At 73.6% G+C, this 57,671-nt stretch carries 45 protein-coding genes and 1 pseudogene (2 of these 46 running past the window's edge); 24 read left to right on the top strand and 22 right to left on the bottom strand.

Annotated features, from left to right (window positions below; all coding sequences use genetic code 11):
- The 6 genes from JT723_RS22545 to JT723_RS22520 all read right to left on the bottom strand — a co-directional run.
- Positions 1-1,620 carry the 5' portion of a sigma-70 family RNA polymerase sigma factor gene (locus JT723_RS22545; RefSeq protein ID WP_251513505.1) on the bottom strand. 348 nt of this gene lie to the left of the window's left edge, so only the first 1,620 of its 1,968 coding nucleotides appear in the window; it begins with the start codon at positions 1,618-1,620; its stop codon lies off the left edge, out of view.
- Between the two features lie 69 nt (positions 1,621-1,689).
- A complete protein-coding gene (locus JT723_RS22540; protein ID WP_205046609.1) occupies positions 1,690-3,111 on the bottom strand; it encodes a cellulose binding domain-containing protein in 1,422 nt (473 codons plus the stop codon).
- Between the two features lie 125 nt (positions 3,112-3,236).
- Positions 3,237-4,733: a beta-N-acetylhexosaminidase gene (locus JT723_RS22535; RefSeq protein ID WP_205046550.1), complete on the bottom strand. Its 1,497-nt coding sequence runs from the start codon at positions 4,731-4,733 to the stop codon at positions 3,237-3,239.
- Between the two features lie 123 nt (positions 4,734-4,856).
- Entirely contained in the window at positions 4,857-5,681 is an 825-nt protein-coding gene (locus tag JT723_RS22530; protein ID WP_307864014.1) for a carbohydrate ABC transporter permease, read from the bottom strand.
- Between the two features lie 47 nt (positions 5,682-5,728).
- Positions 5,729-6,703 (bottom strand): carbohydrate ABC transporter permease, encoded by a 975-nt coding sequence (locus JT723_RS22525; RefSeq protein WP_372441369.1) that lies wholly within the window; start codon positions 6,701-6,703, stop codon positions 5,729-5,731.
- 48 nt (positions 6,704-6,751) lie between these two features.
- Positions 6,752-8,038 carry a sugar ABC transporter substrate-binding protein gene (locus JT723_RS22520; RefSeq protein WP_205046549.1) on the bottom strand — a complete coding sequence of 429 codons (1,287 nt, stop codon included), beginning with the start codon at positions 8,036-8,038 and terminating at the stop codon, positions 6,752-6,754.
- Between the two features lie 229 nt (positions 8,039-8,267).
- Here JT723_RS22520 and JT723_RS22515 point away from each other — a divergent pair, with 229 nt between their 5' ends.
- Positions 8,268-9,104: a GntR family transcriptional regulator gene (locus JT723_RS22515; RefSeq protein WP_205046548.1), complete on the top strand. Its 837-nt coding sequence runs from the start codon at positions 8,268-8,270 to the stop codon at positions 9,102-9,104.
- A gap of 391 nt (positions 9,105-9,495) precedes the next feature.
- On the opposite strand, the gene JT723_RS22510 is transcribed toward JT723_RS22515, so the two are convergent.
- A complete protein-coding gene (locus tag JT723_RS22510; RefSeq protein WP_205046547.1) occupies positions 9,496-9,759 on the bottom strand; it encodes an SAV_915 family protein in 264 nt (87 codons plus the stop codon).
- 37 nt (positions 9,760-9,796) lie between these two features.
- On the bottom strand, positions 9,797-10,930 hold the full coding sequence (locus JT723_RS22505) for an FAD-dependent monooxygenase (protein ID WP_205046546.1): 1,134 nt from the start codon (positions 10,928-10,930) through the stop codon (positions 9,797-9,799).
- A 105-nt stretch (positions 10,931-11,035) separates the two neighbouring features.
- Between JT723_RS22505 and JT723_RS22500 the strand changes: the two genes are divergently transcribed.
- Positions 11,036-11,620, top strand: coding sequence for a TetR/AcrR family transcriptional regulator (locus JT723_RS22500; protein ID WP_205046545.1), 585 nt, complete (start codon positions 11,036-11,038; stop codon positions 11,618-11,620).
- A 174-nt stretch (positions 11,621-11,794) separates the two neighbouring features.
- Here the strand turns inward: JT723_RS22500 and JT723_RS22495 are convergent, their stop codons facing one another.
- From JT723_RS22495 to JT723_RS22485, 3 genes are all read right to left on the bottom strand, one after another.
- Positions 11,795-13,321: an MFS transporter gene (locus JT723_RS22495; RefSeq protein ID WP_205046544.1), complete on the bottom strand. Its 1,527-nt coding sequence runs from the start codon at positions 13,319-13,321 to the stop codon at positions 11,795-11,797.
- A 190-nt stretch (positions 13,322-13,511) separates the two neighbouring features.
- Positions 13,512-14,159 (bottom strand): LysE family translocator, encoded by a 648-nt coding sequence (locus JT723_RS22490; protein ID WP_205046606.1) that lies wholly within the window; start codon positions 14,157-14,159, stop codon positions 13,512-13,514.
- Positions 14,160-14,688: 529 nt separating this feature from the next.
- Positions 14,689-15,516 (bottom strand): helix-turn-helix transcriptional regulator, encoded by an 828-nt coding sequence (locus JT723_RS22485; protein ID WP_205046605.1) that lies wholly within the window; start codon positions 15,514-15,516, stop codon positions 14,689-14,691.
- Between the two features lie 113 nt (positions 15,517-15,629).
- On the opposite strand from JT723_RS22485, the gene JT723_RS22480 reads away from it, so the two are divergent.
- On the top strand, positions 15,630-17,306 hold the full coding sequence (locus JT723_RS22480; RefSeq protein WP_205046543.1) for an AMP-binding protein: 1,677 nt from the start codon (positions 15,630-15,632) through the stop codon (positions 17,304-17,306).
- Positions 17,303-18,967 carry an AMP-binding protein gene (locus tag JT723_RS22475; RefSeq protein ID WP_205046542.1) on the top strand — a complete coding sequence of 555 codons (1,665 nt, stop codon included), beginning with the start codon at positions 17,303-17,305 and terminating at the stop codon, positions 18,965-18,967. The genes JT723_RS22480 and JT723_RS22475 overlap by 4 nt, the downstream gene beginning before the upstream one ends.
- Here JT723_RS22475 and gcl read toward each other — a convergent pair.
- From gcl to JT723_RS22455, 4 genes are all read right to left on the bottom strand, one after another.
- Complete coding sequence (gene gcl, locus JT723_RS22470) at positions 18,951-20,732, bottom strand: glyoxylate carboligase (protein WP_205046541.1); 1,782 nt, start codon at positions 20,730-20,732, stop codon at positions 18,951-18,953. The genes JT723_RS22475 and gcl overlap by 17 nt on opposite strands.
- A 491-nt stretch (positions 20,733-21,223) precedes the next feature.
- Positions 21,224-21,964, bottom strand: coding sequence for a hypothetical protein (locus JT723_RS22465; protein WP_205046540.1), 741 nt, complete (start codon positions 21,962-21,964; stop codon positions 21,224-21,226).
- A 150-nt stretch (positions 21,965-22,114) separates the two neighbouring features.
- Positions 22,115-23,020, bottom strand: coding sequence for a 2-hydroxy-3-oxopropionate reductase (locus JT723_RS22460; protein WP_205046604.1), 906 nt, complete (start codon positions 23,018-23,020; stop codon positions 22,115-22,117).
- An 86-nt stretch (positions 23,021-23,106) separates the two neighbouring features.
- Positions 23,107-23,925: a TIM barrel protein gene (locus tag JT723_RS22455; protein WP_372441361.1), complete on the bottom strand. Its 819-nt coding sequence runs from the start codon at positions 23,923-23,925 to the stop codon at positions 23,107-23,109.
- Between the two features lie 673 nt (positions 23,926-24,598).
- Here JT723_RS22455 and JT723_RS22450 point away from each other — a divergent pair.
- From JT723_RS22450 to JT723_RS22405, 9 genes are all read left to right on the top strand, one after another.
- Positions 24,599-25,660: an AfsR/SARP family transcriptional regulator gene (locus JT723_RS22450; protein ID WP_205046539.1), complete on the top strand. Its 1,062-nt coding sequence runs from the start codon at positions 24,599-24,601 to the stop codon at positions 25,658-25,660.
- A gap of 5 nt (positions 25,661-25,665) precedes the next feature.
- Positions 25,666-27,957 carry a TOMM precursor leader peptide-binding protein gene (locus JT723_RS35900; protein WP_205046602.1) on the top strand — a complete coding sequence of 764 codons (2,292 nt, stop codon included), beginning with the start codon at positions 25,666-25,668 and terminating at the stop codon, positions 27,955-27,957.
- A 527-nt stretch (positions 27,958-28,484) separates the two neighbouring features.
- Positions 28,485-30,347: a TOMM precursor leader peptide-binding protein gene (locus JT723_RS22440; protein ID WP_251513502.1), complete on the top strand. Its 1,863-nt coding sequence runs from the start codon at positions 28,485-28,487 to the stop codon at positions 30,345-30,347.
- A gap of 49 nt (positions 30,348-30,396) precedes the next feature.
- Positions 30,397-31,983 carry a nitroreductase family protein gene (locus JT723_RS22435; RefSeq protein WP_205046538.1) on the top strand — a complete coding sequence of 529 codons (1,587 nt, stop codon included), beginning with the start codon at positions 30,397-30,399 and terminating at the stop codon, positions 31,981-31,983.
- A gap of 77 nt (positions 31,984-32,060) precedes the next feature.
- Positions 32,061-34,865, top strand: coding sequence for a lantibiotic dehydratase (locus JT723_RS22430; RefSeq protein WP_205046537.1), 2,805 nt, complete (start codon positions 32,061-32,063; stop codon positions 34,863-34,865).
- On the top strand, positions 34,862-35,965 hold the full coding sequence (locus tag JT723_RS22425; protein WP_205046536.1) for a lantibiotic dehydratase C-terminal domain-containing protein: 1,104 nt from the start codon (positions 34,862-34,864) through the stop codon (positions 35,963-35,965). The genes JT723_RS22430 and JT723_RS22425 overlap by 4 nt, the downstream gene beginning before the upstream one ends.
- 1,343 nt (positions 35,966-37,308) lie before the next feature.
- Entirely contained in the window at positions 37,309-38,286 is a 978-nt protein-coding gene (locus JT723_RS22415; RefSeq protein WP_205046600.1) for an ABC transporter ATP-binding protein, read from the top strand.
- Entirely contained in the window at positions 38,283-39,077 is a 795-nt protein-coding gene (locus JT723_RS22410; protein ID WP_205046535.1) for an ABC transporter permease, read from the top strand. Before JT723_RS22415 ends, JT723_RS22410 begins: the two co-directional genes overlap by 4 nt.
- On the top strand, positions 39,074-41,479 hold the full coding sequence (locus JT723_RS22405; protein ID WP_240166020.1) for a TOMM precursor leader peptide-binding protein: 2,406 nt from the start codon (positions 39,074-39,076) through the stop codon (positions 41,477-41,479). The genes JT723_RS22410 and JT723_RS22405 overlap by 4 nt, the downstream gene beginning before the upstream one ends.
- A gap of 113 nt (positions 41,480-41,592) precedes the next feature.
- Here JT723_RS22405 and JT723_RS22400 read toward each other — a convergent pair whose 3' ends face one another.
- Complete coding sequence (locus tag JT723_RS22400) at positions 41,593-41,778, bottom strand: thiazolylpeptide-type bacteriocin (RefSeq protein ID WP_033175763.1); 186 nt, start codon at positions 41,776-41,778, stop codon at positions 41,593-41,595.
- A gap of 128 nt (positions 41,779-41,906) precedes the next feature.
- Between JT723_RS22400 and JT723_RS22395 the strand changes: the two genes are divergently transcribed.
- The 7 genes from JT723_RS22395 (at position 41,907) to JT723_RS22365 (ending at position 47,248) form a co-directional block, all read left to right on the top strand.
- The gene (locus JT723_RS22395) at positions 41,907-43,229 is read left to right on the top strand and encodes an amidohydrolase (protein WP_205046534.1); all 1,323 of its coding nucleotides are present in this window, start codon (positions 41,907-41,909) and stop codon (positions 43,227-43,229) included.
- 96 nt (positions 43,230-43,325) lie between these two features.
- Positions 43,326-43,577, top strand: a complete 252-nt coding sequence (locus JT723_RS22390; RefSeq protein WP_205046533.1) for a hypothetical protein — start codon at positions 43,326-43,328, stop codon at positions 43,575-43,577.
- Positions 43,574-43,957 carry a helix-turn-helix domain-containing protein gene (locus JT723_RS22385; RefSeq protein ID WP_205046532.1) on the top strand — a complete coding sequence of 128 codons (384 nt, stop codon included), beginning with the start codon at positions 43,574-43,576 and terminating at the stop codon, positions 43,955-43,957. Before JT723_RS22390 ends, JT723_RS22385 begins: the two co-directional genes overlap by 4 nt.
- An 82-nt stretch (positions 43,958-44,039) precedes the next feature.
- Positions 44,040-44,552 (top strand): 2-oxo-4-hydroxy-4-carboxy-5-ureidoimidazoline decarboxylase, encoded by a 513-nt coding sequence (gene uraD, locus JT723_RS22380; protein WP_205046531.1) that lies wholly within the window; start codon positions 44,040-44,042, stop codon positions 44,550-44,552.
- The gene (gene uraH / locus JT723_RS22375) at positions 44,549-44,953 is read left to right on the top strand and encodes a hydroxyisourate hydrolase (RefSeq protein WP_205046530.1); all 405 of its coding nucleotides are present in this window, start codon (positions 44,549-44,551) and stop codon (positions 44,951-44,953) included. Before uraD ends, uraH begins: the two co-directional genes overlap by 4 nt.
- Positions 44,954-44,957: 4 nt before the next feature.
- Positions 44,958-45,863 carry a factor-independent urate hydroxylase gene (gene pucL, locus JT723_RS22370; protein WP_205046529.1) on the top strand — a complete coding sequence of 302 codons (906 nt, stop codon included), beginning with the start codon at positions 44,958-44,960 and terminating at the stop codon, positions 45,861-45,863.
- 14 nt (positions 45,864-45,877) lie between these two features.
- Positions 45,878-47,248 (top strand): 8-oxoguanine deaminase, encoded by a 1,371-nt coding sequence (locus JT723_RS22365; RefSeq protein ID WP_205046528.1) that lies wholly within the window; start codon positions 45,878-45,880, stop codon positions 47,246-47,248.
- Between the two features lie 123 nt (positions 47,249-47,371).
- Here the strand turns inward: JT723_RS22365 and aceB are convergent, their stop codons facing one another.
- Positions 47,372-49,012, bottom strand: a complete 1,641-nt coding sequence (gene aceB / locus JT723_RS22360; RefSeq protein WP_205046527.1) for a malate synthase A — start codon at positions 49,010-49,012, stop codon at positions 47,372-47,374.
- A gap of 150 nt (positions 49,013-49,162) precedes the next feature.
- Positions 49,163-49,804 carry a nucleotidyltransferase family protein gene (locus JT723_RS22355; RefSeq protein ID WP_205046526.1) on the bottom strand — a complete coding sequence of 214 codons (642 nt, stop codon included), beginning with the start codon at positions 49,802-49,804 and terminating at the stop codon, positions 49,163-49,165.
- Here JT723_RS22355 and JT723_RS36230 point away from each other — a divergent pair.
- The 3 genes and pseudogenes from JT723_RS36230 to JT723_RS22340 all read left to right on the top strand — a co-directional run.
- Positions 49,691-50,677 (top strand): annotated as a pseudogene (locus JT723_RS36230) (serine/threonine-protein kinase); the annotation flags it as partial. The gene JT723_RS22355 and the pseudogene JT723_RS36230 overlap by 114 nt on opposite strands.
- A gap of 1,038 nt (positions 50,678-51,715) precedes the next feature.
- Positions 51,716-52,051, top strand: coding sequence for a hypothetical protein (locus JT723_RS36225; RefSeq protein ID WP_205046618.1), 336 nt, complete (start codon positions 51,716-51,718; stop codon positions 52,049-52,051).
- A 112-nt stretch (positions 52,052-52,163) separates the two neighbouring features.
- Positions 52,164-52,487 (top strand): DUF5955 family protein, encoded by a 324-nt coding sequence (locus JT723_RS22340; RefSeq protein WP_240166019.1) that lies wholly within the window; start codon positions 52,164-52,166, stop codon positions 52,485-52,487.
- On the opposite strand, the gene JT723_RS22335 is transcribed toward JT723_RS22340, so the two are convergent.
- A complete protein-coding gene (locus JT723_RS22335) occupies positions 52,474-53,247 on the bottom strand; it encodes an IclR family transcriptional regulator (RefSeq protein ID WP_251513499.1) in 774 nt (257 codons plus the stop codon). The genes JT723_RS22340 and JT723_RS22335 overlap by 14 nt on opposite strands.
- A 141-nt stretch (positions 53,248-53,388) precedes the next feature.
- On the opposite strand from JT723_RS22335, the gene allB reads away from it, so the two are divergent.
- On the top strand, positions 53,389-54,735 hold the full coding sequence (allB, locus tag JT723_RS22330) for an allantoinase AllB (protein WP_205046524.1): 1,347 nt from the start codon (positions 53,389-53,391) through the stop codon (positions 54,733-54,735).
- Positions 54,736-54,824: 89 nt separating this feature from the next.
- Here the strand turns inward: allB and JT723_RS22325 are convergent, their stop codons facing one another.
- The 3 genes in view from JT723_RS22325 to JT723_RS22315 are tightly spaced (at most 20 nt apart) and all read right to left on the bottom strand, a layout consistent with a single transcriptional unit that may run on beyond the window.
- The gene (locus JT723_RS22325; RefSeq protein ID WP_205046523.1) at positions 54,825-56,180 is read right to left on the bottom strand and encodes a GH1 family beta-glucosidase; all 1,356 of its coding nucleotides are present in this window, start codon (positions 56,178-56,180) and stop codon (positions 54,825-54,827) included.
- Positions 56,181-56,200: 20 nt separating this feature from the next.
- Positions 56,201-57,070: a carbohydrate ABC transporter permease gene (locus JT723_RS22320; protein WP_205046522.1), complete on the bottom strand. Its 870-nt coding sequence runs from the start codon at positions 57,068-57,070 to the stop codon at positions 56,201-56,203.
- Positions 57,063-57,671, bottom strand: partial view of a carbohydrate ABC transporter permease gene (locus JT723_RS22315; RefSeq protein WP_205046521.1) — the 3' portion only. Its footprint extends 396 nt past the window's final position; only the last 609 of its 1,005 coding nucleotides appear in the window; the start codon falls outside the window, past its right edge; its stop codon occupies positions 57,063-57,065. Before JT723_RS22315 ends, JT723_RS22320 begins: the two co-directional genes overlap by 8 nt.

The raw sequence follows: 57,671 nt of genomic DNA, 5'->3' as shown, positions 1-57,671 counted from the left end.
GCCCTTGGCCTTCGCGCCGGACATGAAGCGGTCGAGCCAGCCGCCCGCGGTGTCACCGCCGTAGGCGACGGCCGGGCTGCCCAGCACCTTGCCCGCGGCCTCCAGCTTCGGCCACAGCGCGAGTGCCTGGTCCACCGTCATGTTGCTCTGCGCCGACATGTCGGGCTCGTTGAAGCCCAGCAGGTAGGGGCCTGCCTTCTCGGCCTGCGCCAGTGCGTCGGCGCCCGCGCTCGCACCGCCCCAGACCATCGGGACGAAGCCGGGGCCGCTGACCCCGCTGTGGGTGGTGGACCAGGTGTAATACCAAGCCGCCCCGGACTTGTCGAGCGCTGAGTTCACCCCGTTGAAGGTCCACACCCCGACGCCCTTGCGCGCCGACGTGGCCGGCGGCGCCGGCGGTGCGGCGGCCTCGGCGGGGGCGCGGGTGGCGGGCGGCTTCGTGGTCTTCTTCACCGTGGGGGTGGGAGTCGTCGGGCTCCGCGAGGCGGTGGTGGGCGGCGGCGTCGTGGTGGCGCTCGCGGCGATGGTGGCCGCGGGCCGGGGGGCGGCGGCACCGGCCGCGGGCGCGCCGTCCTGGCCCGCCGTCAGGTGCACCGCGAGCAGCGCGCCCGCCGCGACCGCGGCGACGGTGCCGGCGGCGGCGCCGGTCACCCCGGCGGGGCCGTGCAGCAGCCGGGGCCGTGCCCGGCCGCCGTGCCGCGCACCGCTCCGCCGTGGGGGGTGCGGGTGCGGAGCGGTGCGCGGACCTGGGGTGGGGGGTACGGGGCCGCTGCCGGCGGCAGCGGCGGCGGGGGAGTGCGCGGCGAAGGGGCCGCCGAGGCCGACCGGGACGGGCAGCAGCGGCAGCCCGCTGAGCAGCCGCTCCATCGGCAGCAGCGCACCGCCGCGCCGGGTGCAGTCGGCGCAGCCGCGGATGTGCCGGGCGAAGCGTTTGCGCCACAGCGGGCTCGGCACCCCGTCCCAGCCGCCGGTCAGGTGCCGCAGCCCGGCGCAGTCGGCGCCGCCGCCGAGGGCGCGCACGACGGTGCGGGAGGTCTCCAGCTGCTCCTTCATCCGCTGCACCTTGACCGCCGCGTGCTGCCGGGTCAGGCCGAGCGCGTCGGCCAGTTCCGAGCGGCCGAGGTCGCCGGTCTCCTCCAGCCACCACAGCGCCAGCAGCGTGCGGTCGTCGCCGTCCAGCCAGCGGGTGGCCTCGGCGATGTCGCGGCGCTGGTCGGTCAGGCCGAGCCGCAGGATGGTCACGGCGGCGAAGTCGGAGGCGGGGTCGGGTATCAGCTCGGCGGCGTCCAGTGCGGTCTGGTGGTGCCAGGACGCCCTGCGGGCCTGCTCGCGGTCGCGGACCTGGCGTACGGCGATGGCCACCAGCCAGGACCTGAAGGCCGCCGGGTCGCGGAGGTCGGCCAGGCCCCGCACCACCCGCAGCAGGGTCTCCTGCACCACGTCGTCCACGTCGTCGTGCCCGTCGAGCGCCCGGCCCACGATGTTGTAGACCAGCGGCAGGCACTGCCCGACCAGCCGGTCGAGCGCCCGCTGATCGCCGGCGCGCGCGGCGGCCACCAGCGCGGGGTCGGGTCCGACACGGTCGCCTGCACGCATGCTGCTCCACTCTCCGTCCGTCACGTCTCCTCGGACAGGAGACGCTGCCACGTCCGGCGGATAACGGAAACCCGCCGGACGCGGCGCACGGGCCTACGGGTTGGGCACGGTGTCGGTGAAGGCGGTGCCCGCCGCCCGGTAGCCGGCGACCTTCGCGCTCACCTGGGCGGGGGTGAGGACCTGGTCCTTGACGAAGACGACGTAGTCGACCTGCTCGTCGTAGGACCGCGGGGTGCTGCTGGTCTGCCCGGCCACGTCGATCAGCCAGTGGTTGAAGTCGATCCACTGCGGCGTCTCGGGCAGGTACGGCTCACCGTGGGTCGCGACGACCTGGCCGTCGATGTAGTACGTGATGCTGGTGTTGTCGATGGTGATCTGCAGGTCGTGCCAGCCGTCCAGGCTGCCGTACTGCTGGCCGTGGGTGTTGACGGCGTTCCACGGGTCGGGGTTGTAGGTCTCCCAGGACGTCTCGTACATGATGTTCTGCGTCTCGCCCCAGCCGCCGTTGGGCAGGTACTCGAAGTCCTGCTCGCTGTAGTCCGGGTCCATCGGGGCGTTCAGCGGGGTGAAGGTGAAGAAGGTCTGGTTGACGTGGTCGCCGTCGGGGCCGCCGGTCGGTGTGTCGTCGAAGCGGACCCGGGCGGCGTAGGTGCCGTTCTTGAACTTGCGTGCGGTGGTCTGGAGTTCGGTCTCCTTGGTGCCGGACGCGGTGCCGTCGGTGGTGAGCCGCAGGTTCATCACCTTGTTGGAGCCGTCGGCGACGAAGGTCACGTCCTGCGGCGACCAGGTGGCGCCGGCGACACCCGGGCCGCCCTGCCCGGACTTGACCGTCCATCCGTGCTGCTGCACTGCCGCGTCGGAGCTGCTGGTGTAGGAGAAGTCGTCGAAGAGCGAGGCCGCGTCGGGGTCGCCGCCGCCCGGTGACGTGGGCGGTGTGGTCGGCGGGGTGGTGGGGGGATCGGTCGGGTCGTTGCCCGCGGGGGCGGTGCCGTAGACGACCGCGCCGGCGTCCTGCACGGTGAGCTTGGGCCAGTTGGCGTACGAGGTCTGCGCGCCGTTGAAGGAGTAGTCGTCGGACTGGGTCAGGGTCTGCCAGTCCGCCCGGTAGAAGCGCAGTTGCAGGTCGCCGGTGTTCTGCCCGGGGGCGAGCGAGCCGGCGCCCGCGGTGAAGCCGATCTCCAGATAGCGGTCGGCGGTGGCGGTGGGGTTGGGCAGGGTGCCGAAGGTGCCGGTGACGTTGGCGCAGCCCCTGACCGCCCAGGAGCAGGCGAAGCGGTAGGTCACACCGGGGCCGTCGGAGTGGAAGTAGTAGCGGACGGTGACCCGGCTGAGCGGCACGGTGCTCGACCCGGTGTTGGTCACCTCCAGCCACGGTTCGGCCTGGTCCGCGGTGGCGCCGGTCGCGCTGGTGCGGTACTGAGCGGTCAGCGAGTCCTGGGCCGCCGCGGCGGGCAGTGCGGTGAGTGCGGCGCAGCCGAGGCCGGCCACCGCGCATGCCGCCATCGCGGTGCGCATCCGCCGGGTGAGCCGCGGCTTCCGGGTGCGGGCGGTGCTCGGGTCTGTGTTTCCTGACACGGGTGATCCCTTTCCAGTGGGGTGGTGGCTGGGTCGGTGCAGGGTGGTCATGGGGGGTGGTGCGGTCAGGCGGTCATGGCGGCGGCGGGGCCGCGGCGCGGGACGCGCAGCGCGTCCAGGCGGGCCTCGTGCAGCCGCAGCGCCGGGCGGAAGTCGGTCGCCCAGTCACTGGCCGGGTTCCAGGCCCGGTCGGCCAGTGCGGCCAGCCGGGGGAAGGCGAGGTATTCGGCGTGCGCCGCGGTGCTGACGTACTCGGTCCACAGCTGCGCCTGGGTGCCGAGCACCCGGGCGGCCGCGGCAGGCTCCCAGTCGGCGGGGGCGGGCTCGTTGGCGTGGACCGCGGCCAGGTCCACTATGCCGCCGGCCTGGCCCGGCGGCTCGTCGGGGTCGGCGGACTGCGGGTAGTCCAGGTAGGTGCTGCGGTAGGGGGCCATGACGACGTCGTGGCCGCGGCGGGCGGCGGCCAGGCCGTGGGCGGCGTCCCGCCAGGGCATGACGGTGAAGTCGGCGGGCAGCGCACCCGAGTCCTCCGCCCAGCACACCGGGCGGCGGCCCTGCGCGAGCAGGAAGTCGCCGACCTGCCCGAGGAACCAGCCGTGCAGGTCCTTGGGCGAGCCGAGTCCCAGCTCCGCGGCCCTGGCCTGCGCGGCCGTACTGGTCTCCCACTCGGTGACCGGGCACTCGTCGCCGCCGACGTGCACATACGGCGAGTCGAAGACGTCGAGGACCTCGCCGAGCACGGTCCTGCAGAAGTCCAGTACCTCGTCGTGGACGCCGAGCACGTTGTCGCACACGCCCCACTGCGTCCACACATCCAGCGCCCGGCCCGGCACGTTGCCGAGCTGCGGGTACGCCGCCAGGGCCGCGCGCGCATGTCCGGGCATCTCGATCTCGGGGACGACGGTGACCCCGCGCTCGGCCGCGTAGGCGACCAGGCCGCGCAGCTCGGCGGCGGTGTAGGCGCCGGCGTGCGGGACCTCCCCGCCGCGCACCCCGCCGACCTCGGTCAGCGCGGGGTAGGCGGCCGACGGCATCCGCCAGCCCTGGTCGTCGGTCAGGTGCAGGTGCAGCACGTTGAGCTTGTGGAAGGCCAGCAGGTCGGTGAAGCGCCGCAGGAAGGACACCGGCTGGAAGTGCCGGGCCACGTCGAGCATCGCGCCGCGCCAGCCGAACCGCGGCACGTCGGTGATCTGCACCCCCGGGATCTGCCACGGCACGCCGGCCACCGGGCGGGCCGACAGGGCCTGCGCGGGCAGCAGTTGGCGGATGGTCTGGACACCCCGCAGCAGCCCGGCCGGGCGGGCGGCGCGCAGCAGCACCGCGTCGGGTCCGACCGTCAGGCCGTAGCCCTCCTCGCCGAGGCCGCCGAGCATCGTGTCGACCACCAGCACGACCGTGCCGGTCGGGGACGGCCGCAGCGGCAGCCCGGTGGCGGGGGCGAGCAGCGTGCGCAGCAGCCGGGCGGCGCCGAGCGCGTCGCCCGAGGCCCGCACGGTGGTGGACTCGTCGAAGGTGAAGTGGCCGGGGATACGGGCGATGTGAGTGGGGTGCGGAATGATCACGGCGGTGGCTCTCCAGGTCTCCCTGGCCCCCGGCGGCCGGGGGCGGGGATCGGGCGGCACGGGGGCAGCGCGGGATACGCGCTCGGCGCGAGCGCGGCAGGCGGGGGGGAGGTGCGTTGCGGGTCAGCCCTTGACGGCGCCCGCGGTCATTCCGGAGGTGACACGGTTCTGCAGGACCAGGAAGACGGCCAGCACCGGCAGCATGAACAGCGAGGAAGCGGCCATCGTGGCGCCCCAGTCGGTGCCGAAGACGTTGCTGAACGACGACAGCCAGACCGGCAGGGTGCGGGCGTCCTGGTTCTTGATGATCAGCGTGTTGGCGAAGGCGAACTCGTTCCACGCCGTGATGAAGCCGAACAGCGACGTGGACAGCAGCCCGGGCGCCAGCAGCGGGAAGGTCACCCGGCGGAAGGCCTGCGGCCGGGTGCAGCCGTCGACCTGCGCCGCCTCCTCCAGCTCCACCGGGATCGCCGCGAGGAAGCCGCGCAGCGTCACGATGGTGAAGGGCAGCGTCGTCATGAAGTAGACGAGGGTCAGCATCGACAGCCTGTCGAGCATGTCGGTGTCGCGGGCGATCACGTACATCGGGATCAGCAGCGCCTCCCAGGGCGCCATCTGCGCGACGAAGACCATCAGGATGAAGGCCCGCCGCCCGTGCCAGCGCATCCGTCCCACGGCGAAGGCCGCGAGCAGCGCCACCACCAGCGACATCAGCACCGCGCTCAGCGTCACCGTCAGGCTGTTGCGCCAGAAGGTGCCGAAGCCGGGGGAGTGCACCGCGGTGCCGAAGTGCGCCATCGTCGGGTGCAGCGGCAGGAAGGACGGGGTGTCCGACTGGATGTCCGCGGACGGCTTGAAGGCCGTCACCACCATCCAGTAGACCGGGAACACCGACACCGCCAGGGTGAGGAGTGCGGCCAGGTTCAGCGGCAGACGGCCCATCCGCATCCGGCGGCGCCGCACCGCGATGGGTGCCTTACCAGTGGTCAGAGCGGTCACAGCGCGCCCTCCTGGCGGAACATCCGGCGCAGGTTGAACACCAGCGCGGCGAGCAGGATCACGACGGTCAGGGTGGAGACCGCGGCCCCCAGGTCGTACTTGTGCAGCGACTGGGCGATCTGGAAGGCGTAGACCGGCAGCGTCGTGGTGGCGCCGTTCGGGCCGCCCTCGCTGATCACCCAGATCTGGGTGAAGGCCTTGAAGCACCAGATCACTTCGAGCGAGGTGACGAGCGCGAACAGCGGTCGCAGCATCGGGAAGGTGACCAGCCGGAAGGACTGCCAGGCGCCGGCGCCGTCGATCCTGGCCGACTCGTACAGCTCGACCGGGATCGTGGTCAGGCCCCCGTAGAGGGTCAGCGCCGCGAACGGCACCGACTGCCACACCACCAGGACCACCAGGATCGCGAAGGTGGAGCCGCCGTGCGCGAACCAGGAGTAGTCGCGGTAGGAGTCGAAGCCCAGTTTGACCAGTGCCCAGTTGACCACTCCGAAACGGGACTGGAACAGCCACTGGAAGACCGTGGTGGCGGCGATGACCGGCGTCGCCCAGGTCAGCACCAGTCCGCTCATCACCGCCAACCGCATCCGCCGCCCGAGTCTGACCAGCATCAGCGCGACCAGGGTGCCCAGCACCATGATCAGCACGACGTTCAGCCCGGTCCACCACAGGGTGCGCCGCACCACCGTCCAGAACTCCGGATCGTCCAGCACCGTGCGGTAGTTGGCGAACCCCACCCAGGTCGCCCCGCCCCGGATCAGCTCACCGAGTCCGAAGTGCTGGAAGGACATCACGGTGTTTCTGACCAGTGGATAGACCAGCAGGAACGCCGCACCGAGCACGGTGGGGGCGACCAGCAGATACGGCCAGACCGCACCGAGGCGGCGGTGCCGTCGCGGCCGGGGAGCGGCCGGCGGCGGCTCCACGACGGCGGGTCGCCGATCGGCGGAACGGGCGGTGAGCACGGTGATCCCTCCGGGGTGGGGTGGTGATGGGGCGGTGGCGGCGGAACCGGGCCGTCAGGAAGCGGTGTTGAGCGCCTTGGTGATGGCCTCGGACGCGGTCTTGCCCGCCGCGTGCGGGTCGGCGCCGGTCAGCACCTGCGTCATGTACTGCTTGATCGGGTTGTTCGCCTCGACCGCGGCCCAGTTGGGGGAGTTCGGGGTGGCGTGCCCGTTGGCCGCGCCCACCGCCATCACCGAGGCACCGGGGTTGTCGGCCAGCACCGAGGCGAGCGAGGTGCGGTTGGGCACGTAGCTCATCTCCTTGGCCATGTCGGTCTGGAAGGCCGTCCCCGACAGCGCCTTGACCACCTCGTAGGCCAGCGCCTGGTGCTGCGAGGCCTCCGGGATCACCAGGTCCGAGCCGCCGGTGAAGACCGCGCCCGGCTTGTCGGCGGTCTTGCCGGGGATCGGGAAGAAGCCGATCTTGTCCTTCATCGCCGGGTTGGACTTCTCGATGATCGCGGCGCCGCCCGGCACCGAGATGATCTGCGCGGTCTTGCCCTTGGCGAAGACGTCCGCCTGCAGCGGCTTGGCCTCGTCGGCGTCCTTGGGTCCCTTGCCGAGGGCCTGCAGCTGCTGGTAGAAGGCCATGCCCGCCTTGGCCTGCGGGGTGTCCAGGGCGCCCTTCCACTGGTCGCCGTCCTTGACCGCCAGGTCGCCGCCCTCGTCCCAGACGAAGCCGGCCAGCGCGTACCAGGTCTGGCCGGGCAGGTAGATCCCGTCGTCGCCGCCGGTGTTGAGCTTGGTGGTGTCCTGGATCCACTCGTCGCGGGTCTTGGGCGGGGTGGTGATACCCGCCTTCGCGAAGAGGTCCTTGTTGTAGATCACCACGCGGTTGGCCGCGTACCACGGGATGCCGTACTGCTTGCCGTCGATCCTGCCCGGCTCCGCGAGGCCCGGGATCCAGTCGGAGCCCTGGAGGTCGGCGACCTTGTCCGTGAGGTCCTTCACCCCGCCGCTGGCCGCGTACTGCGCGACCTGGGTGTTGCCGACCTCCATCACGTCCGGCGCGTCCTTGCTGGCCAGCGCGCTGGTGATCTTCTGGCCTATGCCGTCCCACTGCTGGATCTGGATGTCCAGCGTGGTGCCCTTGTGCGCGGCCTCGAAGCCGGTCTTGAAGCGGCTCAGCACCCCGTCGGACATGCTGTCCTGCATGATCCACACGGTGAGCTTCGCCGGGGCCGGCGTGCCGCCGCCCGCGGAGTCCGAGGAGTCGGAGGAGTCGGACGAGCCGCAGGCGCTCAGTCCGGCGACGGCCGCCAGGGCGAGCGCGGCGGCTGCGGGGAGGAGTCTGGATCTCACGGTGATGTCACCTCGGGAAGTGCGGGCGGAATTTACCACTTGCCAACTGGTCTGGTGCTGCTCGCAGAAGGTGGCATAGACCACTGGTGACGTCAAGACCTCGCGCACACCCGGGAATCCGGTCGTATACCGTGGTGGACTGCGGCGCAGCCGCCCGCGGCGGCTGGCGTGCTGGTCAACATCTGGATAACCTCAGCTGGACAAGCCACCGCAGGAAAGGACAACCGCCATGGTCAGCGAGCCGTCGCGCTCCGCGGTGAAACGCGAACGGGTCCGCGACTACCTCATGGAACTGGTCGAGTCCTGCGCCCCCGGCGACCCGATCCCCTCCGAGCGCACCCTGTGCGAGCAACTCGGCGTCTCCCGGCCCACCCTGCGCTCCGCGGTGGACGAACTGGTCACCACCGGGCTGCTGGTGCGCGAGCACGGGCGCGGCATGTTCGTCGCCCGCGCCAAGATCACCCAGGAGCTGGCCCCCTCCAGCGACGCCTACCGGCTGCCGCAGGCCTCGGGCAGCTGGGCCAGCAGGGTGCTGGAGTTCACCACCGTGCAGGCCGGCGCCAGGGTCGGGCGCCGGCTGCACATCTCGCCCGCCGCGGAGATCACCTACATCGCGCGGCTGCGGCTCGTCGACGACGAGCCGATGGCCATCGAGTACCTGCACGTGCCCGCGGCGCTCGTGCCGGGCCTGCGGCCCGAGGACATGGAGTCCGGCGACTTCTACGACTTCCTGCGCGAGCGGCACGGGGTGCGGGTGCACGAGGCCGTGCAGTCCATCGAGCCGACCGTCACCAACGAGGAGGAGGCCAGGCTCATCGGGGTGCCCGTCCTGTCGCCCGCGCTCCTCTTCGAGCGCCTCACGAAGGATTCCACCGGGCGGCCCGTGGAGTACGTCCACTCCGTCTACCGCGGTGACCGCTACCGCATCGTCTCCCGGCTCGTGCTCGGCGACACCGCCCCGGCCACGGCCCTCTCCCCGGCCCAGCACCACCCGGGCATCCCCCCGGGCGACCTGGCCTCCCGCCGCGAGGTCCTCACCACCGGAGACGTCCAGCCAGGTTCTTGACCCGGGCTGGGTCTTGCTGAGCCGGTGATTGCCCCTTGCGGTGGGCGATCGCCTTCCCCCGGCGGGGGCCTCCCGTGATTGCCACTTGCGGCGGCGCTGCGTCTTTCCCCCCGGTGGGGGCTTGCCGCGCAGTTCCCCGCGCCCCTTCAGGTCCTGCCCCTTGCGGTGGACGCTCGCCTTCCCCCCGGTGGTGGGCTGGCCGCGCAGTTCCCCGCGTCCCTGAAAAACGCTCACCCTCTTGCGCAGAGGGCGCCGCCTGAAAACGCCGGCCTCTGCGAGAGAGGGCAACCATCAGGGGCGCGGGGAACTGCGCGCCCAATCACAACGCACCGGAAGGTGCGAGCCCACCGCAAGGGGCAAACGCGGCGGGCGCCCCCGCGGGGGGAGGCGGTCAACCCTGGCCGCGGGAGGCGGGGCGGGAGAAGAGGAGGGGGTCCACCGTCACCGCGGTGGTGCCGAGCGGCTCGGCAAGGCGCCGCAGGGCGGATTCGGAAAGCCGGATCCACCCGTGGCAGGGGCCGAGCGCGGCCCGCAGCCGCTGGTCGGTGGTGAAGGCCACCGCCGTCTTCGTGCCGACGGGAGTACGCCAGAGCCGGACCACGAGTCCGGCGGGTCCGCTTCGTACCGGCACGTACAGCGCGGCGTTGGCGTCCATGGCACCCACCGTATCCCGGCGGGCGCCACCCGCACCTTCAGCGGTAGTCGAGTTCGGCCAGTTCGCGCACGAGCCGGTTGCGCAGCGCCGGGACGCGGGTGGCGAGCGGGAGCACCGCGTTGCGGGCGGCGCGCGCCGGGCGCCGGCGCAGCGTGGCCATCCGGGTCATCCGGTCGGTGAAGGCGACGACGCGCTGCGCGACCGGCCGCCGCTGCGGCTCGTAGCCGTCGAGCGCGTCCTCGGCGAAGGCGCGGCCGAGTGCGTAGCCGTCCTGGATGCCGGTGTTCATGCCCTGCCCGCCCGCGGGGCTGTGCACGTGGGCGGCGTCGCCCGCGAGCAGCAGCCGCCCGGCCCGGTAGTGGTCGGCGACCCGGTGGTGGACCCGGAAGCGCGAGCCCCACACGACCTCGTGGACCCGGGCCTGCCCGGGTGAGCGGGCGTCCAGCAGAGCCTGGACGTAGCCGGCGCCGGGTGCGGCGGGGGCCTCGTCCACGACGGCCACGACGCGGTAGCGGCCGTGCGGCAGCGGGGCGACGACGACCAGCCCGTCGGCGTGGAAGTTCAGCGAGACCTCGGCGGCGCCGGGGCGCCAGTCCATCACCACGTCGGCGAGCACGAAGGACTGGGCGTAGGCGCTGCCGGTGAAGCCGATGCCCGCGGCCTCCCGTACGGCGCTGTGCATGCCGTCGGCGCCGACGGCGTACTGCGCGCGCAGCGTCTGGCCGGTGGTCGTGGTGAGGGTGACGCCGTCGTCGTCCTGGACCGCGGAGGCGACCTCGTAGGGCCGGTGGACGTCGCCGCCCAGCGCCCGCAGCCGGGCGAGCAGCGCCGCCTCGGTGTCGCACTGCGGGACCATCAGGGTGAAGGGGTACGGGGTGGGCAGTCCGCCGAAGCCGAGCCGGGCGAGGACCCGGCCGCCGTCCCTGACGGTGAAGCGCTGCAGGGGGATGCCGAGCAGAAGCAGCTCCTGAGTGACGCCGAGGGTGTCGAGGACCTCCAGGGTGCGGGCGTGCACGACGGCGGCGCGCGAGGTGTTGGCGCCCTCGGCGAGCTTGTCCAGGACGACGAAGTCGACGCCCGCCTCGGCGAGGGTGACGGCCAGTGCCAGGCCGGTCGGCCCGGCGCCGACGATCGCGACCCGGGTGGTGGCGGGGAGTGCGGTGGCGGTCATGGTGTGTCCCTCCGACTGAGGCCAACGCTTGTTGGCCAACGCGTGTTGACATCGTGCACCCGGGTGCGGTGGTGTGTCAACGCGTGTTGGCCTACGCTTGTTGACATGACGGAGAACGAGACCGGGGAACGCGCCAGGCGCACCGGCGAGGCCACCAAGGCGGGCATCCTGGCCGCCGCCAGGGCGCGGTTCGCCCGGCAGGGGTACGAGCGCACCACCATCCGCGCGGTCGCCGCGGACGCGGGCATCGACGCGTCGATGGTGATGCGCTACTTCGGCAGCAAGGAGCAGCTCTTCGAGGCCGCGCTGACGATCGACCTGCAGCTGCCCGACCTCGGCGGCATACCGCAGCAGGAGCTGCCGGCGCTGCTGGTGCGGCACTTCGTCGCCCGCTGGGAGGGCGACCCGACCGACGACGCCCTGCTGGTGCTGCTGCGCTCCGCGGTCACCAACGAACAGGCGGCCGCCCGTATGCGGGACATCTTCGCCCGCCAGGTCGCGCCGGTGATCGCCACGGCGCTGCCGCCCGCGCCCGACGTGCCGCAGCGGGCCGCGCTGATGTCGGCCCAGCTGCTGGGCCTCGCACTGGCCCGCTACCTGCTGCGGCTGCCGCCCGCGCTGGCGCTCACCCCCGCCGAGGTCGAGCGGCTGTACGCGCCCGCGCTGGCCGCGGTCCTGGCCGGCCCCTGACGGCATGCGGCCGCCCCGCCGGTATGTCGCGTACGGGGGTCGCGACTCCGGCGGGGCGGCGTGTGCGGGGGGCCGGCGGTACCGGGTGTCCCGTCCCCACGATGACCCGGTGACCGGCCCCCGGACCCGGTGCCGTCCGCTCAGTCGGCGCCGGGTGCTCGGGGGATGTGGTGCTTACATGTGCACGGCGGTCGCGGCACCCTGCTCGCTCGGGGCCGGACGGCCGCCGCGGTACATCAGCAGCGACAGCACACCGCCGAAGGCGAGCAGTGCGGCCGACCACCAGTACGCGGTCGAGTAGCTGTGCAGTGCCGCGTTGGGGACCGCCATCTTGCCCGTGTGGTGGGCCAGGTAGGAGGTCGCGGCGCTGGCGGCCAGGGTGTTCAGCAGCGCGGTGCCGATCGAACCGCCCACCTGCTGCATCGTGTTGACCGCGGCCGAGGCCACGCCCGCGTCCTCCTCGCCGACCCGCTCGGTCGCCACGCTCATCGCGGCCGGGATCACCAGGCCGAGCCCGAAGCCGATGACCAGCAGCGGCGGCAGGATGTTCGCCGCGTAGGTGCTGTTGAGGTCCAGGACGGTCAGCCAGGCCATGCCGGCCGCCGCCATCAGCATGCCGAGCGGCACGATCGGCCGCGGGCCGAGCTTGGGCAGCAGCGAGTTGGTGGCCAGCTGGGCCGCGACCATCAGCGCGCCGATCATCGGCAGGAAGCCCAGACCGGTCTTGACCGGGGTGTAGGCCAGCGACTGCTGCAGGTAGTAGGTCAGGAAGAGGAAGACACCGAACATTCCGGCGCCGGAGACCGCGAGCACCGTGAAGGACGCACCGCGGTTGCGGTCCAGCAGGACGCGCAGCGGCAGCAGCGGGTGCTCGGCGCGGGTCTGCCACCAGCTGAACGCGGCCACCAGCGCGGCGCCGACCACCAGGAAGCCCCAGGTCATCGGGGAGCCCCAGTGGTGCTTGTCGGCGTTCGAGAAGCCGTAGACCACGAAGAACAGGCCGACGGTGACCAGTGCCGTACCCGGCAGGTCCAGCTTCGGGCGGTTGCCCGGGGCGCCCTTGCGCAGGAAGACAACGCCGCCGACGAAGGCGATGACGGCGAAGATCAGGTTCACGTACAGCGTCCAGCGCCAGCTCAGGTGCTCGGTGAGCACACCGCCGAGCAGCAGGCCGACACCGCCGCCGGCGCCCGCGATGGCGCCGTAGATGCCGAACGCCTTGGCGCGCTCCTTGGCGTCGGTGAAGGTCGTGTTGAGCAGCGACAGCGCGGCCGGGGCGAGCAGGGCGCCGAACAGGCCCTGCAGCGCGCGCCCTGCGACCAGCACCTCGAAGTTCTGTGCCGCGCCGGCCAGCGCGGAGGCGGCGGCGAAGCCGACGACGCCGATCTGGAAGACGACCTTGCGGCCGACCAGGTCGGCCAGCCGGCCGCCGAGCAGCAGCAGCGAGCCGAAGGAGAGCGAGTAGGCGGTGACGATCCACTGGCGGTTGCTGTCGTTGAAGTCGAGCGCCTTCTGTGCGGAGGGCAGTGCGATGTTCACGACGGTGGCGTCGAGGACGACCATCAGCTGGGCGACGGCGATGACCGCGAGCACCCACCAGCGGTGGTTGGCCTTCTCGGTGGGCGGGACAGGGGAGCCGTCCTGCGCCGGGGACTTGGAGAGCCGGTCGACGGGGACGTCGGCGGCGGATTGGGAGGACATCAGGCGGAGCTCCTGAGGTGGGACGACGAGTAGGCTTGACCGCAGGAAAGAACGAAACGGTTTCGTACTCCACTGACCGTACGTCCGGACCTATCGAAACGCAAACGTTTCGCTCAAGCCGGGTGTGTGCGCCTGCTCACACAGCCCGCGACCTGCGGCGCTACGGCCCACTCCACTGCGGCCGACGCCGCTACGAGTCCGCGCGGCCCGTCGCCGCGACCGTCACACCCAGACCGATCATCGCCAGCCCCCCGGTCCCGCCGACCGCGGCCATCCGCCGCGGCGAGCTGGCGAACCAGCTGCGGGCCGCCGACGCGGTCAGCGCCCACACGCTGTCGCACAGCAGCGCGATCGCGGTGAACACCAGGCCCAGCAGCAGCATCTGCTCGTGGACGCGGCCGGCGTCGCGGTTCACGAACTGCGGGAGGACGGCGGCGAAGAAGACCATCGTCTTGGGGTTCGTCACCCCGACGACGAAGCCCTCCCACAGGGTGCGCAGGTCGCCCCTGCGGGGCGGGACAGCGCTGCCGCTCTCGTCGTGCAGCGCCGCCGACAGGGCGCCGCGGTGGCGGAAGGCCTTCACGCCCAGGAAGACGAGGTAGGCCGCGCCGGCGAGCTTCAGCGCGACGAACAGCGCGACCGAGCGGGACACGACCTCGCCGAGGCCGAGCGAGACCAGTGCGATCAGGGCGTAAGCCCCGATCGCGTTGCCTACGACGCTGCCGAGCGCCGTGCGGCGGCCGTGGGCCAGGGCGCGGCCCAGCACGAACAGGACGCTGGGGCCGGGGATCAGCACCAGCACCAATGACATGGCGGCGAAGCCGCCCACCCGATCCATATCCACCCGGGCACGCTACCCCCGCCCCCTGCCCGGGGGCGCCCCCTTTTCCCCCGCGCGGGGAACCCCGCCCGCCCCGGGACCTTCCCCGGCGGGGGGTGCGCAGGTGATTGCCACTTGCTGTGGCGTTGCCTTCTTTCCGCCCGTTCGGGCTGGGCGCGCAGTTCCCCGCGCCCCCTGAGGGGTCCCGTCTTCCCGCAGAGCCGACGCTTTCAGGCGGCGCCCTCTGCGCAGGAGAGTGAGCGTTTTTCAGGGACGCGGGGAACTGCGCGCCCGATCACCCACCCACCGAAAGGTGCAAGCTCGCCGCAGGTGGCAATCACCAGGGCGGGGGTGCCCGGGGGCTCCCGGGCTAGGCCGTGTTTTGGAAGTCCCGCCTGCCCCGCGACGCCTGGCACGCACGCTCGCTGCGTTGTCGGAGTCGTCCGAGCAGGCCCACTACGAGGACGACCCTCCGCCTTGCGATCGCACGCACCGGACGCCGCGGGGCCCGCCCTGTGGGCGGACGGCGCTACTTCCAAAACACGGCCTAGGGGAGGAGGCCGGTGCGGCGGGCGGTGGTGACGGCTTCGAGACGGGTGTGAGCACCCAACTTGCGCATGGCCGAGCGCAGATACGACTTCACGGTCTCGGGCCGCAGTCGCAGCCTGGCCGCGGCAGCGGCGTTGGTCGCACCCGCGGCGACACTCGCGAGAACGTCCAGCTCGCGCGGTGTCAGCTGGACGAGGGGCGGGCGGGCGGGGGAAGAAGAGGACGGCGCGGCGGCCGAAGCCAGCCGCGCGCACGCGGCGAGCAGCTCCTGGCGGAGCCGCACCTCGGGGATGCGGGCGGCCAGCGCCCGCAGTTCGGCGTGCGCTTCGCGCACTTCCTCCCAGGCCCGCGGGTCCGCCGCGACGGGCGCCTGGCAGGAGGCGAGCAGCCGCCTGGCCTCGTCCCGCACGGCGAGCGCCTGCTCCAGGTCGCGCGCCGCGTCGATCGCGGCGGCCAGCGGCCGGTCGCCGAGCGCGTAGGGCTGCCGCAGCGCCCCGTAGAGGACCCCGCGCACCTGCCGGTGCACCACGACGGGCACGGCGAGCACGGACCGCAGGCCTTCGCCCGCGACGGCCGCGTCGTACTCGTGGCTGATGGCGCGCGAGGAGCCGTAGTCGGTGACGGCATAGGGCCGCCCGAGGGCGAGGGTCTTCCCGCCGAGCCCGTTCCCGGTGCGTACCGCGAGCCCGCGTAGCGAGTCCGTGTCGGCGCCGGCCAGCTCGCTGATCCGGAACTGCTGGGCGCCGGCGCTCGCCACGAGCCCCCCGAAGGCCACCGGCAGCAGCCCTGACCTGCGCATCCGCAGCAGGGCGGCCCGCACGTCCATGGCCTCGCCACGGCTGCCGTCCACCGCACCACCTCCTCACCCCCGTCCGGGGGTAGTGAGACCCACGTCACTACCGCACGATGCTACCGAGGGGACATCCACGAGGAGGACACATGGCGGCATCGGACGCGACCGGGGCATTCCGGGCCGCCCGGGACTTCCTGCTGCGGCACCGCGAGGACTATACGGCGGCCCGCGACGGATTCCGCTGGCCCGCCCCCGAGCGGTTCAACTGGGCGCTGGACTGGTTCGACGTGATCGCCGCGGGCAACGACCGCCCGGCCCTGTGGATCGTCGAGGAGGACGGCACCGAGTCGCTGATCTCCTTCCGTGAGATGTCGGACCGCTCGGACCGGGTGGCGTCCTGGCTGCGGGCGCGCGGGGTGCGGGCCGGCGACCGGGTGCTGCTGATGCTGGGCAACCAGGTGGAGCAGTGGGAGTGCGCCCTTGCGCTGATGAAGCTGCGGGCGGTGGTGATCCCGGCGACGCCGCTGCTCGGCCCCGCGGACCTGCGGGACCGTATCGGCCGCGGGCAGGTGCGGCACGCGATCGTGCGGGCGGCGGAGACGGCGAAGTTCGACGAGGTGCCGGGGGAGTACACCCGGATCGCGGTCGGCGGCGAGGCCCCCGTGCCCTGGCTGGCCTACGAGGACGCGTACGCGGCGCCGCCCGGCTTCGCCCCGGACGGCCCGACGGCCGGGTCCGACCCGCTGATGCTCTACTTCACGTCCGGCACCACGGCGCAGCCCAAGCTGGTGGAGCACACCCACATCTCGTATCCGATCGGGCACCTGGCCACGATGTACTGGATCGGGCTGCGTCCCGGGGACGTCCATCTGAACATCTCGTCACCCGGTTGGGCCAAGCACGCCTGGTCGAGTCTTTTCGCCCCGTGGAATGCCGAGGCGACGGTCTTCGTGCACAACTACACGCGGTTCGACGCGGCGCGGCTGATGGCCGAGATGGACCGCTGCGGGGTGACGAGCTTCTGCGCGCCGCCGACGGTGTGGCGGATGCTGATCCAGGCCGACCTGAGCGCCCTGTCGGCTCCGCCGCGGGAGGCGGTCGCGGCCGGCGAGCCGCTCAACCCCGAGGTGATCGAGCACGTGCGGCGGGTGTGGGGCGTGCTGATCAGGGACGGCTTCGGGCAGACCGAGACCGCGGTGCAGGTCGCCAACACCCCGGGGCAGCTGGTCAAGGCCGGCTCGATGGGCCGCCCGACGCCCGGCTACACGGTGACCCTGCTGGACCCGGCGACGGGGGTGCCGGCCAACGAGGGGGAGATCTGCCTCGACCTGAGCAGCCGCCCGGTCGGCCTGATGACCGGCTACGCGGGCGACCCGGAGCGCACCGAGGAGGCCATGGGCGGCGGCTACTACCGCACCGGCGACATCGGCAGCCGGGACGCCGACGGCTACATCACCTATGTCGGCCGCGCCGACGACGTCTTCAAGTCCAGCGACTACAAGATCAGCCCCTTCGAGCTGGAGAGCGCGCTGCTGGAGCACGAGGCGGTCGCCGAGGCGGCCGTGGTGCCCGCGCCCGACGAGTTGCGGCTGGCGATCCCGAAGGCGTACGTGGTGCTCGCCGAGGGCTGGAAGCCGGACGGCGAGACGGCCAGGGCGATCTTCGCGCACTCGCGTTCCGTGCTCGCGCCGTACAAGCGGATCAGGCGGCTGGAGTTCGCGCCGCTGCCCAAGACCGTGTCGGGCAAGATCCGCCGGATCGAGCTGCGCGAGGCGACGATGCACGACGGAAGTGCGGAATTCCACGAGGAGGACCACCGGTGACCGCCGAGCCCTCCTACGCACACGGAATCGGGGGCACCCCCTTGCTGGGCGACACCATCGGGCGCAACCTCGACCGGGCCATCGCGGCCCACCCCGACCGCGAGGCGCTGGTCGACGTGCCCAGCGGGCGGCGCTGGACGTATGCCGAGTTCGGGCGCGCGGTCGAGGAGGTGGCCCGCGGACTTGCCGCACGCGGTGTGCTCAAGGGCGACCGGGTCGGCATCTGGGCGGTCAACTGCCCCGAGTGGGTGCTGGTGCAGTACGCCACCGCACGGCTCGGCGCGATCATGGTGAACGTCAACCCCGCCTACCGGCTGCACGAACTGGCCTACGCCCTGCGGCAGTCGGGTGTCTCGGTGCTGGTCGCCTCCACCGAGCACCGCGGCAGCGACTACCGGGTGATGTCCGCCGAGGTCCGGGTCAACTGCCCCGATCTGCGCGAGGTCGTGCACATCGGCGACCCCTCGTGGGAGGCGATGACGGCCGCGGGCGGGGACCTCGACGCGGACTACCTGGCCGCCGTCGAGGCGACGCTCAGCTGCGACGACCCGGTCAACATCCAGTACACCTCGGGCACCACCGGCTTCCCCAAGGGCGCCACCCTCTCGCACCACAACATCCTCAACAACGGCTACTTCGTGGGCGGCACGGTCGGCTACAGCGAGCAGGACCGGATCTGCCTGCCGGTGCCCTTCTACCACTGCTTCGGCATGGTGATGGGCAACCTCGGCGCCACCTCGCACTCCGCCTGCATCGTCATCCCCGCCCCGTCCTTCGACCCGGCCGCGACCCTGCGCGCGGTCGAGCAGGAGCACTGCACCTCGCTCTACGGCGTCCCCACGATGTTCATCGCGGAGCTGGCGCTGCCCGACTTCGCCGACTACGACCTCACCTCGCTGCGCACGGGCATCATGGCCGGGTCGCCCTGCCCGGTCGAGGTGATGAAGCGGGTCATGGCCGAGATGCACATGGCCGAGGTGTCCATCTGCTACGGGATGACCGAGACCTCCCCGGTGTCCACCCAGACCCGGCGCGAGGACTCCCTGGAGCACCGCACCGCCACCGTCGGCCGCGCGCTGCCGCACATCGAGGTCAAGGTGGTGGACCCGGCCTCCGGGGTCACGCTGCCGCGCGGCACCGCCGGTGAGCTGTGCACGCGCGGCTACTCGGTGATGCTGGGCTACTGGGACGAGCCGGACCGCACCGCGGAGGCGGTGGACGCCGGGCGGTGGATGCACACCGGCGACCTCGCGGTGATGCGCGACGACGGCTACGTGGCGATCGTCGGCCGCATCAAGGACATGATCATCAGGGGCGGCGAGAACGTCTACCCGCGCGAGGTCGAGGAGTTCCTGTACGGCCACCCCAAGATCTCCGACGTGCAGGTGGTCGGGGTGCCCGACGACACCTACGGCGAGGAGATCCTGGCCTGCGTCATCCCCCGCGACCCGGCGGACCCGCCGAGCATCGAGGAGATCACCGCCTTCTGCGAGGGCCGGCTCGCCCGCTTCAAGGTCCCCCGCCACCTGCGGGTGCTCGACGCCTTCCCGATGACGGTCAGCGGCAAGGTCAGGAAGGTCGAGCTGCGGGCGGACTTCGCGCAGGGGCTGGGCGAGGCGCCCGGGGACCCGGGTGGCGAGGCGGCTACACCAGGGGCATGACGGCGGTCGGGGCGTGCCCCGGCTCGGTCGCCAGCTCCTCGAACTCCACCACCGCGGAGATGTCGGCGGTGGTCGACATCGAGATGTTCGTGACCCGTTCCAGCACCGCTTCGACCACCACCGGCACCCGGTGCTCCGCGGCCAGCTTGCGCGCCCGCTCGAAGGCGGCGCCCAGCTCCGCCGGTTCCGTCACCCGGATCGCCTTGCAGCCCAGGCCTTCCGCGACCTTGACGTGGTCCACGCCGTAGACGCCGATCTCCGGTGAGTTGGAGTTCTCGAACTCCAGGTTGACCTGGAAGTCGATGCCGAAGCCGAGCTGCGCCTGCCGGATCAGGCCCAGGTAGGCGTTGTTGACCAGCACGTGCACGTACGGGATGCGGTGCTGGGCGCCGACGGCCAGCTCCTCGATCATGAACTGGAAGTCGTAGTCGCCCGACAGCGCGACCACCTGCGCGTCCGGTTCCGCCGCCGCCACGCCGAGCGCCGCGGGCACCGTCCAGCCGAGCGGCCCCGCCTGCCCGCAGTTGATCCAGTGCCGCGGCCGGTAGACGTGCAGCAGCTGGGCGCCGGCGATCTGCGACAGGCCGATCGTGGACACGTAGCGGGTCTCGGGGCCGAAGGCCCGGTTCATCTCCTCGTAGACCCGCTGCGGCTTCATCGGCACGTCGTCGAAGTGCGTACGCCGCTGCAGCGTCGCCTTGCGCGTACGGGCCGACTCCGCCCACCGCGTACGGTCGGGCAGCCCGCCGCGCGCGGCCAATTCCCGTGCCACCTCCACGAAGAGGGCCAGCGCCGCCTTCGCGTCCGAGGCGATGCCGTAGTCCGGCGGGAAGATCCGCCCGATCTGCGTCGGCTCGACGTCCACGTGCACGAAGGTGCGGCCCCGGGTGTACACGTCCAGCCGCCCCGTGTGGCGGTTGGCCCAGCGGTTGCCGATGCCCAGCACGAAGTCCGACTCCAGGAAGGTGGCGTTGCCGTACCGGTGCGACGTCTGCAGACCCACCATGCCCGCGTTGAGCGGGTGGTCGTCGGGCAGCGCGCCCCACGCCATCAGCGTGGGCACCACCGGGACGCCGGTCAGCTCGGCGAACTCCACGAGCAGGTCGCTCGCGTCGGCGTTGATCACCCCGCCGCCCGCCACGATCAGCGGCCGCTCGGCCGCGCACAGCATCGAGACCGCCTTCTCGATCTGCGCACGCGAGGCCGCCGGCCGGTAGACCGGCAGCGGCTGGTACGTCTCGGGGTCGAACTCGATCTCCGTCTGCTGCACGTCGATCGGCAGGTCGATCAGCACGGGGCCCGGGCGCCCGGAGCGCATCAGATGGAAGGCCTGCTGGAAGACGCCCGGCACCTGGGCCGCCTCCAGCACGGTGGTCGCCGCCTTCGTCACCGGCGCGGCGATCGCGGCGATGTCCACCGCCTGGAAGTCCTCCTTGTGGATCACGGAGGTGGGTGCCTGGCCGGTGATGCACAGGATCGGGATCGAGTCCCCGGTGGCCGAGTACAGGCCGGTGACCATGTCGGTCCCGGCGGGACCCGACGTGCCGATGCACACCCCGATGTTCCCGGCCCGCGCCCGCGTGTACCCCTCGGCCATGTGCGAGGCGCCCTCCACGTGCCGGGCGAGCGTGTGCCGTATGCCTCCGGCGGCCTTGAGGGCGGCATAGAAGGGGTTGATCGCGGCGCCGGGCACACCGAAGGCGGTGTCGACGCCTTCGAGCTTGAGGATCTCCACGGCTGCTCGTGCGGCGGTCATCCGAGCCATTTTCTCTCCCGAGGGGGTATTCCACAATGCGGAAGTCATATTCTACGATCCGGAAGCAACGTAAGCCTGCGGCTCGCCCCCGTCAAGAGCCCCCCTCTGCGCCGAGGCCGCGCGTTCCCGGGCTCCGCGCCCGGAGCAGCGCCGTGAGAAAGGGGGTAACCCCAGGGGTGCGGGGCTGCATCTGATCGGCGGCCGGCGCCGCGTGGGCGCCTCCGCGGCGGGGCCGAGCACATAGGGGCGCGGGGAACTGCGCGACCAGCCCCCACCGGGGCGCGGGTCGTCACCGGCCCAGAGGGGCAATTCCTGTCGGAGACGGACCACCTGCCGGTGGGGGCTGAGCGCGCAGTTCCCCGCGCCCCTGGGGTGTGGCGGTCCGTCGCCACACGGCGGCCGTGATGGGCTGGTCGCGCCCGCGCGTCGCCAGCCGCAGATCAGATGCAGCCCCGCGCCCCTGGGGGGCGCCCTCTGCGGCAGGGCCGCGGAGCCGACGGCTACGGCAGGTGCGGGCCGGACTGGATGAGGGAGTCGGCCGGGTCGTTGACCGGCTGAGGCGTACCCGTGAGGTCCATCACGAAGAGCGGCACCCCGAGTTGGTCCGCGCGCAAGCGCGCATCGTGTGCGTACCCCGCGAGGGAGAAGAACGCCCCCACGGCGTCCTCGTTGGCACAGTTGAGCCACAGGCACTCGACGTCCCGTACGGGAGTCGGCTGGGTGCTCGGGTCGACCTGGGCGACCAGGCCCTTGCCGCGCAGGTCGATGCCGTTGGCCGTACGGTCGCCGGCCAGGCGCACATCGGCGAAGCCGAGCCACTTGAGGTACTGGGCGGCCGCGGTCAGCGCGTCCCGCCCGGTGCGGATGGTGACCGGGCGGAAGGGCGGCCGGACGGTGGGCGGCGGGGGCACGTCCCCGCTGGGCTCGGGCGCGGCGGCGCCCGCGTGCGGCACGGGCATCAGCCCGGGCTCGCCCGCGGCCTCGTCGTCGACCGGCAGCCGGATGAGCGCACCGCACGTGCAGCCGAACTCCGGCTGCGGCCAGTGGTCGGTGCGCCCGCAGTCGGGGCAGCGCAGGCGCACCCAGGACTCGTCCCACGAGCGGTGCCTGACCTCGACCGGCAGCCCGCCACGCAGCACCGGCAGGCAGAGCGGCGCGCCGCACGCGCAGGGGTAGGTGGGTGCGGTGTACGTGTGGTCGCGGCGGCAGGCCGGACAGCGTACGAGCACGCTCTCTGCCATGGGTCACAACTCCCGGTCGGTGTCGTGCCCCCATAGTGCAGGATGTTCCGGCCCGCTGTAACCGGGGACCGACAGTCCGTCACGTGTACCCGCCCGGCGGTGCGTTCGGCGCGACAGGAGTGTCACGCACCGCCGGGCGGTGTCGGGGGATCAGCCGCGGACGGGCCGGCCGGAGAGGCGTTCGACGCCGCGCAGCAGCGCCGAGTGGTCGAGCCCGCCGTCGCCCTGCGCCCGCAGCGAGGCGACCAGTCCCGCCACCACCGAGCCGACGGGCAGGGCGGCGCCGACGGTGCGGGCCGCGTCGGTGACGATGCCCATGTCCTTGTGGTGCAGGTCGATCCGGAAGCCGGGGGCGTACCGGCGCCCCAGGAAGTTGGCCTTCTTGCGGGCCAGCACGGTGGATCCGGCGAGCCCGCCGCCGAGGACGTCGAGGGCGGCGGAGAGGTCCACGCCGGACTTCTCCAGGAAGACCACCGCCTCGGCGCAGGCCTGGATGTTGACCGCGACGATCAGCTGGTTGGCGGCTTTGACCGTCTGCCCGGCGCCGTGCGGGCCGCACAGCACGACGGTGGTGCCGAGCGCGTCCAGGACGGGGCGGGCGTCCGCGAAGTCCTCGGCGTCGCCGCCGACCATGATGGACAGCACCGCCTCGACCGCTCCTGCCTCGCCGCCGGAGACCGGCGCGTCCAGGACCCGGATGCCCTTCTCGGCCGCGGCCCTGGCCAGGTCGATCGAGGTCTGCGGGGTGATCGAGGACATGTCGATGAGCAGCGCGCCCTTCCTGGCGTGCGCCAGGATGCCGTCCTCGCCGTAGGCGACGGCCTCCACCTGCGGTGAGGCGGGCACCATCGTGACGATGACGTCGGCGTCCGCGACGGCTTCTGCGACCGATCCGGCGGCGGTGCCGCCGCGCGCTTCGAGCCGGGCGAGTTTCTCCGGTTCCAGCGTGTAGCCGGTGACGTCGTGGCCTGCGGCGATGAGGTTCTCGGCCATGGGAGACCCCATGATCCCCAGCCCGATCCAGGCGACTTTCCGCCGCTGTGTCTGCATGTGCATCTCCTTGTCCTTGCGCGGGGCGGGGCTCGTGGCGGCGCCGGCGGCGATGTTCATGCCGGGGTTCGCACCGACGTCGGTGCCGGCGTTCATGCCCGCCAGCCGAAGCTCGCGGCGCTCCCGCCGGGGGAGGGCTTGTGTTCGAGGCCCACGAAGCCCTCGTAGCCCGCGCCGGTGAGCCGGGCGAGCAGGTCTGACAGCGGCAGCGCCCCGGTGCCGGGCGCCCCGCGTCCTGGCAGGTCGGCGATCTGCACGTGCCCGACGCTGCCGGCGTGCTTGTCGATCACCGCGGGGAGGTCCGCCCCGCCCATGGCCAGGTGGTAGAGGTCGAGCAGGAGGCGGGTGTTGCCGAGTCCCGACGCCTCGTTGACCCGCTGCACCAGTGCGACGGCCGCGTCGGCGTCCACGAGCGGATACCGCGGTGACTCGGCCGCGTTGAGCGCCTCGACCAGCAGGACCGCCCCTGCGTGGTCGGCTGCTGCCGCGGCGCGCACCAGGTTGTCGAGCGCGAGCGCGTCCTGCTCGGCGGGGTCCACGCCGTCGAGCCGGTTGCCGTAGAGGGCGTTGAGCGCGGTGCAGCCCACGGAGGCGGCGAAGTCGGCCGCGACCTCGATGTTGGCGCGGAAGCGCTCGGACTCGGTGCCGGGCAGCGACAGCGCGCCGCGGTCGGGTCCCGGGAGCTGCCCGGCGTAGAAGTTGAGGCCGACCAGCCGGGTGCCGGCCGTCTCCAGCGCGGTGCGCAGGTCGTCGAGCGAGGTCTTTGCGGGGACGGGCTCGTCGGGCCAGGGCCACCACAGCTCGACCGCGTCGAAACCGGCCGCCGCGGCGGCGGCCGGCCGCTCCAGCAGCGGGAGTTCGGTGAAGAGCATCGAGAGGTTCACATCGAAGCGCGCGGCGGTGAAGCTCACTGGGGCGCCCTTTCCGCATGGTGGAAACTATCTTCTGTCTTGTGGAAGAGTGAATCAGCTCCGCGGCGGCTGTCAAGTGCCGCCAGGTGCGGCCGGGCGCCCGCCGGGGTCGCCGCGGGGAGTGGACCGCGCGCTTCCGCCGCAGCTCAGCGGCCCGCCGCGGCTGCCCGGATTGATCGCCGCCTATTCGCTCCGATGTGCACGCCGCCTAAACCGCGGCCGACGGGCGGATGGCTCGCGTAAAGCCATGGGGTATTGGGTAGAGTTAACGCCGCTTTACATGCCGGTAATTTCTGCGGGATATGTCCGTTGGCGCGTTTCCGCGCATTGGTGCGCTCGGGTCCGGAGTGTCCAGGTTGTGCGGATCAATTCGGTTTTGCGGCGACGTTTGACATCCGGAGGAAATAACCTACCGGCGTGGGCCGGATTCTCTGGACAAGGTAAAGAGGCCTGCCGTACTGTCCTCGTTGACCGCAACCAGCCAGACCGACTGGGATTTCGGCCGGAACCCGGCGTACTCCAGCGGGGGCGCCGGCGGCGGTCGTCGCAGGCATACGGGGATGGTGGGTTGGTGGTCTTGTCCAACGCGCTCGAAAACAGTTCTGGCTTATCGTCCGCAAATACCGGGCCGCAGCTTCATGCGGCGGACCACACGCGCTTCACGGTACTCGGAATGCTGTCGGTCACCGACGGCAGCGAATCGGTGGTTCTCCAGCCCTCGCGACCCGCGGCGTTGCTCGCGGCATTGCTGCTGAATGCCAACTCGGTCGTTTCCGTGGATTTCCTGCAGCGTGTCATCTGGGGTGAGGAAACCCCCGCTCAGGGCAAGTCCGCACTGCACAGCTGCGTCCTGCGGCTGCGCCGGCTGTTCGGCAAGTACGGCATCGCCGGCAATATGATCGAGGCCGTGCCAGGCGGATACCGGCTGACCGCGGACGCCGACACCTTGGACCTGGTCCGCTTCCGCGAACTGCTCGACGCCGGATACGCGACGGGTGAGCCGGAGGCGGAGCTGCGGCTGCTGCGCGAGGCGCTCGCGCTGTGGCGGCCGCCGCTGCTGGCCAACGTGCCCTCCGACCTGCTGCACCGCGACGAGCTGCCCAAGCTCCAGGAGGAGTGGCTGCGGGCCATCGAGCGGGTCTTCGACCTCGAACTGGAGTGCGGCAGGCACCGCGAGGCGCTGGCCGACATCTGGTCCACCGCCCGTGCCTACCCGCTGCACGAACGGTTCACCGAGCAGTTGATGGAGGCGCTGGACCGGGCAGGGCGCCGGGCCGAGGCACTTGCCGAATACCGGCGGCTCAAGTCCTATCTCGCCCAGGCACTCGGCGTCGACCCCGGGTCCGCCCTGCAGCGGCTCGAACTCGCCATCCTGCGCGGCCGGTCGGCCGGCGGCCAGGAGCCCGCGGCGCCCCGCCGGCCTTCCGTACCTGCCCCTGGTGCGGGCGGTCCGCAGGGCGCCGACCCGCCGGCCGGCGAGCCCGTCGACGGCGGGCGCGTCCTGGACGCACTGGTCGGTGCGGGCCTGCTCGAAGAAGGGCCGCACGGTCTGTACCGGGTGCACGAACTGCTGCGGGTCTTCACCCGTGCCGCCGCCGCCCGCGGCGACGGCACCCCCGCCCCCGAACCGTCGGCACCCCCCTTACCCGCGTCCGCGTCGGCCCGTACCGGACACCCCACCAGCACAGACCCGCAGCGGCCCGGAGCCGCAGGACTGCATCCCACGGAGGCGTGACTTACATGGTGTCCACCTACGACGAGATCGCCGGCACCCGCCCGCGGATCCGCCGGGACGTGCTCTACACCCAGACCCCCACCGGCGTGCACTTCCACAACGCGCGCGGCGGATTCAGCGTCGTCATGCCGTCCGCCTACCGTTTCGCCACGCTGATGGTCCCGCACCTGACCGGCGACCACACGGTGGCCGCGCTCTGCGAGGGTCTCGGCGACAAGCAGCGCGAGATGGTGGTCCGACTGGTCGGTACGCTCTACGCGCGTGGCTTCGCCCGGGACGCCGTCCCCGCGGACGCCGGCGCGGAGCCGCTGGAGCCGGCCGTCGTCGAGCGCTTCGCCGCACAGGTCGACTACATCGACCACTACACCGACGGGTCGCAGGCCCGTTTCCGGGAGTTCCGGCAGACCCGGGTCGCCGTACTCGGCGACGACGCGGTCGCCCGCTGGGCCGCGCTCAGCCTGATACGCAACGGGTGCGCCGCCGTCGCGGTGCCGCGCTCCATCGACCGCCCGGGCAACGGCTTCGCCGACGTCACCGGCGAGGCCGCGGCGCTGCGGGAGGCCGGCTGCGCCGCCGAGGTCACCCTCCTGGACGCCACCGCGGGCGCCGACCCCGCCGCGTACGGCTGGCAGGACCTCGACGGCTACGACATGGTGCTCGTCACCGGCGCCGAGGCGCCCCGGCGGCTCGCCGCACTCCTCGACGCCGGGATCCCGGCCGGCCGGCTGCTGCTGCCCGCCTGGCCCTTCGGCGACTCCGTCGTGATCGGCCCGCTCATGTCCCGCGGTGCCGCCGGGTGCTGGACGTGCGCCGCGCTGCGGCTCGGCACGAACGGCGAGGCCGGCGCCGCCGCCGACCTGTGGAGCACGCTCGCACCCGGCGGCCCGCGCGACACGGCGGCCCCCGCTGTCGGCGGCCCGCTGGCCGCGATGATCGGCAACCTGCTCGGTTACGAGGTCTTCCGCCGCACCACCGGTGTGCTGCCCGCCGAGACCGAGAACCAGCTGCTGATCCAGCACACCGACTCCCTCGACACCACCGCGGAACCGCTGCTCCCGCACCCGCGCTGCCCGCACTGCGCGACCGCGCCCGGGCAGCAGGAGCGGTCCGAGCAGCCCGAGCGGACGCCGCTGCTGGCCGAACTCCTCCCGGCGCAGGACGCGCCGGCGCCCGGCGCGGTGTCGCCGCTCGGGGGACCCGTCGGGGACGGGGCCGCGGAGGAGGACGCCGCGCAGGCGGCGCTCGCGGAGATCTCCGAGCGGTCGGTGCTGGTACAGCCCAAGACCGGGGTCTTCGCCGCCTACGCCGACGAGGACTGGGCGCAGACGCCGCTCAAGGTCAGCACGGTGGTGCTCGGCACCGGGCACCGGGTGCGGCGCGAGGTGACCGCCTTCGACATCCACCACGTCGCCGGGGCGCGGCTGCGGGCGCTGCAACGCGCCGCCGAGGTCTACGTCGAGCGCGTCGTGCCCGTCCAGCAGGCGCTGTCCGGTGCGGAGTTGGAGGCCGCACGCGGCAAGTGGCGCTCGGTGGAACCGGCCAGGCTGAGCATCGCATCGGGCCTGGGCACCCCCGCCGAGCTGGTCGCCCGATGGTGCCCCGCGACGTCGCTGCTCAGCGGGGAGACGCTGCTGGTGCCCGCGGCGGCGCTGCGGCCCTTCGGCCCGGACAATCAGGCCAGGGTCGTCGAGCCGACCTCCGCGGGTACGGGCGCGGGCGTGACCCCGGCCGCCGCGGTGGCCCGCGGCCTGCGGACCGCGCTCGCCCACGACGTGCTGCGCCGGGCGTTGGCCGGCACCGCGGGCGTCGGGCTGATAGCGCCCGACACGCTGGACGCCGACGACGCCGAGACCACCTTCCTGCTCAGGTCCGCGGGCGGCCTCGAAGCCGACCTGGAGATCCTGGAGTTGGGCGGCGCCCCGCGGGAGAGCGTCCTGCCGGTCGTCCTGGCCAGGACCGCGGACCCGGCGACCGGCAGCCCGCGCTGGGCGCTCGCCGCGGGCCTCAGCCGCCGGGACGCCGTGCTGACCGCGGTGCGCGACCTGCTCGGCGCCGTACAGACCGGCGGCGCCCCCGACCTCGGCGACCCGCTGCTCGCCGACCTCGCGCCCTCCGCCCTGGTCCCGACCGCCGCCCCCGCCGCCCCGGCGGCGCCCACCGACTGGCCGGCCGTGGCGGCCGCCCTGCGCGCCGCGGGCCGCGACGTCCTGACCGCCCCGTCCCACACCCCCGACCTGGCGGCCGGCCGCCTCCACACCACCCGCATCCTCCTGACCACCCCCGAGGCCCACCAGTGACGGCCCCACCCCAGCCACCGCCCGCCCCCACCGGCACGGGTGACGCTGCCGGCACCCCCGCCCCCGCCCCCGCGGCAGCCCGGCCCACGCCGGTGGCCCACACGGCGCCCGGCACCGGCGGTGCTGTCGGCCCATCCCGCCCTGCGCCCGGCACCGGCGCTGCTGGTGCGCCCGGGAGCGGTGGTGCTGCCGGCGCGGCCCGTGCGGCTGCGGGTGGCTCCCGGCCGGGCTCGCTGACCCGCCCGGCGGCCGGCGCTGGTGTGTCCGGCCGCGCGGTCGGGGCCGGCGCCGTGCCGGGCGCCGGTGCTGCTGGTGTGTCCGGCGCTGGGGCCGGGAGCGGTGGTGCTGCCGGCGCGGCCCGTGCGGCTGCGGGTGGCTCCCGGCCGGGCTCGCTGACCCGCCCGGCGGCCGGCGCTGGTGCGCCCGGCCGCGCGGTCGGTGGTCTCCGCATCGCTGCCGGGGGCGGCCATGGCCGGGTCGGGTACGGCGGGACGCTTGGCGATGCCTGCGGGGAGTTGGCCGCGGCGGTGGCCGACGGGTTGCGGTGGTGGGGTGGGGGGCGGGTCGTCGTCGGGGCGCTCGGGGTGCGGGACGAGTTGGGCGCGGACGTGGACGACGGGGACGGGGCCGACGGCGAGGTCGGGGTGTTCCGGTACGGGCACCACGTGCTCGTCGGGCCGTTCGCGCCCGGCGGGGGCACGGCGTGTCCGCGGTGCCTGGCCCGGCGGTGGCAGGGGGTGCGCTCGCGGGCGCTGCGGGAGGCGCTGGAGACCGGCGACGGGACCAGGGCGGCCGGGCGCGGCCCGCACGGCCCGGCCTTCGGCGTGGACGCCGTCGTCGCGCTGGTCGCCGCGCACCGGGAGCAGCCGCCCACCGCGGGGCGGCTGCCGTACGCCTTCCTGCTGGACGCGGAGACGCTCCGCGTCACCCGCTTCGCCTTCGTCCCCGACGCCGAGTGCCCGCGCTGCGGGCTGCGGCCCGCGGACACCGCACCGGAGGCGCGGATCAGCTTCGCGCCCGCGCCCAAGTCCGCCCCCGACGTCTTCAGGGCGCGGCCCGCGGACGACTACGACGTGCCCTTCGAGGCGTTCGTGAACCCGGCGGCCGGGATGCTCGGCCCGTCCGTGGTGCCGGACCTGATCTCGGCGTCGACGTCCTCGACCGTCGGGTCGTTCCTGCTGCGCTCGGGCGACTACCTGCGCGAGTGCTTCTGGGGCGGCCACACCCCGAGCTACCGCTCCAGCGAACGCGTCGGCCTGCTCGAAGGACTTGAGCGCTTCGCGGGGATGCGCCCGCGCGGCAAGCGCACCTCGGTGCTGGCCTCGTACGACGAACTGGCCGCCGCGGAGCGGGTGGTGGACCCGCGGGAGTGCGGGCTGTACTCCGACGACTTCCACCGCGCCGAGCCCGGGGTGCGCCCCTTCGACCCGGCCCGGCCGATCCCCTGGGTGTGGGGCTGGTCCCTGCGCGACCAGCAGCCGCTGCTCGTACCGGAGATCCTGGCGTACTACCACGCGCCCGGCGGACTTGAGCACCGCTTCGTGCAGGAGAGCTCCAACGGCTGCGCGTCCGGCGGCAGTCTGGCCGAGGCCGTCTACTACGGCCTGATGGAGGTCGTCGAGCGCGACGCCTTCCTGCTGGCCTGGTACGGCCGGGCGCCGCTCCCGGAGATCGACGTGAGCGGGACGCGCAGCGCGCACACCCGCGCGATGATCGACCGGCTGGCGATGTACGGCTACCGCGCCCGCTTCTTCGACACCAGGATCAGCTTCCCCATCCCCGTGGTGACCGCCGTTGCCGAGCGGGTCGACGGCGGGCTCGGCCGGCTGTGCTTCGGGGCGGGCGCGGGCCTCGACCCGGAGTCCGCGCTGGCCGCGGGGCTGTGCGAGATCGCCACCGACGCGGTCAACCTGCGCCGCAGGACCGCACGTGACGAGGCCCGGCTGCGCTCCCTGGCCGCGGACTTCGACAAGGTGCTGGTGCTGCACGACCACCCGCTGCTCTACGGCCTGCCGGAGATGGCCACCCACGCCGACTTCCTGCTGCGCACCGACCGCCCGCGGGTCGCGCTCGCGGACCTCCCGGCGACCGGCCCCGGCACCCTGCCGCCGGGCGACGACCTCGGCGACGACGTCCACACCTGCGTCACCGCGGTCACCGGGGCCGGCTTCGACGTCGTCGTGGTCGACCAGACCATGCCCGAGCAGCGCGACCTCGGCTTCCACACCGCGGGGGTGATCGTGCCGGGCCTGCTGCCCATCGACTTCGGCTGGCGCCGGCAGCGCGCCCGCCACCTGCCCAGGACACGTACCGCCCTGCGCGAAGCAGGCCTGCACGACCGCGACCTGACCGCAGCCGACCTCAACCCGGCCCCGCACCCCTTCCCCTGAGCCGGGCCGCCCGGCGCCACCGCACTCACCGCACAGAAAGGACGCACCCATGGGATTCGCCCATGAGTACGCGACCGCCATCGTCCGGCGCGGCAGGTATCCCATGGAGCCGGCCGACTTCGTGCCGGACTGGGCCGACCGGCCGCGCAAGGGCAAGCACTTCCCCGGCGCCGCGGCCTTCCCGCTGCCGCAGGCGGCGGACCTCCCCGCAACGGAGGGGGCGAGCGTGCAGCGCGGCCTGTTCGGGCCGCGCGGCACCGGCGCCTTCACGCTGCCGCTGCTCGCCGGGATGCTCCAGGAGTCCTACGGCCTGGTGGGCCGCAGGCTCGCGGTGCAGGCCAACTCCGACCTGGGCACCCTGCCGATGTACACGCAGGCCAACTGGTCGCGCGGCAGCGCCTCGGGCGGCGGCCTCTACCCGGTGGGCGTGCACTGGGTGGCGGGCCCCTCGGGTCCGCTGACCCCCGGCGTCTACTACTACTCCACGCCCCACCACGACCTGCGCCGACTGCTCGCGGGCGACGCCACGGCCGAGGTGCGTGCGGCGGCCGGCGGTGAACTGGCGGGCTACGACCAGTTCCTGGTCCTCGGCGTGCGCTTCTGGCAGAACGCCTTCAAGTACAACAGCTTCTGCTACCACGTCGTCACGATGGACACCGGCGCCCTGCTGCAGACCTGGCGGATCTGGGCCAGGGCGCACGGGCTGCACATCGGCCCCGCCCTGTGGTTCGACGAGGACCGGCTGGGCCGGCTGCTGGGCCTGGAGCAGGACGAGGAGGGCGTCTTCGCGGTCGTCCCGCTGCGCTGGGAGCGCGACCCGGTGGTCGCGGCCCCCGCGGCGGCGCCGCCGCGGGTGAGCTACGCCGACCAGGAGCGGTCCCGGACGACCATGACCTTCGAGACCGTACTCCGCATGCACGCCGCGACCCTGGAGGGCGCCGCGGACCGGCCGGCCGCCGGGGTCCTGGACAAGGCGCTCGCGCTGCCCGTGCCCGCGGGCGGCGAGCGGACCGCGCTGCCCGCGCCGCGGGAGCTGGACACCGCGGTCGGCACCGCGCTGCGCTCCCGGCGCAGCAGCTTCGGCCGCTTCCAGGCGACCACGGCGCTCCCCGCGGACGCCCTGTCGACGGTGCTGGCCGCGGTGGACGCGGCGGGCACCCTCGACAGCGACGCGGAGAGCGCGGGCGGCGGCACGCTCAGCCGGGCGTACGTCTTCGTCAACCACGTGGCGGGCGTCGCGCCCGGCAGCTACCTCCACGACCGGGCCGACGGCTCGCTGCGGCTGGTCGCGGCCGGCAGCCCGGGGGAGTTCCTGCAGCGCAACTACTTCCTGGCCAACTACAACCTGGAGCAGGCCGCCGCCGTCATCGTGCCCACGGCCAGGACCACCGCGGTGCTCGACGCCGTGGGCGACCGGGGGTACCGGCTGGTCAACGCGGTGATCGGCGGGATCTCGCAGGCCGTCTACACCGCGTCGGCCGCCGCCGGGCTGTCCTGCGGGGTGGCGCTGGGCTTCGACGCGATCTCCTTCACCGAGGAGCTGGCACTCGACGAGACCGGCGAGGTGCCGCTGCTGATCATGATGATCGGCCACGAGCGCCCCCGCCCCGCCGACTTCCGCTACGACATCGCCTGAGCCTCCCGGCAGGGCAGCCCGCGTACACCGAAGGACCGGACCGGACCGTACCGAAGCGAAGGACAGGAAGGAGCGGCATGAGCGTCGACGCCGCCGCGCAGGACACGGGGGACAGCCCGAACAGCTGGCTGCTACACCGCCGCTTCATGCTGCGGGTGGCGGGCCTGCCGGTCGCGGCCGTGCACCGGCTGCGCAGCCCGGACGCCCGGGCGTGGGCCGGCCGGGTGCTGGCCGCCGAAGCGGAACTCGCCTCGATCGGGGCGGAGTTGAACGACCCGCTGACCGTGCTGGTGAAGCAGACCGAGGACGAGGGGCGGCGCAGGGCCGTCCTCGCGCTGCGCCGCCAGGTCTTCAACGACCGGCTGCCCCGCGATGCAGGCGCCGTACGCCGGCTGGCCGCGGAGGTGGGCGGCGGCACCGGCGCTCTGCTGGCCGGGTGGCTGGACGCCCGGCTGCGCCTGGAGGAACTGCGCGGTGCGGGCGGCCCGTTGCTGGCCCGCGAACTCGCCGCGACCCGGACCCGGTTGCGCGACCTGGCGGGTGAGGACCGGCTGCGGCTCGCCCTCGCGCTGGCCTCGCCGACCCTGGACGGCCAGCTGGACGCCTTCGTCGCCGACCGGGCGCCCGTACCGGACAAGCGCACCAGGAAGAAGGAGCGCTCCCTGCTGGCGTACCTGTACAGGACCGCCTGCAAGACCAGCCCGTTCAGCACCTTCACCGCCGTCGCCGAGGGCATCTTCGCCGAGGGCGCCTTCGGCGAGCAGGGACCCGAGGTCGCCACCGGCGGCGGCTGGACCAGCCACCCCCGGCTCAACGTCGTGGTGCTGGCCAGGCTCGCCGAGCTGATCGCCGCGGACGCCGCCCGGCGCGACGACCTGCCGGTCACCCTGTCCGCGGGCTGGGAGCTGGACGAGGACCGCATCCGCTACGTCCGCCGCTCCGTCACCGCCGGCGACGACAGCGCCGCGGTCAGCTTCGACGCGGCCCACGACCGGCTGTTCTTCCTGCGCCACAGCGGCACCCTGGAGCGGCTGACCGCGCTCTTCCGCGACCGCCCGCAGCTGCGGTACGCCGAGCTGACCGGCTGGCTGACCGCCGAGACCGGGGCGAGCGGCGAGCAGGCCGGGCACTATGCGGCGACCCTGCTGGACCTGGAGATCCTGCAGATGACGGGGCTGGCCACCGATGTGCACACCGCGGACCCGCTGGAGTCCTTCCGCGGTGCCCTGCGCGCCCTGGACCGCGGCTGGGCCGACGTCGTCGCCGACCGCCTGGCGGGACCCGCCGCCTGCGTCGAGCGCTTCCGGCACGCCGGTGCCGCCGACCGCCGCGAGCTGCTGGCCGCGTTGCGCCGCGACCTGCTGGAGCTGCAGAAGGACCTCGGCGCCGCCGCGCCCTCGCTGCCGCAGACACTGCTCTACGAGGACGTACGCGAGGAGCAGGTCGCAGCCGACCTCACCGAGTGGACGGAGCTGGCCGCGGCGCCGCTGCACGCGCTCACCGGCATGATGCCCGCCTTCGACGTGGCCTTGCCGCAACGGCTCACCCTCAAGGGCTTCTTCCTGGCCCGCTACGGCCGCGGAGGGCGCTGCGAGGACCTCGTGCGGCTCGTGCACGACTTCCACGAGGACATCTTCACGCAGTATCTGCAGTTCACCTCGCTCAAGTCGCCCTGGGCGGCGGACGGCAGCCACGCGCCGGAGGAGAACTGGCTGGGCATGGCGGAGGTCGCCGCCCTCGACAAGGCCCGCGCCGAGTTCACCGGCCGGATGCGGGAGCTGTGGGCGGCGCACCCGGAGGATGGCGCCGAGATGCGGCTCGGCGAGGACCTGGTGAGCGCGGTGACGGCCGAACTGGCGCCGCTGGGCGGCGCTTTCGCCCCGCACAGCCACTTCCTGCAACTCGCCAGGCGCCCGGCCGACCCGCTGGTGGTGCTCAACAACTCCTACGGCGGACTTTCCTTCCCCTTCACCCGCTTCACGCACTGCTTCGACGAGGTCGCGGCCGGCGGCGGGCACGAGGACGAGGGCGGGCTGAGCGGGCGGCTGCGTGAGACGCTGCGCGAATGGCAGCCGCCCGGCGCGGTCTTCGCCGAGATCACCGCGGGCTCCGCCACCACCAACCTCAACCTGCACGGGCGGCTGACCGACTACGAGATCGTCTGCCCCGGCGAGAGCAGCACCGCACCCGCCGAGGCCAGGATCGACCTGGACGACCTCTACGCCGAGCACGACCAGGACGCCGACCGGCTGGTGCTGCGCTCCCGGCGGCTCGGCGCCGAGGTGATCCCGCTCTACCTCGGCTACCTGGTGCCGATGGTGCTGCCCGAGGTGCCGCGCACCCTGCTGCTGCTCTCGCCGACCTCCCGGGCCTCCTTCGACGTGTGGCGCGGGGTGCCGGAGCAGCCCGCGCGCGACGGGGTCACCGCAAGGCCCCGGGTCCGCTACCGCAGCGTGGTCCTGCACCGCAGGTCCTGGACGGCCGCGCCCGGCGCGCTGCCCGAGCGCGAACCCGGCATGGACGACGCCGGGTTCTACCTGCGGTGGCAGCGCTGGCGCCGCGACCACGGGCTGCCCGACCGGGTGTTCGCCACCCTGCACCGGCAGCGCGACGGCGACGCGGGCGGTTTCGGCGCCGTCTTCGGCGGCTCCAAGCCGCAGTACGTCGACTTCGACAGCCCCCTGTCGCTGATCGCCCTGGACGCGCTGACCGCGGGCGGCAGGACCAGGACGGTCTTCGAGGAGATGCTGCCGGGCGAGGACGAGCTGCATGTGCGCTCCCCGCGCGGCCACCACGTCGCCGAACTGGCCGTGGAAATCGTCCCCCGCGCGGCGGAGCCCGCCGCCGCGGCCCGGCCAGGAAGGCAGGACAGCGCCGTATGACCACCCCAGAGGCGGCCACGGCCGCCGCGGCTCCCGCAACTGGTACGACGGCCACCGTCCCCGGCGTCCCCGACGGGCGCGGCGTCTGGCAGGCCTACCACGTCTTCTACGCCGCGAGCCCCCGCCCTTTCCTGCTGCGCTGCGTGCGCCCGCTGGTCGCGGAACTGACCGGCGAGGGCCTGCTGAGCGGCTGGTTCTTCATCAACTACTGGCTGGAGGGGCCGCACATCAGGCTGCGGCTGCGCCCCTCGTCCCCGGCCGCCGCCTCCGAGGTCGCCTCCCGTACGAGCGACGCGATCGCCGCCTTCCTCAAGGAGCGCCCCGCACTCTACGAGGTCAAGGGCGGCTTCCTCGCCGACCTGTACAACACGCTCTTCGAGCTGGAGTTCCCCGGCGGCGAGCGGGGCGGCCTGGTCGACGAGGACGGCCACATGAAGCTGCGGCCCAACAACACCTTCAGCTCCGAGCCCTATGAGCCCGAGTACGGCAAGTACGGCGGCCCCGCGGGGATCGAGCTGGCCGAGTGGCACTTCCAGCGGTCCAGCGAGCTGGTCTCGGGGGCGCTGGGCACCATGAACCTGCACCTGCGGACCGTCCTGCTCGGCGTGGCGGCCCAGCTGATGATGACCATGTCGGGCTGCCTGCTGCGGGACGACACCGCCCTGCTGGGATTCCTCGACCGTTACCACGAGTTCTGGAACTCGGCCTTCGCCACCACCAACTACACCGCACAGGACGGCTACGACCGCGCCTACGGCACGATGGAGGCGCTGCCCGCGCGCTTCCAGCAGATCCGCGCCGCCGTCGCGGAGCCCGCCCCCGAGCGGCTGCCCAGCTTCCTCGGCGGCTGGGCCGAGCACTGCCTGGACCTGCGCGAGCGGGTCGTGGCGCTGGCCCGCGGCGGCGACCTGGTCTTCCGCTCCTGGGACGGTGAACGCGACCTGCCGGTCACCGACCAGGACCAGGCGCTGCCGATGCTGCTGTCGCCGTATATGCACATGACCAACAACCGGCTGTCGGTCACCGTCCGCGACGAGGCCTTCCTGTCGTATGTGCTCGCCCGCGCGCTGCGCGAGCCCAGGCCCACGGCGGCGCCATGACCGCCGGCGGCCTGCTCGACCTGCGCCCCGCACTGCGGCCCGGCATCCTCGTCGGCCCCGCACTGACCCGCGGCCCCGCCGTGGTGCACCTGCTCAAGGACCCGGTCACCGGCGTGCGGATGGAGGTCGGCGCGAAGGAGCACTTCATCATCACCCGCCTGGACGGCAGCCGTTCGCTCGCCGAGATCGGCACCGAGTACGCCGGGCACTTCGGCGCCCGGCTCGGCGACGCGCAGTGGCAGCAGATGCTGCGGCTGCTGTCCACCCGGCAACTCCTCGACGGCGGGCGGCCGGTGGCCGTACCCCCGCCGGAGGCCGCCCCCCGCAAGGCCGCCTCGGGGCTGCTGAGCGGCAGCACCCGGATGGTCGCCGACGCCCCCGCGCTGATGGACCGGCTGCACCGCGCCACCGCCTTCGCCCGCAGGCCCGCCGTGCTGGTGCCGCTGCTGGTGCTGGCCGCGGCGGTGCCGGTCGCGGTCGCGCTGCGGCTCGGCGACCTCACGGACCAGACCCGGCGGCTCTCCCACCAGCCGGTCACCCTGGCCGCCGCCGGCTGCGTGCTGTGGGTGAGCCTGGGCCTGCACGAACTGGCACACGGCCTGGTCGCCAGGGCGTACGGGCTGCGTGTCGGTGAGATCGGCCTGCGGCGGGTGTGGGGGGTGATGACGTACCTGTACTGCGAGGTCGAGGACGTACAGTTCCTCGACCGGCGCGGCAGGCAGGTCGCGGTCGCCGTCGCGGGCGCGGTGGCCAACCTGCTCTTCCTGCTGCCCTGCTGGCCGGTGTGGGCGCTGCTCCCGGACTCCGCACAGGCCCTCCCCTTCCTCGGCGGCCTGCTGCTGCTCGGCACCGCGATGGCCCTGCTCAACCTGGTGCCGCTGCCCCCGCTCGACGGCTACAAGATCCTCGGCTACGCCCTGGGCACCCTCCGGCTGGCGACCGAGAGCCGCACCTTCCTGACCGTGGCGGCCGCCGCCCTGCGCCCGGCCCGCGCCGGCGCCCCCGACGCCCGGGCGCGGCTGCGCCGCTACCCCGGCCGGCTCCGGCTCGTCCACGGCGCCTTCGCGCTGTGCTGCGCCGCCCTGGCGCTCGCGGTGCTTGCTGGGGCGGGGCTGCTGTGCCGGGCCGTACTGCCCGAGAGCTGGGAGGCGTGGACCTTCTACCTCCCCCTCGCCGTGATTGCCGCCGCCGCGGCGCTGCAACTGCTCGGCCTGCGCTTCGCGGCCCGCAGGGCGGCCGGGACCGCGCCGCCCGCACCTGCGGCGGCCGAGCCGCAGCCGACGCAAACCACCCCGCCCGTACGGCAGTCGGGCACCTCACCACAGCAGCGGGAGAAAGGCGACATGAAACCACAGCCCCGTCCGGCGGGGACCGCCATCGTGCTCGACGGCGTCAGCAAGCGCTACGGCGAGGTGCACGCGCTCGACAACGTGTCGCTGACCGTCGGGCAGGGCGAGTTCTTCGGTGTGCTCGGCCCCAACGGGGCGGGCAAGACCACCCTGGTGGAGATCGTCGAGGGCATGCGCAGGGCCGACTCCGGCACGGTCAGCGTGTTCGGCCTGAGCCCCTGGCCGCGCAACACCGCGCTGCTGCGCAGGATCGGCGTGCAGACCCAGACCTCCGCCTTCTTCACCCGGCTCACCGCATGGGAGCACCTGGAGACCGTCGCCGCGCTCCAGGGCGCCGACCGCGCCGCCGCACGGCACGCGCTGGACCTGGTGGGCCTGGGCGGCAAGGAGCGCAGCCGGGTGGACGACCTGTCAGGCGGCCAGCGCCAGCGGCTCGCGCTGGCGACCGCGCTGGTGCACCAGCCCGACCTGATCTTCCTGGACGAGCCGACCGCCGCACTCGACCCGGAGGCGCGCAGGTCGCTGTGGACGGTGCTGCGCGACCTGCGCGGCGAGGGCCGCACCATCGTCTACACCACCCACTACCTCGACGAGGCCGAGGCGCTGTGCGACCGGGTCGCGATCGTCGCGGCCGGCCGGGTGGTGGCGCTGGACAGCCCGGGCGCGCTCATCAGGTCGATGGCCGCACCCGCCAGGCTGCTGGTGCCCGCAGGGCGGATCACCGTCGAGCAGGCGCGTGCCGTCGAGGGCGCGGAGCGGGTGCTGCTGGAGGGCGGCGAGGTCGTGATCGAGACCCGGCACCCCAACAAGGTCCTGATCGACCTGGCCGCACTGGTCGACATCGACGCGATCCAGACCAGGACGGCGACCCTGGAGGACGCCTACCTGCGGCTCACCGCCACCCCGCCGCCCGCCGCGGCGGACCCGGCAGACACCGCGGCCCCCGCGGTCGGAACGGAGCGCAGCCGATGACCACCGCGACCCCCGCCGAGCCCGCGGCCACCGCGGTCCCCGGCGCGTACGCCACGCTGACCCGGGCGACCTTCCTGGCGTCGGTGCGCGACCGCACCACCGTCTTCTTCACCTTCGCCTTCCCGCTGGTCTTCCTGGTCGTCTTCGGGCTGCTCTTCCGCGGCCAGAAGGTCGACGGCGGCCTGCCGTACATCAACTACGTCGCGCCCGGCGTGCTGTCGTGGGGCGTCGGCAACGCGGCCCTGTTCGGCCCGGCCTTCGCGCTGATGCACTGGCGGCGCGACGACATCCTGCGGCTGATCTGGCGTACGCCCACCCCGCTGCCCACCGTGCTCGGTTCGCGCTTCGTGGTGGCAGTCGGGGTGGGCCTGTCGCAGGCGGTGCTCTTCACCGCGGTGGCGCTGCTGCCCTTCTTCGGCCTGCACCTGGACGGCAGTTGGCCGCTCGCGCTGCCGCTGCTGGTCTTCGGGGTGGCCGCCTTCCTGTCGACGGGCCTGGTCGTCGGCAGCCTCGCCGACACCCCGGAGGCCGTCGCGGCCATCGCCAACTGCGTGATGGTGCCGATGGCCTTCCTGTCCGGCGCCTTCTACCCGGCCGACCTGCTGCCCGGCTGGATACGCACCGCCTCGTGGGTGCTGCCGCTGCGCTACCTGGACGACGGCCTGACCGACGTGCTCGCAGGCCGCGCCTCGTTCGGCTCGCTGGCCCTGGACTGCGGCGGCCTGGCCGCCTTCACCGTCGTCTTCGGGCTGATCGCCGCCCGCATCTTCCGCTGGAGCAACCGGACATGACGACCGACACCGCCGTACGCCCCGGCTCCGCGCCCGAGCCCGCCGCGGCCGAGCCGCTGCCGCTCCAGGCCGCCGGGCGCGACCTCCAAGCACGGCTCGCCGCACGGGCCGCCCGCGAGGGCGCTCCCGCACCCCGGGTCGCCGTCATCGGCGCCGGCGACGTCCTGCGCCGCGAGGACCCGCATGTCGCCGAGCAGCGCGCCGCGGCCACCGTCCACCTCACCGCGGACGCGGTCCTGATCGGCCCCTGGGGCGGCACCCCCGACACCGCTGCGTGCGGCTGCTGCCTGGCCGTCCGCTGGCAGCGGCTGCGCACCCGCACCGAACGCGACGCCCTGGAGACCGGCCTGTCCCACTCCGCCGCGGGCAGCTGGCCGGTCCTGCCCGACTACACCGCCGACGCGGTGTGGGCGCTGTACCGCCTGACGGCGACCGGATCTGCGAGCCCCGCACCGGACCCCGCCTCCGCGGGCGGCGGCGTCGCGCCGGCGGGGGGCCATGTGCCCGGCGCCGGTCCGGCCCCCGCCCGCACGGGTGGCGGCTCCCCGCCCGCGGGGCGCCCGCTGCCCGTCGCCGCTTCGGTCGGCGACGACTCGGTCCCGGTCCGAGTCGGCGGCTTCGCGGCCGCCGGGCGCGCGCTGCCGGCCGCGGGAAGTCCGGTGCCGGGCGTTGCTCCGGCGGGCGGCGGCTCGGTCCCGGTCCGAGTCGGCGGCTTTGCGGCCGCCGGGCGCGCGCTGCCGGCCGCGGGGAGTCCGGTGCCGGGCGTTGCTCCGGCGGGCGGCGACTCGGTCCCGGTCCGAGTCGGCGGCCTCGCGCCCACGGGGCGTCCGCCGCGTGCTGCCGGGAAGCCGGCGCCGGTCGGGAACGGGTCCGGCACCGGCCGTGGCAGCGGCCTCGCGCCCGCCGACGACGCCCTGCCGCGGGTCACGCGGCTCGACCTGGAGACCGGACTGGTCAGTACGGTGCCGCTGCTCGCCGAGCCGCTGTGCCCGCACGCACCGCACGGGCGGGCCGCGGCCGAGCGCGAGGCCTTCCCCGTATCGCGGGAGAAGCCCGCCGCCGACCGCTACCGGCTGCGGGCGCCGGGGGGTTACGACCTGCCCGCCGCCGCGCTGGCCAACCCGGTGTGCGGGGTGCTCGGCGCGGGCACCTGGAGCGACGTCACGTCGCCGACCACCGCACCGGTCGCGGGCAGCGTCTTCATGCGCGGCTACGCGGGCCTGACCGACGTCACCTGGAGCGGGCAGTCCCACTCCTTCGCCGCCAGCCGGGACCTGGCCTTCCTCGAAGGCCTCGAACGCTACGCGGGCACCCACCGCAGGGAGCGCGGCGGCATCGTCACCGACTCCTACGACAACCTCGGCGACGCCGCCCTCGACCCGCGCGACTGCGGGATGTACGCCCCGCAGACCTACCGCGACGACCCGATGATCGCGCCCTTCGACCCGGCACGCCCGATCCCCTGGGTGCGGGGCTGGTCGCTGCGCGACGACCGCCCGGTGCTGGTGCCCGCCCGGCTGGTCTACTACAGCGCCGGCACCGCCGCCGACCACTTCGTCTTCGAGTGCTCCAACGGCTGCGCCACCGGCAGCTGCCTGGAGGAGGCGGTGCTCTTCGGCCTGCTGGAACTGATCGAGCGGGACGCCTTCCTGCTCGCCTGGTACGGCAGCGCCCGGCTCACCGAGATCGACCTCGGCGCGTGCAGCAGCCCGGTGCTGCGCGCCATGACCGACAGGGCCGCGCTGTGCGGCTACGACGTGCACGCCTTCGACAACCGCATCGACCTGTCCGTACCCGTCGTCACGGGCCTGGCCGTGCGCAGGGACGGCGGCCCCGGCACGCTCGCCTTCGCCGCGGGCGCTGCCTTCGACCCGGAGACGGCGGTGGAGGCGGCGGTCTCGGAGATCCTCACGTATCTGCCGCACCTGCCGCGGCAGGTGACCGAGCGTCCGGCGGAACTCGACGCGATGGCCGACGACTTCGGCCTGGTGCGGCGGCTGCCCGACCACGCGGCGCTCTTCGGCCTGCCCCGGATGGCGCGGTACGTGGACAGCTACCTGGAGCCGAAGGACGTCGGCTCGCCCGCGCAGGTCTACGCCGAGTGGGAGGACCGCCGCCCGCGCGGCCTGGACCTGCGTGAGGACATCCTGTGGTGCACCCGGGAGCTGGCGCGGGCCGGCTGCGACGTGATCGTGGTCGACCAGACCGCGCCCGAGCAGCGCGCGATGGGCCTGCGGACGGTGTGCACGATCGCGCCCGGGCTGCTGCCGATCGACTTCGGGTGGGCGCGGCAGCGCGCGCTGACGATGCCGCGGCTGCGCACCGCGCAGCGGCGTGCGGGGATGCGCCCCGACGACCTGCGCGAGTCCGAGGTGCGCCGGGTGCCGCACCCCTTCCCGTGACCGGCACGCAGCCGCGGGCCGGCGCCGGCGCCGGCACGGCAACCGGCCGCCAGGACGACCGCTCCGCGGCCCGCACACAGCGGGCCGCGGAGCGGCGGACGACGGAAGCCCCGTCAGGCGGTGCAGCTGGTGGTGCTGGTGGTGCTGGAGCAGGTGCTGGTGCTGGAGCAGCTGGTCGAGGAGCCGAGCATGACCTCGCTGGCGTCCGAGTAGTCGGTGATCTCGAAGGTCTCGGACTCCAGCTCCAGGATCTCCTGGGCCAGCGACGCGAGCGGCGTGTCCTGCTTGGTGATCGCCATGGTGACTCCCTCTTCTCGGCAGGGGACGCGGCCCGGAACGGGCCGGCCGACCCTTTTCTACGCGCGTCCACTGACCGATCACCCGTCCGCCCGCTGTCACTCCGCTGGCACACCGACAGGAGCGCCCGATGACCCGGCAGGCCGCACCAGAGCGCGTGCCCGTACCGGAAGCCGTGCCGCCCGCCGTCCTGGCCTCGGCCGCAGAGCTGTACGTGGCCCTGCACCGCGACCCGGAGCTGTCCGGTGCCGAGGAGCGCACCGCGGCCCGTTTCGCCGCCGCGCTGCGGACCTCGGGCCTGGAAGTGACCGCGGGCGTCGGCGGGCACGGCGTGGTCGGCGTCCTGCGCAACGGCCCGGGACCGGTCGTGATGGTCCGCGCGGAACTCGACGCGCTCCCGGTCCGCGAGGACACCGGGCTGCCCTACGCCAGCGAGGCCACCGCGCCCGGCCCGGACGGGCGGACCGTGCCCGTGATGCACGCGTGCGGCCACGACGCGCACCTGGCCGCGCTGTCGGGCGCCGCCGCCGCGCTCAAGGCGGGGGCGGACGGCTGGCGCGGCACCCTGGTGGCCGTCGGGCAGCCCGCGGAGGAGACGCTGAACGGGGCGGCGGCGATGCTCGCCGACGGGCTCTACGGGCGCTTCCCCGTGCCCTCGCACGTGCTGGCCCAGCACGTGGTGCCGCTGCCCGCCGGCATGGTCGCGCACGCGCAGGGGCCGCTGCTCGCGGGCAGTACGACGCTGGAAGTGGTGCTGCACGGCAGGGGCGGGCACGCGGCGGCGCCGCAGCTGGCCGCCGACCCGGTGATCACCGCGGCCGCGGTGGTGCTGCGGCTGCAGACCGTGGTCTCCCGCGAGACCGGCCCGGGGGAGCCGCTGGTGGTCACCGTCGGCGCGCTGCGGGCAGGCACACCGGGCAGCGGCAACGTCATCGCCGACCGGGCCGCGCTGGAGGTCACCGTCCGCTCCTTCACCGCCGCGGGCCTGGACCGGGCGGTGGCGGCCGTACGGCGGATCGTGCGCGCCGAGGCGGCGGCGGGACCCGAGCCCGCGCCCCCGGAGCCCGAGGTGCGGGTGCTGTCGCGCTCGCTGCCCACCGTGCCGGACCCGGCGGCGACCGAGGCCGTACGGCAGGCGCACCTGGCGGCCTTCGGGCCGCAGCGGGTGGCGCGCTGGCAGCCGTCGATGGCCACCGAGGACGTCGCGCTGTACGGGGACGCGGGCCGCGACCTGCACGGCGTCTCCGGCGTCCGGACGGCGTACTGGATGTTCGGCGGCACAGGCCCGCGGCAGTGGGCGGCGGCGGGCGGCCCCGGCGCGGACGCCGCCGCACGCCTGGCGGCCCTCCCGGCCAACCACTCGCCGCACTTCGCCCCGCACCCGCGGCTGACGCTGGAGACGGGCGTGGCGGCGATGACGGCCGCGGTGCGGGCGGCCCTGGCGATGGCCTAGGGTTTGCGGACACGCCCCAGGGCCGGCCCCATGGCCGCCGCCGGGGCGGCGGGCAGCAGGGCAGGGCGATTGGCGCAGCCGCCGAAGGGTGACCTGGTGAGACTGAGGCTGGAATTCACGACCGAGCCGTTCGACCTGGACGAGCCGCCCCGCCATGCGGTGGTGGCCAGGGAGGTCGTGGAGGACGGCACGCTGGACGCGGTCGACGTGGGGCCTTTCGGCAACACCGCGGAGGGCTCGGCCGACGCGGTCGTCGCGGCTGTCGCCGAGCTGCTGCGGCGCACCCTGGCCGCCGGTGCCACCCGGGTCTCGCTCCAGGTCAGCGCACTGGGGGAGGACGAGCGATGACCGCGCCCCCCGGGGTGCCGCACCCCTTCGCGGACGCCGTCAAGCCGCTTGTGGACGCGATGGGCGGCGAGATGGTCGCCCCCGGGCAGGCGCGCGGCGACGACGTGGTGCTCAGCTGGGAGGGCGAGCCGGTGGTCGCGGTGCGGCTGCCGCACCTGGCCGACTCCCTGGACCACCTGCTGGCCGACCTGCAGCGCAGGCACGGGCCGCTGCCCGCGCTCGGGCGCAAGGAGAAGCAGCAGGTGGTGCGGATCCTGGAGGAGCGCGGCGCCTTCTCGGTGCGGCACGGCGTGGAGACCGTCGCCTCGGCGCTCGGCGTCAGCCGCTTCACCGTCTACAACTACCTGAACAGGGAGAACGCGGCCCGCGACGACGGCTGACCGGCACCGCCCGCAGGCCGTGTAACCAGAAGTTTTCAACAAACTGTTGACGTTTGCGGCCCGCCGCTCCTAGCGTGCGAGTGTGACTTCCAGCCCACTCCCGGGTCTGTCCCGGCTCAACGCGGCCGCCGCGCCCGCCGCCGCCGCCCTGCTGCACGAGGTGTGCAGCAGCACGGCCTGGGGCGCCGCGGTGGCCGCACGGCGGCCCTACGAACGGGTCGAGGACCTCTTCGCGGCGAGCGACGCGGCCATGGCCGCACTGACCCCCGCCGACCTGCGCGAGGCGATGGCCGGGCACCCGCCGATCGGCCGCCCCACCCCGGGCGACGCCACGTCCGCCCGCGAACAGGGCGGCGTCGCCCAGGACGAGCGCGCGGAACTGCTCGACCTGGGCCTGGCCTACCAGGAGCGGCACGGGCACGTCTTCCTGATCTGCGCCACCGGCGCGACCGGCGCCGGGATCAAGGCCGCGCTCGAAGCGCGGATCGGCAACGACGAGGACACGGAACGCGAGATCGTCCGCACCGAACTGGGAAAGATCAACCGGATCAGGCTCGGCAGGCTCGCGGAGAGCGCGCAGGAGGACCCGTCATGACGTCCGTGTCCACCCACATCCTCGACACCAGCTCCGGCCGCCCGGCCGGCGGAGTGCCCGTCTCCCTGGCGGTCCGCAGCGGCCCCGCCGCGCCCTGGACCCCGCACGGGCGCTCCACCACCGACGCGGACGGCCGCTGCAAGGACCTGCCCGCGCTGCCGGAGGCCACCACCCACGTACGGCTGCACTTCGACGTGGAGCCGTACTTCGCACCCCACGCCATCCATCCAGCCCAACCAGCCGAGGCCCAGCAGGACGCCCCCCGCACGGACCACGGTCCAAGGGACAGCGGAGCCTTCTTCCCCGAGGTCGCGGTGGTCTTCGCCGTCACCCCGGGCGAGCACTTCCACGTACCGCTGCTGCTCAACCCGTTCGGCTACTCCGTATACCGAGGGAGCTAGCGCCATGACCACCATGCTCGGCCAGAACCAGTACGGCAAGGCGGAGAACCGCGTCGTGCGGGTCACCCGCGACGGCGGCACCCATCACATCAAGGACCTCAACGTCTCGGTCGCGCTGTCCGGCGACATGGACGAGGTCCACCTGTCCGGGTCGAACGCCAACGTGCTGCCTACCGACACCACCAAGAACACCGTCTTCGCCTTCGCCAAGGAGTACGGCATCGACTCCGCCGAGGCCTTCGGCGTCCACCTCGCGCGGCACTTCGTGACCAGCCAGCAGCCCATACACCGCGCCCGGATACGGATCGAGGAGTACGCGTGGGAGCGCATCCCGGTCGCCGACACCGGCCGCGGCGAGCACTCCTTCGTCCGCAAGGGCCAGGAGACCCGCACCACCGAGGTCGCCTACGACGGCGAGCGGTGGCAGGTGATCTCCGGGCTGGCCGGCCTGGTCGTGCTCAACTCCACCGACTCCGAGTTCTGGGGCTTCGTCAAGGACGGCTACACCACCTTGCAGGAGACCACCGACCGCATCCTGGCCACCGAGGTCAACGCCCGCTGGCGGTTCGCCTGGACCGGCGGCCCCGGCCAGGACGCCCCGGACTGGGAGGCGTCCTACGCGGCGGTGCGCGGCGACCTGCTGGGCGCCTTCGCCGAGACGTACTCGCTCTCGCTGCAGCAGAGCCTGTTCGCGATGGGCTCGCGGGTCATCGACAACAGCGCGGCGCTCGCCGCCGTCGACGAGGTGCGGCTGTCGCTGCCGAACAAGCACCACTTCCTCGCCGACCTGGCGCCCTTCGGCCTGAAGAACGACAACGAGGTCTACCTCGCCGCCGACCGCCCCTACGGGCTGATCGAGGGCACGGTGCTGCGCGACGGCGCCGAGGCCCGCATCCCGGTGACGGACTGAGAGGGGCAGCGCCAATGACCGAGCGCATCGTCATCGAGAACTGCGCCGTCGCCACCGTGGACGCAGCGGGCACCGAGTACGCCGGCGGGCACGTCGTCGTCGCGGGCAACGTCATCGAGTCGGTAGGCGCGGGGCCCGCGCCCGCGGACCTGGCCGGCGTGGTCCGGCGCGTCGACGGCACCGGGCACCTGGCCACCCCCGGCCTGGTCAACACCCACCACCACTTCTACCAGTGGCTCACCCGGGGCCTGGCCCAGGACAGCAACCTCTTCGACTGGCTGGTCGAGCTGTACCCGGTGTGGGCGCGGATCGACGAGGACATCGTCCACGCGGGCGCCGCCGGGTCGCTGGCGATGATGGCCCGCGGCGGCGTCACCACCGCCATGGACCACCACTACGTCTTCCCGCGCGGCACCGGCGACCTGCTCGGCGCCGAGATCAGGGCCGCCGCCGAGGTCGGGGTGCGCTTCACCGCCGCCCGCGGCTCGATGGACCGCGGCAAGAGCGACGGCGGGCTGCCGCCGGACTTCGCGGTGGAGACCACAGAAGGCGCGCTGCTGGCGACCGAGGCCGCCATCGACGCTCACCACGACGCCTCCTTCGGCTCGATGCTGCACATCGCCGTCGCGCCCTGCTCGCCCTTCTCGGTGTCCACAGAACTGCTGCGGGAGGCCGCGCTGCTGGCCCGCCGCAAGGGTGTACGCCTGCACACCCACGGCAGCGAGACGGTGGAGGAGGAGAAGTTCTGCCACGAGCTGTTCGGCATGGGCCCCACCGACTACTTCGAGTCCACCGGCTGGCTCGGCGACGACGTGTGGATGGCGCACTGCGTCCACATGAACGACTCCGACATCGCCGCCTTCGCCCGCACCGGTACGGGCGTCGCCCACTGCCCGTCGTCCAACGCCCGGCTCGCGGCCGGCATCGCCCGGGTGCCCGACATGCTCGCGGCCGGCGTCCCGGTGGGACTCGGCGTGGACGGCACCGCGTCCAACGAGTCGGGCGAGCTGCACACCGAGTTGCGCAACGCGCTGCTCATCAACCGGCTCGGCGGCGGCGAGAAGGCGATGACCGCCCGGCAGGCGCTGCGCCTGGGCACCTACGGCGGCGCCCAGGTCCTCGGCAGGGCCGCCGAGATCGGCTCGCTGGAGCCCGGCAAGCTCGCCGACCTGGTGCTGTGGAAGCTCGACGGGCTCGGGCACGCCTCGATCGCCGACCCGGTGGCCGCCCTGGTCATGGGCGCCGCGGCCCCGGTCACCCTCTCCCTGGTCAACGGCCGACCGGTCGTGGAGCACGGCCGGTTGACCAGGATCGACGAGGACGAGACCGCCCGCCTCACGCGCACCCAGGCGCGCAGGCTGGCCGAACGCGCGGGCCTGGCCTGAGGCCGCCCGCCGCAGCGGCCGGTCGGGGAGGGACGGCCCCCGACCGGTAGCCGTGCCCCAGGGCACGGCGCCACCGCCCCGGACCGCGGACAGCCGCGGTCCGGGGCGGTGTCCGGTCCGCGTTCAGTCCGCGAGCTGCCGGTAGGCGGGCAGCGTCAGGAAGTCCACGTACTCGGCGTCCAGCGCGGTCTGCAGCAGCAGGTCGTACGCCTCGGTCCACTTGCCCGCCGCGTAGATGTCCTCGCCGGCCTCCGCGCGGATCGCCGCGATCTCGTCGGCCGCGACCCGGCGCACCAGTTCGGGGGTGGCCTTCTCGCCGTTGTCGAAGACGACACCGGTGTTGGTCCACTGCCAGATCTGCGAGCGGGAGATCTCCGCGGTGGCCGCGTCCTCCATCAGGTTGAAGATCGCGACCGCGCCCGTGCCGCGCAGCCACGCCTCGATGTAGCGGATGCCGACCTGCACGGCGTTGCGCAGCCCCTCGTAGGTCGGACGGGCGTCCAGCGAGGCGATGTCGATCAGCTCGGCCGCGGTCACGTGCACGTCCTCGCGCAACCGGTCCTTCTGGTGCGGGCGTTCGCCGAGCACCGCGTCGAAGGAGGCCTGCGCGATCGGCACCAGGTCCGGGTGGGCGACCCACGAGCCGTCGAAACCGTCCGCGGCCTCGCGGTCCTTGTCCGCCTTGACCTTCTCGAAGGCCACCCGGTTGACCTCGGCGTCCCTGCGCGAGGGGATGAAGGCGGCCATGCCGCCGACGGCGTGTGCGCCGCGCCTGTGGCAGGTGCGCACCAGCAGTTCGGTGTAGGCGCGCATGAAGGGCGCGGTCATGGTGACCGCGTTGCGGTCCGGCAGCACGAACCGCGCCCCGCCGTCGCGGAAGTTCTTCACGATCGAGAACAGGTAGTCCCAGCGGCCCGCGTTCAGCCCGGAGGCGTGGTCGCGCAGCTCGTAGAGGATCTCGTCCATCTCGTACGCGGCGGTGATCGTCTCGATCAGCACGGTGGCCCGCACGGTGCCCTGCGGGATGCCGAGCCGGTCCTGCGCGAAGACGAACACCTCGTTCCACAGCCGGGCTTCGAGGTACGACTCGGTCTTGGGCAGGTAGAAGTACGGGCCCTTGCCGAGGTCGATCAGCCGCTGCGCGTTGTGGAAGAAGTACAGCCCGAAGTCGACAAGGCCGCCCGGCATCCGCTCGCCGTCCACCGTCAGGTGCCGCTCGTCCAGATGCCAGCCGCGCGGCCGCATCACCACCGTCGCGAGGGTCTCGGCCGGGCCGAGCGCGTACGTCTTGCCCTCGGGGGAGGTGAAGTCGATCCTGCGCTCGTAGGCGTCGATCAGGTTGATCTGGCCGCCGATGACGTTCTCCCAGGTGGGGGCGGAGGCGTCCTCGAAGTCGGCGAGCCAGATCCGGGCGCCCGAATTCAGCGCGTTGATCGTCATCTTTCGGTCGGTGGGGCCGGTGATCTCCACCCGGCGGTCGTCCAGCGCGGCCGGGGCGGGTGCCACCCGCCAGCTGTCGTCTGCGCGGATGCGCGCGGTCTCCGGGCGGAAGTCCAGGGTCGCGGTGCGGGCGATCTCCGCGCGGCGCTCGGCGCGCAGCGCCAGCAGTTCCGCGCGCCGGGGCGCGAAACGGCGGTGCAGCTCGGCGAGGAAGTCCAGCGCACCGGGGGTCAGCACCTCCTCCTCGCGCGGCACGTGGTGGCCGGCCGCGGTGGTGACGACTGCGGCGGACGAGGCGGCGGGCGGCGGTGTCGGTGCGGACATGCGGTGATTCCTCCAGAGCGGGTCGGCGTCCGCCGGCGGTCTACGGGGTGCCCGCTGCGGGGGTACGCGTGCAGGTGGCACGCGGTGCCCGGCCGTCGCGAGCTGCGGGCGCTTCTGCAAGGTGGAGCATAGTTTTCGCAGTGCGGAAGTTCAACGTTTTGTGGCACGCGGTGCAGTGGCCGTCAGAAGCCGCAGGTCGGCGGGGGTGTCGATATCCGCGGGGTCCGCGACGTCCGAGCAGTCCACCAGCAGCGTCTGCCCCGCGTGCTCGCGCAGATACGTGCGCGCGCCGCGGTCCTCGCCCGCGCTGCCCGCCACCCCCGCCCAGCGGGCCGCCCCCACCAGCACCGGGTGGCCGCGGCGCTCGCCGTACGCGGCCGACACCAGCGCCGACAGCAGGTCGTCGGTCGCCCGGGCCGCGGCGATCACCCGCGCCACCGCCGCCGCGCCCACCCCCGGCTGGTCGACCAGGGCGATCACCACCGCTGCCGGGCGGTGCCCGGCCGCGGACAGCGACGCCAGGCCCGCACGCAGCGACGAGCCCATGCCCTCGGGCCACAGCGGGTTGTCCACCAGGACGCAGCCGGGCAGCTGCGCGGCGGCCCGCACCTCGTCCGCAGCCGCGCCCAGCACCACGTGCACCGTCGCGCAGCCGCCGTCCTTCAGCGCGCCCGCCGCATGCTCCACCAGCGGGTGCCCGCCGTACGGCAGCAGCGCCTTCGGCCGCCCCCCGAGCCGCCGCCCCCCGCCCGCCGCCAGCAGCAGCCCCGCCACCTCGCCCTTGACGTCCATGCGTCCTGCTTACCCGCTGATGGCCCGCAGCGGAACAGGTCGCGGGCCGGTCGGCGTGTTCCGGTATCGTCTGCATGTCCGGGTAGGCCCGAGGAACGGGGACTGATGGGCGCTCAGCACACCGGGCACGCGGGGCACCCCGGGCGGCTCTACCAGCCGCCCGCCCCTGACGACCCGGCTGCCGTCGGCGGCCACCGCATCGCCGCCAGGCTCGGCGTCGGCGCCCTCGGCCCGGTCTACCTCGCCTACGCGCCCGACGGCAGGCCCGTCGCCCTCACGGCGGTACGCCCCGAGCTGGCCGCCAGGTCCGGCTTCGCCGCGGCTTTCGAGCACGACGTGCAGGCGGTGCGGCGGGTGCACGGACCGTACACCGTGCCCGTGCTCGGCAGCGGCCACGACGGTACGCGCTACTGGCTCGCCGCCGCGTACGTGCCCGCGCTCACCCTGCACGCGGCCGTCTCCGACACCGGGCGGCCCCTTCCCGTCCCCGTCGTGCTGCGCCTGGTCGCAGGCGTCGCCGAGGCGCTGCGCGCCGTCCACCACGCCGGGGTCGTGCACGCCGGGCTCGGCCCCGGCACGGTGCTGCTCGCCGCGGACGGGCCGCGTGTGACCGGTTACGGCGTCACCCGCGCCGCCGCCGACGCGCCCGGCATCCCCGCTTTCTCCTCGCCGGAGCAAGCCGCGGACAAGGCCCCCGCCCCGGCCACCGACGTCTTCGCCCTCGGCCAGCTCGCCGCCTACGCGGCCATCGGCGTCCCGCCCTTCGCCACCCGCGCACTCCACGAGGAGCCCGACCTCTCGGAACTCCCCGGGGAGCTGCGCGAGATCGTCACCCGCTGCCTGATCAAGGACCCGGCCCTGCGTCCGTCCCCTTCCCAGGTCATAGGGATGTGCACCCAAGCCACCCACCACCGCCCCCCCACCCCCTGGCTCCCCACCCCCCTCCAAACCCTCCTGACCCTCCCCCCACCCCTCCCCGCGCCCCCCACAACCTGGCCCCAACCCACCCCGCTCCCGCCCCCGCCGCCCCCGGTGGGCACTCCGGCGGGGGCGGGAGGCGTCCCGGGTGCGGCTGCGCCGGGTGCGACGCCTGCGGGTGGGGTGCATGTGCCTGCGGCGCCGGGTCCGCATCCGGCTGCGCCGGGGGGGCCTGTGCCTGCGGGGGGCGGGGTCCCGGGTGCGGCTGCGCCGGTGGTGCCTGCTGCGGCCGGCACGCATCCGGTTGCGCCGGTGCCGCCTCCGGCGGGGGCTGGGCTGCCGCTGCCGGGTGAAGCGGTGCATGGGGCGCCCGCGGTGCCGGGTGCGCATCCGGCTGTGCCGGGGGGTCCTGTGCCTACGGGAGGCGTCCCGGGTGCGGCTGCGCCGGGTGCGACGCCTGCGGGTGGGGTGCGTCTGCCTGCGGCGCCGGCTGGGGTGCCGGGTGCGCCGGCGCCGTCAGGCTCGGATGTGCCCCCTGCTGCGGGCGGGGCCCCGGGCGGCGCGGCTGCGCAGGTACTGGCGGGGGCAACTCCTCCGGGCGCGGTGCAGATGCCACCGGCGCCGATTGGAAGCCGGGGGTCGTACCCGGCTGCGGGCGGGATTCCGGGCGCGACGCCTCCCGGTGGGGTGCCGGTGCCAGCGGCGGGAGGCGGGGCGCTCGGTGCGGCTGCGGTGCCGGCCGCGCAGGCCAACTCGCCGGTCCGTCCGGGGCCAGCCCCGGGTGCTGCCCCTCCGGGCGGCGTGACGTCGGCGTACCCGGGGCGGAGAAGGTGGGGGAAAGTCGTGGTCGGGGGGTGGGTTGCCGTGGGGGTCGTGGTTGTTGGGGTTGTCGGGGTTCTGGCCTTCGGGGGGCGGGGGGACGGGGGCGACGTAGCGCGTGGCGGCGCGCCGGAGGCGACGGCTGTCGGGGGGCGGGAGTATCGAGGGGTCGAGGTGGATGCCGGGAACGGGGTGGTCGTGGAGGCGGATCCGCCTCAGGTCACCGTGGAGGGCGGGAGCGGGACCTTCGTGTTCACGCCCGACGGCGAGTCGTTCGTGGCCGGGGCCGGGCTCGTGGCGCTCGACCGGGCGGCACCCGGCACCCTGGACGGCTGCCGCCAGGCACAGGCGCAGGGGCGGGTCACGGCCGTCGCCCGGGCGCAGCTCGCAGCCGGCTCGCGCATGTGCGTCAGCGGCGCGGACGGCGCCACGACACTGGTGACGCTCCGTCAAGTGTCCGCGGCACATGCGGTGTTGGACCTCACGGTGTGGCCGGGGAGGCAACTTTGACGCAGATTTCGCCGACCCTGTGGCGCGAAAGCGCCCTGTCGCGTTAACTGATCGACCCCGGACCCCATGACTCGGAGGCGCCGGGGCCTGAGTACGTGTGAGGCAGGGGCACATGGTGGTGGGGGAGACGCATGTGGTCGGCGCGGACCGCAGCGGATCGGACGTACGTACGGTGAACGGTGGCGGCGCGGACTTACCCGCCGCGGTGGCCCGCCTGGAGCGGGACCTGGCGGCCTACCGTCCCGCCTTACCCGACCGCGCCGTCGCGGAGGTCGAACTCGCCGCGCTGGCCCGGCAGGCAGCCGGCGCCCCGGCGCCGGACCAGCTGCGGCACTCGCTGCTGCTGGTCGCGGCAGCGCTCGGCTCGGTGAGCGCGCTGACGGCCCCGCTGGCGGCATTGCGCGAGGCCGTGGAGGCGCACCTCACCCGCCAGTAGAGGCGGAGGCACTGCTCAGCGCCTGCGCCAACTCCCCGGCCACCCCGTGCAGTACGGGCACGATCTTCTCGGTGGCGGCCTCGGTGACCCGCCCCGCGGGCCCGGAGATGGAGATCGCCGCGGCCGTCGGAGACCCCGGTACGCTGACCGCCAGGCACCGCACCCCGGCCTCCTGCTCGCCGTCGTCGACGGCGTAACCGGCGAGCCGGATGCGTTCCAGCTCGGCGAGGAAGGCGTCCGGCTCGGTGATGGTGCGCTCGGTGGCCGCGGGCATCCCGGTGCGGGCCAGCAGCGCCCGCACCTGCGCGGGCGGCACCTGAGCGAGCAGCGCCTTGCCGACCCCGGTGGAGTGCGGTAGCACGCGCCGCCCGACCTCGGTGAACATCCGCATGGAGTGCCGCGAGGGCACCTGCGCGACGTACACGACCTCGTCCCCGTCGAGCAGCGCCATGTTGGCGGTCTCGCCGGTCGCCTCGACCAGTTCGGCGAGGTAGGGCCGCGCCCAGGTGCCGAGCAGCCGGGAGGCGGTCTCGCCGAGCCGGATGAGCCGCGGCCCGAGCGCATAGCGACGGTTGGCCTGCTGGCGTACGTATCCGCTGGCCAGCAGGGTCCGCATAAGCCGGTGGATGGTGGGCAGCGGCAGGCCGCTGCTCGCGGACAGCTCGCTCAGCCCCACCTCGCCGCCCGCGTCGGCCATCCGCTCCAGCAGGTCGAAGGCCCGTTCGAGGGACTGGACGCCCCCGGCGCGGTCAGCAGACACGTGCGATCCCCTCTGGTCCATTCCTCGCGGAAGGTGACTTTCGCTGTGCGGAATCGTACCGCTCTTGACGCCCGGGCGAAGGGTATCCACCATGTCCGTCAACAGAACGTTGAATTTCTGCCCCCGACCGGAGGTCACCCCGTGCAGGAACTGGTGCTGCGCTCCACCCGCGTCGTGACCCCGGAGGGCGAGCGCCCGGCCGCCGTCGAGGTGCGGGGCGGCACCATCACCGCGGTCCGCGCGCACGACGCGCCGCCGCCCCGCGGCGCCGAGGTCGTGGACCTCGGCGACGACGTCCTGCTGCCGGGCCTGGTGGACAGCCACGTGCACATCAACGACCCGGGCCGCACCGAGTGGGAGGGCTTCGCGACGGCCACCGCGGCCGCCGCGGCAGGCGGTGTGACGACGGTGGTGGACATGCCGCTGAACAGCATCCCGCCCACCACGACCACCGCCCACCTGGACGTCAAACGCGCCACGGCCCGCGGCAAGGTGCACACCGACGTCGGCTTCTGGGGCGGCGCGGTGCCGGGCAACCTCCCCGACCTGCGCCCGCTGCACGAGGCGGGCGTCTTCGGCTTCAAGTGCTTCCTGCTGCCGTCCGGCGTGGACGAGTTCCCGCAGCTGACCCCGCCGGAGGTCGAGGCGGCGCTGGCCGAACTCACCGGCTTCGGCGGCCTGCTGATCGTGCACGCCGAGGACCCCGGCACGATCGGCGGCGCCCCGCAGCGCCCGGGCCGCCGCTACGCCGACTTCCTCGCCTCCCGGCCGCCGGCCGCGGAAGACCGGGCCGTGGAGGGCCTGGTCGCCTTCGCGGCCAAGCTGGACGCGCGCATCCACGTCCTGCACCTGTCGTCCGCCTCCGCCCTGCCGCTGATCGCCGCCGCCAAGCGCGACGGCGTGCGCGTGACGGTGGAGACCTGCCCGCACTTCCTGACCCTGACCGCGGAGGAAGTCCCGGACGGGGCCACGGAGTTCAAGTGCTGCCCGCCGATCAGGGAGGCCGCCAACCAGGACGCGCTGTGGCAGGCGCTCGCCGACGGCACGATCGACTGCGTCGTCTCCGACCACTCGCCCTCCACGATCGGCCTCAAGGCGAAGGACACCGGGGACTTCGCCGCCGCCTGGGGCGGCATCTCCTCACTCCAACTGGGCCTGTCCGCGGTGTGGACCGAGGCCCGCCGCCGCGGCCACACCCTGGCCGACGTGGCCCGCTGGATGTCGGCGGGACCCGCGGCGCTGGCGGGCCTGCCCGCCAAGGGCGCCGTCGCCGCCGGGCGCGACGCCGACTTCGCGGTGGTCGACCCGGACGCGGTCTTCACCGTCGACCCGGCCCGGCTGCGGCACCGCAACCCGATCACCGCCTACGCGGGCCGCACCCTGCACGGCGTGGTCCGCAGCAGCTGGCTGCGCGGCGAGCGGATCGCCGTGGACGGTGCGGTCACCGGGCCGCCGCGCGGCCGGCTGCTCAGCGCCCGCCACCCGTAGGCCGGCCCGACTGCCGCACCCACGTACGAGGGGTGACGCACCGGCGGACCGGTGGCGTCACCCCTCGTACGCCCGTGCGGGCGGAGCCGTCAGGCCGCGCGGCGCGCCTTGCGGCGGTGGGCCGCGATGATCTCGGCGTACCGCCGACCGCTGCCCTTGATGGTGCGCTTCTGCGTGGTGTAGTCGACGTGGACGAGGCCGAAGCGCTTGTCGTAGCCGTACGCCCACTCGAAGTTGTCCAGCAGCGACCAGGCGTAGTACCCGGCCAGCGGGACCCCGCGGCGGACCGCGCGGGCGCAGGCCGCCAGGTGCTCGTCCAGGTAGGCGGTCCGCTCGGGATCGTCGATCTGGCCGTCGGCGCCCACGGTGTCGCGGTAGGCGGAGCCGTTCTCGGTGACGAAGATCTTGCTCGCGCCGTACTCCTCGGACAGCCGGACCAGCAGCTGCTCCAGGCCGTCCGCGTTGACCTCCCAGTCCATCGCCGTCCGCCGGACGCCCGGCAGGTAGACCGACTTGGCGTGCGGGGCAGGCCCGGTCGGGTCGTCGGTGATGACGTTGCGGAAGTAGTAGTTCAGGCCCAGCCAGTCCAGCGGGGCGGCGATCGACTCCAGGTCGCCGTCCTTGACCGGCAGGTCCACACCGTAGAGGTCGACCATGTCCTGCGGGTAGCCGCGGCCGTGGATCGGGTCGAGCCACCAGCGGTTGGTGTGGCCGTCGGCCCGGCGTGCGGCCGCGACGTCGGCGTCGCGGTCGGTGGCCGGCTCGCACGGGCTGAGGTTGTTGACGATGCCGATCCGCAGGTCGGAGTGCGCGGCCCGCAGCGCCTGCACGGCCAGGCCGTGTCCGACGTGCAGGTGGTACGACGCACGGACCGCCGCGGTCAGGTCGGTCCAGCCGGGGGCCATGGTGCCCTCCAGGTGGCCGATCCAGGCCGAGCACAGCGGCTCGTTGAGCGTCGCCCAATCCTTGACGCGGTCGCCGAGCGCCTGCGCCACCACGGCCGCGTACTCGCCGAAACGTTCCGCCGTCTCGCGCTCGGGCCAGCCGCCCCGGTCCTGCTGGGCCTGCGGGAGGTCCCAGTGGTAGAGGGTGGCGTTGGGCGTGATGCCCGCTTCCAGCAGCGAGTCCACCAGCCGGTCGTAGAAGGCGAGACCGGCCGCGTTGACCGCCCCGCCGCCCTGCGGCACGACTCGCGGCCAGGCGATGGAGAAGCGGTACGAGTCGAGGTCGAGGGTCTTCATCAGGCCCAGGTCCTCGGCGGTGCGGTGGTAGTGGTCGCAGGCGACGTCGCCGGTGTCGTCGCCGTCGATCTTGCCGGGGGTATGGGAGAAGGTGTCCCAGATGGACGGGGCCCGGCCGTCCTCGTCCACCGCGCCCTCGATCTGGTACGCGGCGGTGGCCGCTCCCCAGACGAAATCGGCGGGAAGAGCGCTCAGGTCGTTCACAAGCTGCCTTTCGGGAGGGGTTACTTGACGGCGCCGGCGGTCAGCCCGGCGACGAGGTAACGCTGCAGGAGCAGGAATCCGGCGACCACGGGGATGCTGACGACGATGGATGCGGCCATGACCTGGTTCCAGTACACGTCGTTCTGGGTGGCGTACTCGCGCAGGCCGACCGCCAGTGTCCTGGTGGACTCGTTGGTCATGACCGACGCGAACAGCACCTCGCCCCAGGCCGTCATGAACGCGTAGACGCTCACGGCGACGATGCCGGGAACCGCGGCAGGGACGACGACGCGGAAGAGCGCGCCCAGGGCGCCGCAGCCGTCCACCTTCGCGGCTTCGTCCAGATCCCGCGGGATCGAGTCGAAGTAGCCCGCGAGCATCCAGATGGAGAAGGGCAGCGAGAAGGTGAGGTAGGTGATGATCAGGCCGAGCCTGCTGCCGTTGAGCGTGATGCCCGTGCTGTTGCCGATGTTGACGAAGATCAGGTACAGCGGCAGCAGGAACAGGATGCCGGGGAACATCTGGGTGGACAGCACCGTCACGGTGAAGACCTTGCGGCCCATGAACCGGTAGCGGCTCACCCCGTACGCGGCGAAGATCGCCAGGACCACGGAGAAGACCGTGGCGCTGACGCAGACGATCACCGAGTTCACGAAGTAGTGCGCGAGCGGGATCGTCTTCCAGATGTCGATGTACGGCTTGAACGTCAGGCTGTGCGGGATCCACTTGAACGAGCCCTGCACGTCCTGGAGGCTCTTCAGGGACGAGCTGAGCATGACGTACACGGGGACCAGCACGAAGGCCAGCAGCAGCGTCAGGACGACCCGCCGGGTCCACAGGAAGGACTTCGGCTGCGCCATCGGCGACGGCTGGTCGGTGAACCTAGACATCGTTCTCGCTCCTTCCCCTGGACGTGACCAGCAGGTACACGGCCGTCACCACGAGCAGGAAGAGCAGCAGCAGGACCGACATCGCCGAGCCGGAGCCGAAGTTCCAGTTGATGAACGAGGACTGGTAGATGTGGATCGAGATCAGGTCCGCCTGGTGCGGCGGGTTCTGACCGAACATCACGAACGGCGTGTTGAAGTCGTTGAACGTCCACAGGAAGAGCACCAGGACGATCACCTGGTTCACCGGCCGCAGCGACGGCATGGTGATCTTCCTGATCTGCTGCCAGACACCCGCGCCGTCCATGGCGGCGGCTTCGTACAGCTCGCGGGGGATGTTCTGCAGACCGGCCATCAGCGCCAGGAAGGCGAACGGCCAGGACTTCCAGACCGACACGACGACCATCGCCCAGAAGCTGTTGTCGCCGATCAGCCAGAAGGACTTGCTCGACGTCACATGCAACTGGTCGTGCAGGACGTGGTTCACCAGACCGGTGTCCTGCTGGAACATGAAGGTCCAGGTGATCAGTGCCGCGTACGCGGGGAGCGCGTAGGGCACCAGGAAGATGGTGCGGATCAGGCCTCGGCCGCGGAACTTGTCCTG

The organism is Actinacidiphila bryophytorum, assembly GCF_016916835.1.
GTDB classification, from domain to species: Bacteria; Actinomycetota; Actinomycetes; order Streptomycetales; family Streptomycetaceae; genus Actinacidiphila; species Actinacidiphila bryophytorum.
The sequence above is the reverse complement of the archived record's forward strand: the minus strand, read 5'-3'. Positions and strand labels throughout refer to the sequence as shown.

Coding starts and splice junctions, on each gene's coding strand:
- JT723_RS22540 (WP_205046609.1), bottom strand. CDS start 3,111: ATGCGCACCGCGATGGCGGCATGCGCGGTGGCCGGCCTCGGCTGCGCC.
- JT723_RS22530 (WP_307864014.1), bottom strand. CDS start 5,681: ATGCGGATGGGCCGTCTGCCGCTGAACCTGGCCGCACTCCTCACCCTG.
- JT723_RS22515 (WP_205046548.1), top strand. CDS start 8,268: ATGGTCAGCGAGCCGTCGCGCTCCGCGGTGAAACGCGAACGGGTCCGC.
- JT723_RS22510 (WP_205046547.1), bottom strand. CDS start 9,759: ATGGACGCCAACGCCGCGCTGTACGTGCCGGTACGAAGCGGACCCGCC.
- JT723_RS22505 (WP_205046546.1), bottom strand. CDS start 10,930: ATGACCGCCACCGCACTCCCCGCCACCACCCGGGTCGCGATCGTCGGC.
- JT723_RS22500 (WP_205046545.1), top strand. CDS start 11,036: ATGACGGAGAACGAGACCGGGGAACGCGCCAGGCGCACCGGCGAGGCC.
- JT723_RS22495 (WP_205046544.1), bottom strand. CDS start 13,321: ATGTCCTCCCAATCCGCCGCCGACGTCCCCGTCGACCGGCTCTCCAAG.
- JT723_RS22490 (WP_205046606.1), bottom strand. CDS start 14,159: ATGGATCGGGTGGGCGGCTTCGCCGCCATGTCATTGGTGCTGGTGCTG.
- JT723_RS22485 (WP_205046605.1), bottom strand. CDS start 15,516: ATGGACGTGCGGGCCGCCCTGCTGCGGATGCGCAGGTCAGGGCTGCTG.
- JT723_RS22480 (WP_205046543.1), top strand. CDS start 15,630: ATGGCGGCATCGGACGCGACCGGGGCATTCCGGGCCGCCCGGGACTTC.
- gcl (WP_205046541.1), bottom strand. CDS start 20,732: ATGGCTCGGATGACCGCCGCACGAGCAGCCGTGGAGATCCTCAAGCTC.
- JT723_RS22465 (WP_205046540.1), bottom strand. CDS start 21,964: ATGGCAGAGAGCGTGCTCGTACGCTGTCCGGCCTGCCGCCGCGACCAC.
- JT723_RS22460 (WP_205046604.1), bottom strand. CDS start 23,020: ATGCACATGCAGACACAGCGGCGGAAAGTCGCCTGGATCGGGCTGGGG.
- JT723_RS22450 (WP_205046539.1), top strand. CDS start 24,599: ATGCTGTCGGTCACCGACGGCAGCGAATCGGTGGTTCTCCAGCCCTCG.
- JT723_RS35900 (WP_205046602.1), top strand. CDS start 25,666: ATGGTGTCCACCTACGACGAGATCGCCGGCACCCGCCCGCGGATCCGC.
- JT723_RS22435 (WP_205046538.1), top strand. CDS start 30,397: ATGGGATTCGCCCATGAGTACGCGACCGCCATCGTCCGGCGCGGCAGG.
- JT723_RS22430 (WP_205046537.1), top strand. CDS start 32,061: ATGAGCGTCGACGCCGCCGCGCAGGACACGGGGGACAGCCCGAACAGC.
- JT723_RS22425 (WP_205046536.1), top strand. CDS start 34,862: ATGACCACCCCAGAGGCGGCCACGGCCGCCGCGGCTCCCGCAACTGGT.
- JT723_RS22415 (WP_205046600.1), top strand. CDS start 37,309: ATGAAACCACAGCCCCGTCCGGCGGGGACCGCCATCGTGCTCGACGGC.
- JT723_RS22410 (WP_205046535.1), top strand. CDS start 38,283: ATGACCACCGCGACCCCCGCCGAGCCCGCGGCCACCGCGGTCCCCGGC.
- JT723_RS22405 (WP_240166020.1), top strand. CDS start 39,074: ATGACGACCGACACCGCCGTACGCCCCGGCTCCGCGCCCGAGCCCGCC.
- JT723_RS22400 (WP_033175763.1), bottom strand. CDS start 41,778: ATGGCGATCACCAAGCAGGACACGCCGCTCGCGTCGCTGGCCCAGGAG.
- JT723_RS22395 (WP_205046534.1), top strand. CDS start 41,907: ATGACCCGGCAGGCCGCACCAGAGCGCGTGCCCGTACCGGAAGCCGTG.
- JT723_RS22385 (WP_205046532.1), top strand. CDS start 43,574: ATGACCGCGCCCCCCGGGGTGCCGCACCCCTTCGCGGACGCCGTCAAG.
- uraH (WP_205046530.1), top strand. CDS start 44,549: ATGACGTCCGTGTCCACCCACATCCTCGACACCAGCTCCGGCCGCCCG.
- pucL (WP_205046529.1), top strand. CDS start 44,958: ATGACCACCATGCTCGGCCAGAACCAGTACGGCAAGGCGGAGAACCGC.
- JT723_RS22365 (WP_205046528.1), top strand. CDS start 45,878: ATGACCGAGCGCATCGTCATCGAGAACTGCGCCGTCGCCACCGTGGAC.
- aceB (WP_205046527.1), bottom strand. CDS start 49,012: ATGTCCGCACCGACACCGCCGCCCGCCGCCTCGTCCGCCGCAGTCGTC.
- JT723_RS22355 (WP_205046526.1), bottom strand. CDS start 49,804: ATGGACGTCAAGGGCGAGGTGGCGGGGCTGCTGCTGGCGGCGGGCGGG.
- JT723_RS22340 (WP_240166019.1), top strand. CDS start 52,164: ATGGTGGTGGGGGAGACGCATGTGGTCGGCGCGGACCGCAGCGGATCG.
- JT723_RS22320 (WP_205046522.1), bottom strand. CDS start 57,070: ATGTCTAGGTTCACCGACCAGCCGTCGCCGATGGCGCAGCCGAAGTCC.